This is a genomic window from Pseudomonas sp. JAI120 (assembly GCF_014207255.1).
Classification (GTDB): domain Bacteria; phylum Pseudomonadota; class Gammaproteobacteria; order Pseudomonadales; family Pseudomonadaceae; genus Aquipseudomonas.
In genome coordinates this window covers 518,321-575,467 of sequence record NZ_JACHCZ010000004.1, presented here as the reverse complement: position 1 = coordinate 575,467, position 57,147 = coordinate 518,321, and the positions used below count along the sequence as shown (strand labels likewise).

The window sequence follows — 57,147 nt, the reverse complement described above, 5'->3', positions numbered from 1 at the left end:
GGAAAGCAAAAGCAGTTGGGGCGGCCTCAAGTCGAGCAAAGTCCAGGACAAAGTCGACGAAAAACGCACCACCGCCCTGGGCAGCATGGTCTCCGGCGAAACCGTCACGGTCGCCGCCAAGCGCGACGCCACGGTCACCGGCTCGTCCCTGGTCAGCACCGGCGACCTCGCTGTCCAGGCCGGCCGCGACCTGACCATCGACGCGGCGCAAAACACCTTCGCTCGCACCGACATGCACAAGGAAAAAAATCGCGACCTCACCGGCGTGCTGACCGGCAACAAGCTCGGTCTGGATGACATGACCGGCAACCAGAAGCTGTACATCAACAGCTCGAAGCACAACGGCACAGCCAATGAAATGACCTTGACCGGCAGCACGATTGGTTCGAGTGCGGGTAATGTGTCGCTGACGGCAGGGCGTGAGTTGAAGGTGGTGGCCAGTGATCTGGTGAGCACCAAGAACATGGAGTTGAGTGGGGCTGATGTCACCGTTACTTCGGGGATGGAGACGGCCAGTCAGACCAGTAAGGACAGTTCCAAGAGCTTGGCGGTTGGGCGCGTGATCGCGGGCACCGTGGTCGACACCGCCAACAGCATCCGCGACGCAGCCGAGGCGGCGCGCAGCTCCGACGACCCGCGCCTCAAGGCCGTGAAGATCGCCCAGGCGGCGCTGTCGATGTACAACCTGAATAACCAGGCGGGCGATCTCGCTAAACAAAGTACTGGCTTCAAGGACAAGACCGGTGGCTCTGCTGGCAACGGGTCGCTGATCAAGATCGGTACCGAACTGGCCAACACCCGTACCAAAAGCAGCAGCGAATACACGGCGCAGACCGCTCACCAGAGCAACCTCAACGCCGGGGGCAAACTGTCGATCATCGCTGCGGGCGATGCGCCGGGCACTGTGGGTGACTTGACGATTACCGGCAGTACGTTGAAAGCCGACAGCACGTTGCTGTCCGCGAAAAACAACATCCTGATGCAAAGCGCACAGAACACCACTGACCGTAAAAACGATGGCTCGCGCAACAGGACCGCTATCGGTGCCAGCTTTAACATAGGCGAGCAAAACGGTTTCACCATCGACCTCGGTGCACAAACCGCCAAGAACCTTGGCTCGGGTGGCTCGGTTACCCAGGTCAACACCACGTTGGACACCGGCTCGCTGGTGCTGCGCAGCGGCCAGGACACCAGCCTGATCGGGGCGCAGGTACGCGCTGAGCGTATCGATGCCAACATCGGCGGCAACCTCAACATCCTGTCGCGCCAAGACACCGAAACGTCCAAGAGCAAGCAGAACAGCGCGGGCTTCGGTGCGAGCATCTGCATTCCGCCGATCTGTTATGGCTCCCCGGTAACCGCGTCGGCGAACCTGGCGGCTTCGAAGATGAACAGCGACTACCAGGCGGTTACCGACCAGAGCGGCTTCTTTGCCGGTAAGGGTGGCTACACCATCGATGTGGCGAAAAACACCACCCTGCAAGGTGCGGTGATTGCCAGTGAAGCCACGGCCGACAAAAACCTGCTGCTCACCGATCGGCTGCTGGTCAGCGACATCAAGAATAAGAGCGAGATCAAGAGCCAATCGGCCGGCGTCAGCGTCTCCGGTTCCTACAGTAGCGGCGCGAGTACCCTCACGCCGGGTGCCTTGTATGGTATGTCGCTGAACGATTCGGACCACAGCTACACGCGCAGTGCCGTCAGCGAAGGCACGATCGTGGTGCGTAACCCCGAGGGTGCCAATGACCTGGTCGGCTTGAACCGCGACACGGCCAACGCCAACCAGCGTCTCGACAAGCCTGATGAAAAGGCCATGCAGGAACGCATGGATCTGATCAAGAGTTCGATGGAGTTGACCAAAGGGATTGGCGACGCCATTGCTGCATCGAGAATCAAAGCGGCTAACGACCCCAACAGTGAAGTCAGCAAGGCGGCGAGAGAGAAACTCGTGGCGAATGGGGTTGCCAACCCGACGCCAGCTCAGATCAGCCAGCAAGCCCAGCAGGATTATGGCGTTGGCAGCAGCTTCCAGAAGGCCAGCCAGGCGGTGACTGCCGTGGTGCAAGCGGCGATGGGGGGCAGCGTTGGTGGTGCGTTGGCAGGGGCGGCGGCGCCGTATCTGGCGCAAACGGTCAAGCAGATGACCGAGGGCGACCCGAACGCCAACTTGATGGCTCACGCCGTGCTGGGTGCGGTGTTGGCGCGGGCCGGTGGTAACTCCGCGCTGGCAGGGGCAGCCGGGGCCGTGGTGGCGGAGAAAACCGCACAGCTGATCAAAGAAAGTCTGTATGGCGGAGTCAGTAACGAAAACCTGTCCGAAGCGCAAAAGCAGACAATTTCCAGTCTCTCGACCCTGGCGGCTGGGCTCTCCGGATCGTTGGTTGGCAAGGACGCGCTGAATGCGGTGGCAGCCGCGCAGGTTGGGAAGAATGCGGTTGAAAATAACCTTTTGAGTCCAGCCAACGAATCTTTGCTTCAAAAGGCTCGCGATGCGATCAAACGCAACAAGTACACCTCCGAGGACGCAAAGACGCTGATTGCGCTCGATCAACAAGATCAGATTTCAGATGCTTTGGTTGAGCGCCTGCGCCGCAACCCAGACTCGATGTCGGCTGCCGATAAAGCCGCGGCGCAGGCGTATCTCGCGGATTACGCAAACGCACTCGTTGTGGCGTACGGGAAGGATGAGGCAGCTCGTCGCATCTACGCGCTTATGCGACCCGGTCCTCTGCGGCAAAGCAACGATGTGGCGTACGCAGCTGGGAATTCCATCAAAGACGCTTCCCTGGAACGGCTCTATCCCGGCGATCTGTCGGCGCAGATGAACCGCTCTCCTAGCGAAAACGAACAGCTTTACCGCGAAGCGCAACATATATGGCGCTTCGAACAGAACTATCAGGCAGAAGCTGCAGTTGGCACTCCTGCCTTGTATGCATTGGGCGGGTCGGTAGGCTTGGCAATACGGTTGGTGACTGCTGAAAGTGGGATATTGCAGATCACTTATGGTGGAGTACAGGCCAGCAACGGTGATGCGGGTGACGGTACCAAGAACATTTTTCTTGGGCTTTTGAACGCGTCGGCTGCGGGGTTGCCAAGTTTGTTTAAGGGACAGTCAGTCGCTGGCAGCACGAAGGTGACGATACCCAAAAATGAGAGCGTGGTTGGGGCAATACCCGACGCAGAGCTCGGCATTCTGGTTGATAGAAACGTTCTGCAAGCAGGCCCAAATTTCGCCAAGGGTAGCCTTGGTGCTGAAGGTGTTTTTCTTCCTCCTCAGGTAGTAGGTAGCCCTTATTTCATTCGAATCGATCCCATTAAAGGTCAAGGGCCGATGGCGATTGACTCATCTTTATTTACGTCCGGTCCAAAAACGATGGATGGAGGCGTTCGGAACTCCAAACAATTCTGGGCGGAGTGGAAAAATAACTACGGTGATACCCTTAGTCCACAAAACTTACTCCGTATTGAGGCAAAGCAGTCTCCAGTGGTCGATCAGCATTGGGTGGATAAATTTCCGGAACATCAGTCTTTTCTTGATGAAACCATTATTCACCACCATTTGGACTATGGTAAAAACGCGATTCCGCTCCCTAGCTCGGTTCATAGTAAGCAACCGGGATGGGGTATTTGGCATCCCGAACATTCAGGTCAATAGGTCACGTGATGATTAATGATTTAGATGGACTAATAAAATATTCCGAAAAAATGGCTGCCAGGTTTTCCGTCATTGCCTCAGAAATAAAGCTGTGTTCTCCTGGTTACTCAAAGAATTATTTGTCCTCGCTGAGGGAGGATGGACAACATTTTCCTGATGACTATCTGGTGTTGCTTGAGCGCGTGCAAGTGCTCGGCGTTTCAATCGGCCAATTGAATTTATGGCCAGTACCTTACGGGCGGCGCGAGTTATCGTCAGTCCTGATAGAGGCAAACAGAAGCCCTGAAAATCCATGGCTTACATTTTACAATGATAACGAAATTGTTGAGGTTGCACGTTGGGAAGCCAATATTATTTGTTTAGGGCGAAAAGACTCCAGTAATAACAGCAGGGCCTACTTCTTGGATATAAGTTCTGGTCATAAATTGAGTTTGCGGCCAATGGCAGACTCTTTTGAACAACTGATTATCGTCGCGGGCAATTTGCATGAGGTCTCAATGGATTATGAGGAAGAACCAGAATCCGGCGTGCAGGAGTTTTCTTTGCGCTTAGTGACTCTTGGAATTAAGGCGGATGCTTCCGCTTTATGGCTTGAGCTGTTGAATGAGGCACTTTACTAACGGAAAGTCGCCCGTCGGTGTCTTTTTCTAGTTGATAGGTCGAGAAATCAGAAGTCGGGGGGCAGACCACATTTTTATAAAGTTTCCAAATAAGCGGGAAAATTTTCTTGGTGGCGTGGCGGGCGTAATTACTGTAGTTATTGATGCTCTTTAAAAATCCATTTTTTTGGATTATTTTTCGTGATTTTTATATGCGGCTATGCTTAAGTCTCTGAAATTTTAAGGGGTTAATGTTGGAATAGGGATCAGGCCACGATTAGTGCACCAATGTATATTGGCGGTTTGCCCCCTATTTCTGCTGCGGTACGGCAGAGTGTATTTCATCGGGTGCCAATATCGATCTGGTTGATGCCAATACGTTGAAATGGATAAAAGCGGCCGATGCCAAGATAGTCTCCGATGTTGGAACGGCCATGGGTGGCATAGCAGTATTCACGACGGGAGGCGCAGCCGCTGTAAAGGTATTCCTGTCAGTGAGGCTGCGAGAGTATCCAATGCACTGGGTGTTGCTAAAGTCTGAGATGAACTGGCCGAAAGGGATATTGGTGCTTTCAAGGGAAATTAGTATGAAGTCGGCTTTGTACAAATACCGGTATCTATTGGGGGCATTGTTGTTGATCGCCGCGTTACTCAATTGTTTTCTTCGTTTTTGGGGCGATGCAAGGCCATTTTTCAGCGCTCTGATGCTTCAGTTGTGGTTTGGGCAAGCTGTGTTTGCATATCTGAGAGGCGGCTGGATCTCTATAGGTCCAGGTGGTTTAGGCAAAGATGCAAGCCCTGTGGGGCGGGCATCACTGGCGTGCGTGTCTTTTGTTATTTATTTGTTGGGGTTTGTATTGGAATTTAGTCAATGAAAATAGGGGGCAGACCACGGTTACATTAATGGTGGTTTGACCTCTATTTCCCTGCTTCTAACAATCATGTTCCCTATGCAGACTAAAATATGAATATGTCTATCGTTCGGAAGGGTGTTGTTGTCACTGGCGAATATTCTGGCTGGGAAATTGTTGTTGCGGACGACCGTGATGGCGATACTGGTGGGTATTATCTTTACTTGAAAAAAGGTGATATTGAAGGGTTTGAATATTGGTTCGAGCGTGAGGCAGGTCTTCAGGCTCAGTTAGTTGATTTTGAGGTGAAGTGGATAGTTTTACAAGTTTAATTCGCATGGCTTTTAATTTACCTTTGGCACGAAATTGGGGTCCCGAAATCGGAATCAGACCACGCTTTAATGATGGTCTGAGCCCTATTTCCCCTGTTTCAGTTCCTACGGATTTGAATGCAAAAACTTTGACAAAGCAGGCCAAAGAATTTAACTCTTCTCAGTCGGATTGTTGGACGTTGCGGGCTCGGAGCGGGGAGTAATTAGGCGTGGATTATTCGAGAATAATTAATCTTATTGGAGAGTCGGAATTCGTTGAGTTTTCTGATTATGGTGACGGGATTGCTGATGAGTGGATTTATAAAGCTGAAACTCGTCTTGGGTTGAAACTGCCTGATAGCTATAAATGGTGGCTGAAGTGTTATTCTGGCGGGGAAATATCTGGGGAGGAGATTTATAGTATTTGCGAAATGGATTTTGACAGTGTAAATGGTGGTGATATCGTTTATATGTCAATCGTTAACGGTCGAAATGGGTTGTGTGGGAAGGAGAGGCTATTTATCTGTGAAGCGCCGGGGACAGGGGAATCATTTTATTTTGCCACGGACGATGGTCTTAATGATGGGGAGTATCCTGTTTATAGGCTTGATCTTTCTAATCAAGCTTCTAGTGTGTACGCGAAAAATTTTATCGATTTCTTAGAAAAAAGAATAATGGCTTACAGTTGATTAATGATTATGGAGAAAGGGAAATCAGGGGCAGACCACCGTCACAATCCTTAGCCAGTTAACAGCGATTAAAGGTTATGTGGATTGGCGAGCCCAGCAGTAATATGCGCGGCGCCAGCATTTGCATTAAGGACGATCAATGAAACCCGCAAAATTCTCCCTCCAGGCCTTCCTGATGGCCTGCCTCATCCCCGGCTGGGGTTTGGTGTATGTAGGCCGCACGCAGTGGGGTATCCGGGTCGCAGCGTTGTTGCTCGGCGGGGTCGCGCTGATGGGCGCCTTGGGGTTGGTCACTACGCCCCTTGGGCTGTATGCATTCTTCGCTTTCGTCATCACGGTCAAACTGACCTCTGCCATCGTGTCCGCCGTGTTGGCCCGTCGCTACAGCGGTCCGCCCAATGTGCCGCGTAAACGCTTCCACGCTCTTTACGTCGGCGTGGTGGTGATCCTGGTGCTGACGCTGGACGTCTTTCGGGTGCCGTTGTTGGGCTTCAAAAACTATTACATTCCATCGGGGTCGATGGTTCCGACGTTGTCGATTGGCGACTACATCATGTCGGACCTGCGGGCTGGCGTGCCCAAAGTGGGGGATATCGTGGTGTATCGCTGGAATGGCACCGAGGCGGTCAAACGGGTGGCGGGAATCGGTGGTGACACTCTGGCCATCGTCAATGGCGAGGTTATCCGCAACGGTGAGAACCTGGGTTTGTTTCACGCACCGGCTGAGCGCGTCAAAAAGGACTACTCCCTTGAGTTGGCGCCACTCCAGGTAGCGCCGGGGCATGTGTACCTGTTGGGCGACAACCGTGATGTCAGCAACGACAGCCGCTTCATGGGCCAGGTTGCGCTTGAGGATGTGGTGGGCAAGGTCTCCGGCATCTGGTTTTCGAATGAACGAGCGCGTATCGGGACGACGTTTCCATGAGCTTTTCGAGTATCGGCTGTCGGATCGCCCAGTGGCTGTGCCTGCTGCTGATGTGCGTCAGCGCCATCGCGTTCATCCTGGCCTGGGCCTACCTCTATCGTGATTCGTCTTGGTTGGGCACGGCCGCGGCGGGTTTCGTCTGGGGTGGGATCGGGTTGTTGTTCGCGTGTGTGTTTGAACGGTCTCGAACCGCCGCCGCCGTGCTGCGATTCATGCTGACTCGGACATCGGCGTTGCTGGTGTTTGCCGCCGGGGTGGCCTATCTGGTTGGTCTGCTGTGGGTCGGGCCGGAGCAGGACTTTATGGACGCTCAGTTAAAGGGCGCGTCGTGCGGTAAGTACACGGGCACGATTGAGAAAGGGTGGGAGCAAATCTGCGCCCGTTCACATTCAGAACAGCCACAAACGCCATGAGGTTAAAGCCACCGGGTATGGACGCGAGCGGGCATGTACAACGTGTGCCGGCCTCAATGACATCTCTTCGACTTTTGGATAAATGACTGTATGAGCGAATCAGTATCGGCCGCAGGCACCTGGAATTTCGCCAGCCCAGGCAAGCGCCTGCTCGGCTATTTCATCGATATGGCCGTGGTGCTTTTCCTGCTGTTTTTGAACCGAAACCTGGACTACGCCTATTTCTATCTGGGCTCTGCAGGAGGCCCGGCATTGTTTGATGCCCTCCACTATGTGCTGCTGTTTTCAGCCTTCGGGTACTACTTGTTTTGCGATGCCTTGCCCAATGGCCAGAGCTTGGGCAAGCGGGTATGCGGCACGGCCGTGGTGGGTTACCCGTACCCCACGAACTGCACGCTGTTCCAATCGTTCCTGCGCAATTTTCCGAAGCTGCTGTTCAGTGTGCTAGACGGTCTTTTTGTACTGTTCGGCCTGCGTCGTCGCTTGGGCGATATGTTGGCCAAGACGATCGTCGTCAATACCTGAGCAGGGCGGCCTGGACGGGCCGCCCGGTTTAACTCAGGACGGGTTGGCGTTCAGCCTGCGACTGATCACGTCCAACAAATCACAGCCGTCACGCAACGGAATCGCCAGCAGATGGGCGAAGTCCTGCAGCACCACGGCATCGCTGCTGAGCTGATCGCGGAAGGCCAGGTTTTCCAAGAGTTGGGTGACGGCTTGGATGCGATGCACGGCGGCGTCGTGGAGGACGTCGAGGGGGGCTTGGGTGTCGATGAGCAGGGCGGGGACGGTGCAGTCGTGGCCGGTCAGGGGCATGTAACGGTTCATAATTGGCACTCTGTTAAGTGGTTGAGACCACCACTCAATCGTCGCCAAACGAATGGGTGGCAGCTGTACGCAGGTTGGCGAACCGGCAACAGAGTAAACCGGCAGACCCGGAGGTCTCCCGCGCACAGCCGCCATAAAAGGCACGGCTTTGCGGGTGCAAAAACACCTGCATGAAAGCGGATTGCTTTTGCACTCTGTTGTCAGGTCGCCAAACCTGATCGCCATTTGGACGACGGCCGGACTATAAGCCCCTCACCCAAAACCGCGCAAGGCATCAGGGTGATGGCACAATGCCTCATGTAATGCCATCCGCTGCCGACACACTGGCGATGCACAGACGCATCAAAAATCTGAACCGGCCTTCGCCGGCGTTTTCGAAACCGCCCCACCGCTACCCACAAGGAAGAAATACATGATCAAGTTGTTCTGCAAAGCCGCTGTCGTTGTGTCCCTGGCCACGCTGTTTGGCTGTTCTTCGACGCCGTCGGTAGAGAAGATGCAGGCTGACGTGGCGAGCTATTCGCTGCCCAAGGCTGCTGTGGCCGATAAAGGCTTGGTGTATGTCGTACGCCCTAGCAACGTCGGGATGCTGGTACGGTTCAACGTGTTTCTGGATGACAAGGAAGCCGACTCGGAGATGGGTTACAACCGCGGTAACCAATACATCTATTTTTTCGTGACGCCGGGCAAGCATGTGATCAGCTCCAAGGCTGAAAACTGGGCGGACATGCCAATCGACGTCAAGGCCGGTCAGGTGGTTTACCTCAAGCAGGAAGTCGAAATGGGCTTCGCCGTGGCGCGCAACAGTCTCAAAGTACTGAGCGATCTGGAAGGCCGCTATCTGGTCAAGGATGCGTCCTTGGGCACCGTGGCAAAAGAAAGCAAGTAACTAAAAACACTTAAGACGGCCGGGCCCCGAGCTCGGCCGTTGTCGCTGTTCATCCGCCCTGCACACTTAGCTTGATAAGGGGCTGACACGCGATTCTTCAACCCTCGTTGACTGACCACGACATAAGCCGGAGTGGCACCGTATGGACGCAAATCCCCCGCTAAGCGCCTGACCCTTCCGGCCCGCAATTATTTAGACCCAAGGAAGCTGTCAATGAAACTGTATCGTCTGTTTATCTCGCTCGCTGCGGTGGCGACCTGCACCAGCAGCTTCGCCGCGGCGCCTGCCCTGCAAAGTTTTCTCGCCTGCGACCAGAACTCCCTGGCGGTGGTAAGCCAGCCAGGGCTCAAGGAACGTGTTGCCCATAAGCTGGAGAACGGCAAGATCACGCTCAGTGGCGGCACAAAATCCGATATGGGCCAGCGTTGGATGTTCGATACGCCACTGACGCTTGACGGTGTGACCTTGACCGGCTTTTTCGCCGAAGACCAGGACCTGATGGGCTCGCGCATCATTAACTGGGGTTTCTACACCGAGCAGGCGCCCGACGCGCTTTACGCACAACTGAGTAAAGTACCGGGTACGGCGTTGGAGAAAGCCAACGGTATCTACGCGCGTGCGCAGATCTGGTCGCACAAGCAATCAGCCTGGGTGCCGGAAGGCGGCGATGACAACGCGGGCAAGCTGGTCACCGATACCGCCGAACGCATCTTGATGGTCGAGCCCGCACCCGGTGACCTGGCCAAGGCCAGCAATGGCATGATCACCTGTTCGGTTCAGGGTGCGGTGAGTGCAGCGATGCTCAAGACCACTCGACCTGACCTGATCAAGTGAACTGAGGCCGGCAAGGATACCGCGGGCATGCTCAATGCCTGCGGTGTTCTCTGGTTTTTCGCGAGCAAGCTCGCTCCTACAGGGGGCGGGGTTACAGCAACTTGCGCTGCACCGGTTCATCCAGCGTACTGCGCGTCAGCGCCTCGACCACTTCCCGTGTATCGCTCTGGAACGGGATGCCCACGATCTGCACCAGGCACGTACGCCGGGTGCAGCGCGCGATGGCCCTGGAGGGCGGTCATGTTGAATTTGAGCGTGACGTCCTGCTCGCCCATAACTTGAGGGAATGTGCGCCACCGCACGGCATCCGACGAAACACCTTGAGAAGCGCCCTCAACCCCGTAAAATGCCGCGATTGTTTAAAGCACGATACTTTTCAGGGATGAATTCAGACATGCGCGCGTTTGCCGTATTCCTCTGCGTCTGCCTACTGGCGGGCTGCGCCTCCAAGCCGGAGTACTACATCTCGCCGGCGCCGGTCACCATTCCCAAGACAGCCACTTACTGGCTCGACACGTTTGATGTTGAGGTGGTGGGCAAGAACGAGCGTTTCTTGCCGGATGACAAGGTTCGCCAGCAACTCGGTGTCGATCTGGTCGACCGCCTGCTCAGCGCCAAGCGCTATGCGACCAGCAAGGAAAAGGCCGATTACCTGCTGGATGTCAGCATCGTCTATACGCGCCATATCCCGGACTCCAAAGGCGGCCTCTCGACGTTGATCGTTGATGACAACACCATTCTGGCCGCTGTCGATTTCAGTTATCGGGTCAAGGTCAGGAAGGGGGCTGGCGAGGTCCTGCATTTTGCCAAGACGCGTAACAACCTCGTGCCTGCCGGTGTGATGGGTGAAGCGCAAAAATGGAAGACCATGGGCGGCATCATCACCAACTCCGGTAACTCGAGCGTCGAGCGTTTTTATACCGGCGTGTTGAGCCGCGACATCGTCGATGATCTGCGCGATATCCCGTCTCGCTAACGTTGCCCACTACCGATTTATCACCCCCAGGAGCACTACGTGAACACACTGTCCAAAATCCTGCTGTCGGGCCTCACCGCCGCAGCGCTGTTGACCGTGGCCGGTTGCGCCACGGAGAGCAACCGCGCCATGCCGGTGGAACAAGTCGCCAGCGCCAACGTCGCCTATTCCGGCGTGCGTGTGCCCATCGCCGTGGGCAAGTTCGACAACCGCTCCAGCTACATGCGCGGCATCTTCTCCGACGGCGTCGACCGCCTCGGTGGCCAGGCCAAGACCATCTTGATCACCCACCTGCAGCAGACCAACCGCTTCAGCGTGCTGGACCGCGACAACATGGGTGAAATCTCCCAGGAAGCCGCGATCAAAGGCACCGCGCAGAAGCTCAAGGGCGCTGACTACGTGGTGACCGGCGACGTGACCGAGTTCGGTCGCAAAGAGACCGGCGACCGCCAGTTGTTCGGCATCCTCGGCCGTGGCAAAACCCAGGTGGCCTACGCCAAAGTCGCACTGAACATCGTCAACATCAGCACCTCCGAAGTGGTGTATTCCACCCAGGGTGCCGGTGAATACGCGCTGTCCAACCGTGAAGTGGTCGGCTTCGGCGGCACCGCCAGCTACGACTCCACCCTCAATGGCAAGGTCCTGGACCTGGCCATGCGCGAAGCCATTAACCGCTTGGTCGACGGCATCAACGCCGGCGCCTGGAACCCGCGCAACTGATCAGCAACCTCTCAAGGAGCAGTACACGGATGAGCAAGGCAGTGAAGTCGGCGCTGATGCTGACAGCAATCGCGGCGGTCGCCGGGTGCCAGACGGCGCCTCAGCCCCTGTATCAATGGGAAAGCTACCAGCCGCAGGTTTACGAGTACTTCAAGGGCGAGCCCAAGGAAGCGCAGGTCGAGGCGCTGGAGCGTGATCTGCAAAAGATCAACGCCAGCGGCCGCAAGGCGCCGCCGGGCTACCACGCGCACCTGGGCATGCTGTACCTGAGCATGGGCAAGGACGACCAGATGGTGCAGGAATTCCGCACCGAGAAGGCGCTGTTTCCCGAGTCTGCTTCGTACATGGACTTCCTGCTGAAAAACGCCAAGACCGGAGTGGCCACTAAATGAGCCTGTTAAAACTCACCGGCGCCTTGCTGGCCCTGGCTTTGCTCGGCGGTTGCGCAGCCCCCAAGACCATTGATTACACGGCGTACAAGCAGGCGCGGCCCAAGTCGATCCTGGTACTGCCGCCGATCAACGAGTCGCCGGAAGTGCAGGCCTCGTACAGCCTGGTCTCGCAAGTGACCTACCCGCTGGCCGAAGCCGGCTACTACGTGCTGCCGATTGCCCTGGTGGACGAAACCTTCCGCCAGAACGGCCTGACCACCGCCAACGATATCCAGGGCGTGCCACCGGCCAAGCTGCATGACATCTTCGGCGCGGACGCGGCGCTGTACATCACCGTCAGCGAGTACGGCACCAAGTACATGCTGATCTCCAGCGACACCGCAGTGACGGCCTCGGCCAAACTGGTGGACCTGCGCACCGGCACCACCCTGTGGACCGGTTCGGCGCGTGCCTCCAGCGAGGAAGGTAACAACAACAGCGGCGGCCTGATCGGCATGCTGATCACGGCGGCGGTCAAGCAAGTGATCAACAGCTCCACCGATGCGGCGCACCCGATTGCCGGCATCACCAGTGCACGCCTGCTGTCGCCGGGCCAACGCGCGGGGATCCTGTACGGCCCGCGTAACCCGAAGTACGGCACGGATTGATATCCGGGTTCTGAGAACACCACGGTCCAAATGTGGGAGGGGGCTTGCCCCCGATAGCGGTAGATCAGTCAGTACATGTTTGACTGACCCACCGCCATCGGGGGCAAGCCCCCTCCCACATTTGAATGTCCGTGTTATTTGAATCAGGGTTAACCCGAACATCCCGCACCCTGCGTCTGACCTTGTGAACGGATCATTCATTCACGAGGTTCAGCCCATGTCCCGTCCCCTGCTTTTCCTGCGTCCTGCCGCCCAAGGCTTTGCCGTCACCATGGTGGTGGCGCTGGCCGGTTGCGGGCTGTCTTCGTCCCCCGAGTTGGCCAAACCGGCCGAGCCCGTCGCCGAGTTGCAACGCGCGTCACCCCAGGGCGCCTTGGTCAAACGCATGGCAATGCCCGCGCCAATGCGCATGCAGGAATCAGCGGCGATGGACTACCGCAGCGAACCCCGCGAGCAATACGCGAACCTGCCGGACAACCCGGTACATCGGGTGGCCGAAACGCCGGTGTCCACCTTCAGTGTGGATGTCGACACGGGCAGCTACGCCAACGTCAGACGCTTCCTCAACCAAGGCAGCCTGCCGCCCGAGGGTGCTGTGCGACTGGAGGAAATGGTCAACTACTTCCCCTACCACTACGCCTTGCCCACCGACGGCTCACCGTTTGGCGTGACCACCGAAGTCGCCGCCACACAGTGGAACCCGCACACCCAACTGCTGCGCATCGGCATCAAGGCGTCCGACCGCGCCGTGGCGGACCTGGCGCCGGCCAACCTGGTGTTCCTGGTGGACGTGTCCGGCTCCATGGATCGCCGCGAAGGCTTGCCGTTGGTGCAAAGCACCCTGAAATTGCTGGTGGACCAGTTGCGTGATCAGGACCGGGTTGCGTTGGTGGTGTATGCCGGTGAGTCCCGCGTGGTGCTCAAGCCTACGTCGGGTCGCGACAAGGCCAAGATCCGCAATGCCATTGATCAACTCACCGCCGGCGGGTCCACGGCAGGCGCATCCGGCATCGAACTGGCCTACCAGATGGCCCGCGAAGGCTTTATCGACAAGGGCATCAACCGCATCCTGCTGGCCACCGACGGTGACTTCAATGTGGGCGTCAGCGACTTCGACAGCCTCAAGCAAATGGCCGCCCGGCAGCGTAAAAGCGGCGTGTCCCTGACCACCCTCGGCTTCGGTGTGGATAACTACAACGAACACCTGATGGAACAACTGGCCGATGCCGGCGATGGCAATTACGCCTATATCGACAACCTGCGCGAAGCCCGCAAGGTGCTGGTGGATCAGCTCAGTTCAACCCTGGCAGTGGTCGCGCGGGATGTGAAGTTGCAGGTGGAATTCAATCCGGCACAGGTCAGCGAGTATCGACTGCTGGGCTATGAAAATCGCGCCCTCAAGCGTGAGGATTTCAACAACGACAAAGTCGATGCCGGTGAGATCGGCGCAGGGCATACCGTGACCGCGCTGTATGAAATTGTGCCGAAGGGCGAGAAGGGCTGGTTGGAACCATTGCGCTACACCCGCGTGCCCGCCGCTGAAGGCGGTGCCAATGAGCTGGCGATGTTACGTGTGCGCTACAAGCCTGCCACGGGCGGTGATAGCCGCTTGATCGAACGGCCCATCAGCAAGGAAGTCACCCAGGCCAGCGACGACCTGCGCTTCTCGGCGGCGGTGGCCGCCTTCGCCCAACAGCTCAAGGGCGATGGCCGCTACACTGGCAGCATGAGTTTGAAGGACACCGCCGCACTGGCCCGCTCGGCCAGGGGCGATGACCCGTTCGGCCTGCGCAACGAGTTCGTGCAACTGGTGGAACTGGCCCAAAGCCTGAAACCCTGATCTCGACCACGACACGGATCAAATGTGGGAGGGGGCTTGCCCCCGATGGCAGTGGGCCAGTCAATACATCTGTTACTGATACACCGCCATCGGGAGCAAGCCCCCTCCCACACATGAACAGCGTTAAATTTATAAAAGGAGTTCGCCCCCTACATGGCTGTTCCAGATGACCCACCCAGCGACGAATCGCTGCTGGCCCGTTACCGAACCGGTGACGCCGCCGCGTTCGAAGCCTTGTACGCGCGGCATCGCCAAGGCCTCTACCGCTTCCTCGTGTCCCTGAGCAACAAGGCTGAACTGGCCGAGGAAATCTACCAGGAGACCTGGCTCAGCCTGATCCGCAGCAACACCCAGCCACAGGGCCGGGCGAGCTTTCGTACATGGCTGTTCCAGATTGCTCGCAACCGCCTGATCGACCATTGGCGCAAGCACGGCATCCACAACCCGCTGCACGACAGCTACGATGAGCAACTGCACGCCCAGGCCGACGACCGCGCCGGCCCTGAGCAACAACTGAGCCTGAGCCGCGACCAGGCGCGCCTCGACGCCGCCCTGCAAGACTTGCCCGAAGACCAGCGCGAAGTCTTCCTGCTGCGCCTGCACGGCGACCTCGAAGTGCCGCAAATCGCGGCCCTCACCGGCGCCCCGCTGGAAACCGTAAAAAGCCGCCTGCGTTACGCCCAGCAGAAACTGCGCCGCCTGCTGGCCGAGGAGATACTCGCATGACCGACTCCCGACACACTCCCGACTCCGACGACGTGCTGATCCAGCATTACCGTCAACACAGCACCGGCGAGCCGCCCGCGTCCCTCGATGCCTTCATCCTCAACGCCGCCCGCCGTGAAGCCCCGGCGCCGCCACCGAGCCTGTGGCAACGCTGGCTGCAAGCCTGCCAACGTCCGCGCTGGCAAATGGCATTCGCCACCGTGGCCGGCTTGGCGCTGATGATCGGCGTGGTCACGCGCTCGCCAGTGCCGCAACCCGAAATCTCCACCGCGACCTTCTCCGCTATGCACGAGGAAGCCGCCCGCCCGGCGCCGCAAGCGTTGTCCGCACCGGCGCCGATGGCGCGCATCGCCACCGCGCCCAAGGCTGAAAGTGCACCGGTTCAGGCTGAAATTGCAGGTGCGATGGCTGATGAATCGAGCGCCAGACTCAGCAAGCGCGCGCCGTCAGCGTTGCCGTCGCTGGAGCAAGAGTTACAGGCGATAGTGCGCTTGCGTGAAGCGGGTCAAAGCAAAGCCGCGGATGAAAAACTGCTGGCGTTGCACGCGCGTTTCCCCGAAGAAGACCTGCCGGCGCGGCTGGAGGCGTTGCGCAAGCATTGACCACAAAAGACAGAACGGGCCACAGGTTACCGGTGGCCCCGCGTTCAACGCCGCGCATCAAAAGCCATGCGCACCGCCAGACCTGCCAGCACCGTCCCCATCAGCCAGCGCTGTACCAGCTGCCATACCGGCTTGGCCGCCAGAAACGTCGCGATGGAACCGGCCATGATGGCGATCACCGCATTGACGCTCACACTGATCATGATTTGGGTAAAGCCCAGCACGATGGATTGCGTCAGCACGCTGCCGTGGCCGGTGGGGGTGATGAATTGGGGCAGCAATGACAGGTACATCACCGCCACTTTCGGGTTCAACAGGTTGGTCACAAAACCCATCATGAACAGCTTGCGGGGACCGTCCCTGGGCAAGTCGCGCACATGAAACGCCGAGCGCCCGCCGGGCTTGACCGCTTGCCAGGCCAGGTACAACAGGTAGAGCGCACCGCCGAGCCTGAGCGCGTCATACGCATACGGCACCGCCATCAGCAACGCGGTAATACCCAGCGCCGCGCACAGCATATACACGACGAAACCCAGTGCCACGCCGCCCAGGGAAATCAACCCGGCCAGCGGCCCCTGGCAGATCGACCGCGAAATCAGGTAGATCATGTTCGGGCCGGGCGTCAGCACCATCCCAAGCGAAATCAGACCATACGCCAGCAGGCTCGACAGTTCGGGCATGGGTTAACTCCTGTAGGTTGAGCGCTTCGTTGCGCAGGTTGAATGCGCCTGATGGTAGGGCGGGAGAAAGGCGCGCGTTAGATACAGATCGGCTGACAAAACGTCATACAGGGCGCTTGCACTCATACCAACCTGTGGCGAGCGGGCTTGCCCCGCGTTGGGTTGCGCAGCAGCCCCAAGACCAGGCGCAGAGGAGTGCCTGATACACCGCATTCGTCTTCATCAGGGGCGCTTCGCACCCCAACGCGGGGCAAGCCCGCTCGCCACAGGTTACTGTTTACCCTTTCTACTTCTTAACTGACTGACATTAGGGCTTGCGCTGAGACGCAACGTCTCACGGTCTCGTCGCTACCGTGCGCGATCTGGCATGGCGCGTCTCGTTTGACCTCGATGCCGGCCACCCTTGGGTTTGCATTCGGTGGCTCTAGGAGAGGGGCGTCCAGACGTTTTTGCGCAACTGGCACCGGCCTTGCTCTGGCCCCTTGCAACCCACCCGGCGCGCCAGTGCCAACCGTTTCAAGGAGACTTCGCTATGAACCTTTCGAGCAACTCGCAACGCAGCATGCGTGCCGCTGTCTGGCACGGTCGTAACGACATCCGCGTCGAAGACGTGCCGCTGCCCGTCTCGCCGCCTGCCGGTTGGGTGCAGATCCGCGTGCAATGGTGCGGCATTTGCGGCTCCGATCTGCATGAGTACGTGGCCGGCCCGGTGTTCATTCCGGTCGACGCCCCGCACCCGCTGACCGGGATAAAGGGCCAGTGCATTCTCGGTCATGAGTTTTGTGGCGAGATCGTCGAACTCGGTGCCGGCGTGGAGGGTTTCAGCGTCGGCGAGCCGGTGGCGGCCGACGCCTGCCAACACTGCGGCACGTGCTACTACTGCACCCACGGGCTCTACAACATTTGCGAGAACCTGGCCTTCACCGGCCTGATGAACAACGGTGCCTTCGCCGAACTCGTCAACGTGCCCGCCAACCTGCTGTACAAGCTACCGGCGAACTTCCCCGCTGAAGCCGGTGCACTGATCGAGCCTCTGGCCGTCGGCATGCACGCGGTGAAAAAAGCCGGAAGCCTGCTCGGGCAAAACGTCGTGGTGGTCGGTGCCGGCACCATCGGCCTGTGCACCATCATGTGCGCCAAGGCGGCGGGCGCGGCGCAGGTGATCGCGCTGGAAATGTCCGGCGCGCGCAAGGCCAAGGCCAGGGAAGTGGGGGCGACCCATGTGCTCGACCCCAACGAATGCGATGCCCTGGCCGAAGTACGCCGCCTCACCGGCGGGCTCGGCGCGGATGTCAGTTTCGAATGCATCGGCAACAAACACACCGCCAAACTCGCCATCGACCTGATCCGCAAGGCCGGCAAGTGCGTATTGGTGGGCATCTTCGAAGAGCCCAGTGAATTCAACTTCTTCGAGTTGGTTGCCACGGAGAAACAGGTACTCGGTGCGCTGGCCTATAACGGTGAGTTCGCCGACGTGATCGCTTTTATCGCGGATGGGCGGCTGGACATCTCGCCACTGGTGACGGGGCGCATTCAGCTGGAGGAAATCGTGGGGCAGGGCTTTGAGGAGCTGGTTAAAAACAAGGAACACAATGTGAAGATCATTGTGTCGCCTGCCAGGGTCTGACGCGCACGCTCAACGCCGCAGTCTTTGCCCCACTCCTGACTCCCCAAGCAAGCAGAGAAGGGGAGTGGGGCGCGTGTGGGCTCGACTGAAAAGCTCGGCCCGTCGAGATCACCGTGAGGACGTGCGTGAGCGTGAAGTGGCGATGACCGCCCCCGTAATGATCAACACCGCGGGGATCATCAGGATCGGCTTGGCCTCGCTTTGCCCCACGGCAATCAGCAGCAGCGTGGAGAACAGCGGCGCCAGGTAAGACAGGGCGCCCAGCATCGATAGGTTTCCGTGCTTGGTCGCGTGGTCCCAGGCGAAAAAAGCCAGGCCTACCGGGCCCAGCCCCAGGGCAATGATCGCCGCCCACTGGCCCGGCTCAGGCCGCACCGTGGTTTCGAAAGCCAAGTGGCAGAGCCCCCCGGCCACTGCCACCAGCCCGCAGATTCCCCCGATGATGCTGCTCGGAACATGGCTGAACCGCCGGTTGAACACCGAATAAATCGCCCAGACCCAGGCACACGCAAAGGCTGCGGCGTAACCGATAACCGGCATCGACGCACCGTCACTCCGGGCCCGCAGCTGCATGATGAAGGCCGTCCCCGCCAGGCCGAGCAAGGCGCCCAACAGCTGGCGCTTGCGCAGCGACTCGCCGGTGGCAAAGCTCGACAGCAGCACGATCAGCAGCGGCCACAGGTAGGCAATCAGGCTGGCTTCAGCCGCAGGCGCGGCCTTCAGGGCAAAGAAATACAACGCGTGATAGACAAAGATGCCGGCAAATCCCGTCGCCCACACAGACCAGGGCTGGCGCCAACTGCTGAACCCTGCTGCGCCACGCCGCCCCAGCACGCACAGGCTGGCCACGAACGCGACCGCGAAGCTCGACGCCAGCAACTGAAAGGCCGGGATCCCGGCGGTCAAGGTGGTCAGAAGCGCCAGGCACGCCCACAAAAACACGGCAATCACCCCGATCAGCGTCGCACTGGCGGCGCCCTTGGCAAGGGTGATGGATGGGTTGGAAGTGCTCATGCAAGCCCCGTCTGCGGATAATCCTCAAGCGCGAACAATAGAAAGGTCGAGAGAGCGAGTATTGATCAGGCCCGCCAAAGAATTGTTCGGGACTGCTGTTTTTTCAGGGGAGGGGCCCTTGTTTACGCACCACGGCCGGCGTCAGATGGCGGGCTTTCTTCAGGGCATGGGTTAACGCACTCTGGTCGGCGTACCCGGCGCGATGCGCAATATCAATGATCGACAAAGACGTTTGGCGCAGCAGGTCAATGGCCAGATTCAGGCGCAAGTTCGCGATATGCGAGAACGGCGTCGTGTTCAGGTGCTGCCCAAACAGCACATACAAACGCCGCTCACTCGTGCCCGCATAACGCGCAATATCATGCACCGTCAGGGCGCTGCCCAAGTGCTGCTCAATGTAGGCCAACGCGCGAGCAAGAATGAACTGGCCGGGATCACTCCGCGCAACCTCGGGCTGCAATAACGAACACAACAGCAACCGACTCCAGGACTCGGCCATCGCGAGCGAGCCGACCAACCGTGGCCCGTTGCAGCTGGCGTAATCGAGCAAATGCCGTATATCGGGCCTGACCGCAAAAAAGCGCTTGTCGTTGAGTGGCTCAAATGACGCAATCGTGCCCTGCTGCGCTTCGCCACCGTCGGTCGAAACGTCCAGCACCAGGAAACGGTTATGGGGGTTGGCCAGAAACGTATGCCGGGCCCCGGCAGAAATCACCACCCCCTGACTCGCATCGACCTTGCCACCTCGTCCGTCGACCTCAATCTCCATCGACCCGGATTGGGGGAGCACGACTTGATGAAAGTCATGCTGGTGAAGCTCAACCTGGCCGGAGTAAGAGCGCAATGACAGGGAGAGCAATTGGGGGGTGGTGGTGCTCATCCGTGAGTCTCCGGGGGTGAGGGGGGTATCGTATGTCAGCGGTCTGGTTGGATGCCAGAGTGTATCTGGGGGGATTCGTGGGGGGGGAAGACAGCGGTAAACCGTTAGACACAAGAAAGCCCGCACGGGGCGGGCTTTTTGGGGTGTTTTGTAGAGTGTCTGAGACAGCACGAGACTGCTATATGGTGCCCGGCGTCGTTTGAACTGGTCGGTAAGATGCCCTGTTTATAAGGGGGCTTGTGGTGGTGTCTCGGTTAGGCATACACAGGGGCATACACGCCCCCCGGTGCTGGGTGTGCATCTGGCTTGAAATACGTCTGTATGCCCAGGTCTAGCACTGGTAACGGTCCTTGATCATCCTATCGAAATACGTACCTTTCGAGCCGGCACCCATTAGGCCTTGATGGATGTTAGGTGGGACGCGGCAGTAGTCGTAAGTACGCCCTTGCTTGAACGTGATTTTCATCCTGCCTGTAGCTGGGTCATAGCCGACCGCTGTGATCGCCGTCGAGTTGACACGAACCATATCCATAGCGCTTTCCCTACCCCTGATTGATGACGTTCTTTGTTCTGATACTAGTCGGTGTTTCGTTCGGCGGTGCCATTGCGTCCGTGCAAAAGTTGGGCGGGGCTGAAAAGCCGCTGGGGACCCTGAGGTTTTTCTTCCAGTACGGGGCATGAAACCCGCGGGATCGAGTTAGTGGGAGGCATTGGAAGTTACTGAAATTTCAATCGTTGAAATTGAAAGGATCTTGAAGAAAAAGAGCCATCGTTACCGCTTCGGTAAAGGTGGCTGTATCTGTTGCTGATAGTGAACACCTGCATAGCGTCAACCACGGTAATGGGTGTCAACCACGTCAACCTGTCAACCAACTTAAAAAATCCAGCCGCTAACACGAACGCGCGGGTTCTATGCCCCGTGTCTATCGGAAATGCCCAGGGTCCCCATCGGCTTTCCGATTCATAGGGCAAATGCACTGGTGAACAGCAGTTCACCCGGTTCACCTGTTCACTAAGCTGGGCTCCTTTCCGCTGACACGATCACGCGGGTTTCCTACCCCGTGCTAAACCGACATGCGCAGGGACCCTCGCTAACTAACCAAAGCCAAGAGCATGATCGATCTCCCTTCGCTGGAGGAGCAATACTAATGGGGCTCCGGGGATACACTAATAAACCGTGTTACGGGTGTTACGCGTGTTACGTGACATGCTAACTGATTGATTTTAAAGTGTTTGTGTAGTGTTACACGGCTGCTCTTCGCTTGCCGATAGACGTGTTACATGGCAAATAGGTGTTACATCAATAGTGCTCTACGAGGAGCGGCTTATGATGATTCGGGTGACTGACATTCGACCAGAGCCCTTCGATTAGAAAGGCCGCAACCGCCAAAAGGCGGACATTCAACCAGAGTTGCTGCGGTCAAAAATACTCGTTGAGTTTTGGAATTGGGAGACCAAGGTTTAGCTTCGCTCAACAAGATCGACAAGGCGTAAATAACGTGAATCCGATTTCAGATCAGGCTGGGTTTCCGCGATCAGAGCTAGCACCTTTGGCAACTCGTATGGAGGGTGTGTGAGAATCTGGGGTGTCACTCTGTTCATCAAATCCAACGTTGTTTCAGGGAATAGAACGGTAATCGGTTTTTCATCGTTTAACTCTCGAGTGAACCGGTAGAACGGATGATCATTTGTCTCCACTGCCACCAAAAATTTCTTTACCGCTTCATAGACCGCGGGGAAACTATCGCCGGTGTCATCAAGCATGCCTATCCAGGCCCTCATCGATGATGAGGTCCTATATCGGCGTTCTCTTGGCCAGTCCTTGTTGATTAAAGGGATGACGTGTTTGGCCCAACCGCCCTCGTTTTTCTGTCCAACCTGGCCCAGCCAGGAGATGAACCGGTTCCGAGTGTCATCAGACATTGCTCGAAAGACCGAACGCATTTCGCCTTGTGAAAGACCGCCAGGCTCATTCGGGTGAAATACGCACATGTAGCCTAGCCATTCGGCGGCTCCTCTTGAGAGGTCACGATCCCATGAAAATCCTTCGACCCACGGAAATAGGTGAAGCAGGAGCGGTTTGATGATTTCTCGCAACGCCCGTCGAGGCACTTGGTCACTATAAAGAAATCCGTTCCACGCTGGCTCCGAAGCTGGATGTTCGAACGCCAACATGGGAACAAGTCGTTCCGTGGTCCAGGAGGGATCTACGAACATGAGCCAGTTCAGCCTCCTACTTGCTATTGATACCGCATGATCTGAGCCCACACCAGGTACAGCTAAGAGGCGCTCGACACGAGACTTGATGTGGTCTGGAATTAGTGAGCAGGCGGCCTCCTGCTTCTCTCTGGGCACTGCGTGGAAAAGGGCCTCGGTACACATGCCGACGGGGCCGTTGATTGCATGGCCATATGTACGCAAGGACCGCTCAATAATTTTTCCACCTTGGTGGGTTTCACCAAGACCACTCTTCGCTGCATCGGCTCCCCCGCTTAGGATGCCTTCGACGATATGATCGTAGACCGCCCAGCCGAGATCAGCATCAAATTCAAGGATTGCCACCAGGTGCTGTTGGAGCCATCGGCCCAAAGTATGGTTCAGTTTGACGATAATTATATGCGGGAGCCGTGCTACTCGGTTCAGGAATACTCGTCTCAGCCTGGTTGTGGTGTCTGCAGGAAACTCATTGATCATGGACGACCAGAGCGCTTCTGGGTAGTCGCCAGCCCTACCTGCAATCGTTAGCGCAGACAATGCCTTTCGCGGATTGACTTTCACCAAGCCAGTAAAGGGTCGCTTCTCGATGAAGCTGCCAAAGTCACGTTTCAGCTCTTCCTTTGCCTTGGAAACTACCTCGTTTACGGGAAGATCCAAGACCGCATCTGGTTTTTCGTCCGTACCGACCCAGCCGGTGTGGGAGCCGTGCTCAGTGACCGTCGAAGTCGCCCAAGCGTCGCTCCAACCATGAATACCTCCGATCATCTTGGCAAGCCGGTCACTACGAATGGTTGTAAGCTCACAACCCTGTAGTTCGAGATATCGAGCGTATCTTGCAGTGAACTCATCCCGCAGGTCATGGAACTCTTCGTCAGACCATTGAATACGCTTATCGGGGCCCGTCAAGATACGGTCGATGACCTGATTCCGACTCACCTGAGAGAACTCTTTCCATCGGTCAACCAGTAAGAAAAGAAGCTCTCTGGCCACATCAATGTCCCAGAATGCCTGCTGATCTAAGAACAAGACTTGCTCGGCAACCCAGTCGGCCTCGAAGACGTTTACTTTGCTATATGCGTAGAGTTTTAGCTTTCGGAAGAAGAACCGCTCCGTTGTGGGCCAAGTCGTTGCATGTGCCTTCGCCAGTTCTGGCCATTTAGCAGCCATTTGGTCGAAAAGTTGAATAAACCAAGCCACGGTCTCCGCAGCTTTCGTGATGTACTTTTTTCCGTCAACCTCACGTTCCGGATAGCAGGTGGGTATACGGAAGTACATGGTCTCGATATCCCCCAATAGCCCTGAGGCGACAGTAAGTTGCTCCTGCAGGATGCCAAATACCTGTGGTAATACGTCTTCGGGGATGTCTAAATTTTCGTTGTGCTTATCAAGGAACATGACTTCGTACTGACCAAGATCGCCGAGATGAATGTCCCCCCAAGATGCCAACGGAGGCTTGGACTGCCCCAAGCCAAAAGGTCGCTTGATCTCCAATCGCGGAGTCGCAACCCTCCGGAATTCTCTTAGGACACTAGCCGTCCATCCCTCCGCATTAATCCGCTTCTTTAAGTCAAACCATTCGCCATTCCACTGACGATTGCGAGGGTCTCGATGGTGTTCGAGGATGAGGTTCCAGATATGACGAGCTCGTTCGTTGAGAGCCTTTGAATGCTCCACTTGCCACTCAAGTTGCTGTAGAAGTCGCGGATGCAGACCGTTCTGACGAATGGTCCACCAGGCCAGCACAGGGCTTTCGATGGTCTTGCTGACCCAGGTGATAAGGTGGCCAAGCCTTATTGGCGTCGCCTCGAAACCTCCTGCTTGTCGACCACCCAGCCGATGAAACTCATGTGGATTGTCGTCTTCGTCTCGCCAGACTAATAGATTGTCGTTGCTTACACCCTGCTTGCGATCATCCTCAGAAATATCGCACAGATCGTCATCAAGCCCGTAAGCGACTATAGGGTTAAAGCTCTCTGCATCGCCGCCATAGCCGCGACTTGGCTGGGCAGATCGGACATACGCATCCATCACACATACCCATTCAGGATGCGGTGTCGGATCAGCTTCCGAGAACAATCTCGCTCCCTGTACTGTGCGAAGGACATGAGCCACTTGGCCACGCTCATGAGGGGCAAGGACCTTCGGATCCTGCTGACTTTGAGCGATTATGGATGCACGCCAGCTGCGCGGATCATCGGCTCGTTCGGCCCAAGCTTCCATGCTCATCCATAGGTGCGAGTGATCGGAATAGGCTATGGCTGTAACTCCTCGGTCACGCCACTTAGCTTCGATGTCCTCAGGAAGCCCACGGTCAAAGGCATAGAGTCGGGACCGATCATACTGGCCGTCATGGTTGAGGCCCTGAAGAAGATATTTAACGGGAGGGTCTTCCGCCTGATAGCCGACTAGAACAACGGTATGTCGTTCGAGGAGGTGCCTGATGAAGTTGGTGGCCCATCCTTCTGAGAGGTATGCACGTCCGAAGTCCGCGCTGCTCAGTACGTAGGGATGAGTTTCAGAGGCTGCTTCCACCAGTCGTCCGTGAAGATATGTGATGCCCTCTATCTTCGATCCGAAGTTCAGATCAGGAAAAGCAGGCGGCACATGCCAGGCCAGATGCCCTCCTACTTGCCCTGCCTCGAATAATCGGTCGAAGTTCGTCGTGACAATTTGTGGCACGCCGCTCTGACTCGAAGAAATCCGCTTGATCAGATCGTGCTCACGTCCAACATCTTTGCTTTGTAGGGGAGCACTTAGCCGCTCTGTGACCAGAGCGTTCACTTCATCCTTACCGTATTCAAGGTGGAGGAGGTTGAAGATTTGGTCGAGTGGGACATTCGCTGCAGATTGACCGTCCAGCCATGGCCGAAACGCGGTCATAATTTCTGAATCGGCAGGTGGGTCAAAAAATTCAATGACGTGACGAGTAAGCCCGACGAAAGTAGGCATACCCGATGGAAACGAAACCCCGGCACCGCATAGGAATACGACGCGGCCAGAATCACAGCGCTCCAGGAGGATATCTGGGATCGAAGGGCCATCGGGATGGAATCTCATACGCTCAATTCATCAATGCTGTTTAAGGTTGTCATTCCGGAGCGGCGAATACGCTTCCGACGTTAGGAATACTGATACCGAGCCGAACAGTATAGGCGTGCATCGGCAGCGACTGCCGCCTATATCTCCATGTAGCTAAATCTGATCTGAAGGGTAACGGCAAGGAACCGCTTTTGGCCGATTTTGGTCAGAAGCAGCCACTCGCACCTTCGCATCAAATGGCCCATTGAGTTTAAGGAGAGGATGAGACTTCGCTTGAGAATGCCAATCAGCTCGTCGATCAGACACTGGCTGCTCGAAAGCACATTGCTACCTGGCACTGAGGAGGCATACTGCCAGTTAAGGAACCTGCTTAGATGGCTGGGTGGCATCCGAAAGACAGTTCAATAGAGGTCAAGGAAGGTAGAAATGAAGCAATTGAAATTGCTACTTACACTGCTAAAAAGCAACTCGATTTTTAAAATTCTTGCAAGTCGATTTCAGACTGAGCGACCTCTTCGCAACAAATTTTTTGATTTGGCCCCCATCGATGCCGCTGATCAAGATGGTCTCTACCAAGCGGCGCTTCGGTTTGCCATGCGCAATCCAGCGGTGCGAAATGTTGCCATCACCGGTCCTTATGGATCAGGTAAGACCAGCGTAATTAAAACTTTCGAAAAGAACTCTTCATACCGTTTTCTGAATATTTCCCTCGCGACGTTCAGTGACCCCAACGCTTTGAATGCTCCAGAACAAGATCCCGAAAAGGACGTAACTGTAAGGGTCGAACGCAGCATTCTCCAACAAATGCTTTACGGTGCTGGGGCGGGAACACTACCGTACTCACGATTCAAAAGAATCTCCAGGCCTCGCTGGGTTGAACTCAACGCCATCCTGTTCGTAGGCTGGGCAGTGGCTACCGGTTTGCTGTACAAGAATCATGATGAGTTATTAAAAGCTTTCTCCTCTGGCACGTTGGCTTGGCCTTGGGTTTTTACAGTTGTCTATACTTTATTCTACCTGGCAAGATTGATTTCAAAAGCTTTAAGAGCTTCGCACTCGATATCGGTAAAGAAGCTGACTCTGCAAAGTGGCGCGGTGGAGCTGGACGGTGTACCTGAGAGTTCTATACTTAACAAGCATCTTGATGAGATCATATATTTCTTCGAGGAGAATAGTTATGACTTGGTGGTTTTTGAAGATCTGGATCGATTCGGGAACCCAGAAATTTTTATAAAACTAAGGGAAATAAATAAAATAATAAATGATCGGCCGCGACGCTCATTCTTGTTTTTTTCTTCCAAGAGAAGGCAATCGCTGAAGTTTTTTTATGCAATCAAAGACGATATTTTTCTCAATAAGGATAGAGCCAAGTTTTTCGACTTTATAGTCCCAATTATTCCGGTAATTAACAACTCTAACTCTCGTGAAATTCTAAAAAAATGCATTCATGCGGCTGGTTACAAAGAGGATGTAAGCGAAAGATTTATAGGGGAGGTTGCGCTGTATCTGGATGATGTGCGTCTAATTAAAAATATAAGCAACGAATTTTTTATATATGAGAATAAGGTTGGAGCGAGCAAACTAAATTTCAGTAAGCTTCTAGCGGCGATCATTTACAAAAATGCTTATCCTAAAGATTTCGAAAACCTACACCATGGAAGCGGTGCACTGTTCGAAATCGTCCAGCAGCGAACATGCATCCTAGTGCAGTTGGCAAAAGAAATAGATAGTGAACTTGGATCTTTGAGGAATCTTATTGCAGAATCTGAAGAAGAAAATTGCAAAGATGTCGTAGAGCTGATTAAGATTTTTTGGGGTCACTTGTGCAGCGCTTTCACTGAATATGACATTGTTAGTGTGTACGCGGGGGATACTATCTTTAACGCACAACAGATACTGGAGTGGAATAATTTTGAACAGCTTTTCAACGAGACGAATTTAGCCGTACACGGTAAGGCTAGGGGCGGTTACTACAGTAACGAACAAAAAATACATCTTTCGCTGTCGTTTAGAGCGCTTGAAGAAGCTATCGCGCCTGGCATTACCTTTGTTGAACGATACAAAAATATCATCAACAAGGCTGTCAAAAACAGGATCGAAATCAACTTAAAAATCGAGAGACTGAAAGATGAGAAATCTTCTCTGGCTCGACAGCCGCTACATCATCTTCTGCGTTTGGTAGGTTTTCAAATAAATGATCTGACAGAACTGCATCAGATTATAGATAGCCGACTTCTTAACTACTTAATTCGAAATGGATATCTTGATGAAACGTATCATCTCTACATATCTATTTTTCACGAAGGTCGGATGTCTCGTAATGACTGGGATTTCATCCTGGCAATCCGCGACTTCAGGACTCCTGATCCGACACTGATGATCGATAATCCATCAGAAGTTGTAGAAGAGCTCCGTGAGGAAGACTTTGGCTCAGGAACCACTTTAAACGTCAATCTTCTTGATTACCAACTTGACGTCGCTCCAGACTCGCCAAGAATTCAGTTAACCATCAACTACTTGTCGAAGCACCTGCCGGAAACTAGCCAATTCTTCGAGGCATACTGGCTCATCGGCAAGTATTCGTCGTCGTTGACTCAGGCCATAGCTAAATATTGGCCGAGTTACGGAATAGCATCTATTGAAACGACCCTTGCGACACAGCACATCGCTCGAATCGTTGCCTACATCGATCCGTCTTATATTTCTAGCCAAATGAATGCTGACTCGGCGATAGCCGACTACATCTCTGCGCAAGCTGCAGTAATATTTTCTGAGAGCTTGGTTTTCGAACAAGGGTTCGAAGTGCTTGCTTTGCTAGAAGTGAAAATTGAGCAGCTCAGTGATATTTTGAGCCTTACTGAACTTTTTGAATATGTTCATCAAAAAGATCTTTATCGACTGTCTGTAGGTAATGTCAGGTTTTTACTGGCTCGAGCTTTTTTACGATCTACTGATTATAAAGAAAGCAGTAATATCTTTGATCCTGAAAAGTCAAATTACACTGCTATTAGTACTTTCGGAAGTGACTACTTAAAAGCCTATGTTGATAGGGATATTAATGATTATTTGCGTGATGTCGCATGCGCAATAGAAGGTAATACGCAAGAGTCCCCTCAGGCGATACTTAACTTGGTCAATCACCCACAGGTAGAGGAAAGCCTAGCAATTAAGTTCATATTGCAGCAAGACCATGTTTTTTTGGCCTTCGATGGTTTGCCCACCTATCTGTGGGGTGATCTTGTATATCACGAGCGCGTTGCTATGACGTGGATTAATATTCTATGCTTCTACTCGACTGAGGGGGTCGACAAAGATAGGCTCAATGAGGTTCTTAATCGTGAAAACGTTTTTCATCAGCTTTCTGAAAAGAAGATTCCACAATTAGGTGATGGTACCGAGCAAACCAAAAATTTAAGCTGGTTCATAATCTCTAGTTTAGAGCTGAGCGATACGAGTTATCAGTGCCTTTGTAAGAGTATTCCTTTTCATTATGCGAGTTTTCCAAGTGACTTTCCTGAAGAGCGGTTGTTGGTCTTAATTGACTTGCTAGTCGTTCGCCTTAATGAGAAATCCTTTGCGATGACTGAGGCTTCAACAGCACTCAGAAAGGCGCTAGTCATCAAGAATTTCGAAGTTTATAAAGGTGAAGAAGAACAGTATCCTTTAAGCCTCGAAATTAAAGGGCTACTCCTAGCGTCGGCGCTTCCGCTAGAGCATAAGTGTTACTTGCTAAAAAATCTGAGCGTGGGTGAACTTAATGCTGACGACTCGCTCGTTCAGTGCGCCGGGCAAGTACTTGGACGAGAAGATCTTAATGGAAGAGCATTTGAGCGCTCATTAATCTCCCATTGTCTCGCCCATGTCAAAGAAAAATCTAAACGCAAAGATATTCTTTATAACTTTGTTGATGTATTACCGCCTGAAGAGATTCTTGGCGCATTATCAGGCTTAGATTATCCTTATTCGGATTTATCACAGCGTAAAAAAAGGCCCAAGCTGGAGGGGACTGAAAGAAATAGACGATTTGCAGAGTCTTTAGATAGAAGGGATATCATTTCATCCATTAAGGAAGAGGGGTTATTTATTAGGCTGAACACTTATCGATAAGAGCGACTCGTCGAAATTGAAGTGAGCGCATCTACGTTAAATCTGAAATTTATCGGCACTTTCGCATGCGTGGATCCCGCGCAGATGCGCGATTTCCAGTCCGGTTTGAGTACCTGTCGTGCTCGAAGACGTTTTTACAAACTCTCTGCCGTAAGCAGTCATAAGACCAGAGCGTCATAGACCACAAACCGAAAAGATCTGAAGCTTTTTTGTAGTTGGGGGATATAGCAAAGCGGAAGCTGCTTAAGCTTCCGCTTCTTCATTAGCGGTCCTTTCTTTTGAGTTGAAGGTCAATAAAATCTAGCTCTGCCGCGATTGCATCAATCGTGAGCATCTCGACTTTTGCGTCTTTGTTTGCTCTTGCGTTGAGCTTCATATCGCCCATAAGGGTAATTATCCCGTTCAAATGCAGCTTCCGGGCTTTTAGGTAATCAGGCATCTCAGCGCTGTTTTGTGGTGGTGTATTCATGGTGAGACCGATGGTAGGCCCGGAACAACCTGGGTTTCTCAGGCTGCTTCGGGTAAGGTTTGAGTTAACCTGCCAACAGGTCCAGCAGGCTGTGTTGGTGTGAGCGTTTCAGGAGTTCGCGCCAGGTCCAGCTTCCAAAGTGCTCTCCCTGTTCAGGGATATCCAGCTTCATCAGTGCAACCGGGTCACGACTAATCAGATTGCGTGCTGCCCATAATTTACCACCTGTTTCCAGCAGCGCTTTCGCGGTCTCGTTCCACTTTTCTTCCAGCACCATGTTTGCCAGATGTGCTGCTTCTTTTTCAATTTTGGCATGTTCTTTTTGCGCTTCGGTGATGTGCATATCGATCGTCACCAGCTCTTGTTCCAAAGCCGTGATCAGCAGTTTTTGACGACGATGATGCTCAACGGCAGCCGTGAGGCTTTTTGCTGCTTTTTGAGCTTCCGCGTTAGCGGCTTTCTCGCCGTCTACATCGCCCCACGCCACGGCCTGTGCATAGGCCGTGGCTGCGTCCGTCTCAGCTTGTCGAGCTTTTGCCATATCTTCCTGATCGCTTTGGCGGACCTGCTGCAACCGGGTCTCGATGCTGCTGCGCTTTTCGTTAAGTTCCACCTCGTCGGCTTTCCAGTTCGCCATATCGCTGAGATATCCCACAGCCAAGCTCTCACGGTTTTCCAACGTCTCAAGGCGATGAATCCTTTGATTCAGGTTGCGGATCTCAAGACTTCGCGAGTCGATGCGTCTTTGGTGATCGTTGATTTCATCCTGCACGGCCCGTTGACGCCCTTGCTGGATAACCTCGGGACTTTCCAGCGCCGCTTCAAAGGGCGCCAGGTCGAGCCGAATGCTCTCCACTTGCCGTCTTCATCGGGACTCAGGTCGAAGCGATACAGCGCCATGACCGGCTGGCCCTGAGCATCGCGATAGATCCACACTTTGGACGGAACACCGTGTTGCCGGTGTTTGGTTGGACACTTGTTCATGGCCTCGGCTGGGATCGGTTGAATCGCGATCCACTCCGGCGTTGCGCTTTTGGCCGGTGCGCTTTTGGTGGTCGCGGAACCAGCGGAGACGTTGAGCAGATCCGCCAGTTTTTTGCAGGCTTCAACGTCCGTGCCGCCGTCGATGTAGCGCACCAAATCGATCAGGTCTCCGCCCTTGTCGCCGGTGGCAAAATCCGCCCAGGTGCCTTTGCTCAAATTGACCTTGAGTGAGCCTGCGCGCTTGTCGGTACGCGTCGGGTTTGGTGCGGTGTATTCCTTGCCGCCGTCGACGCGTTTGGCGTACTCAGCCCGCCTTTCCAAACTGTCCCTGAATGATGTTGCCTTCTACTAGCTCATCCAGATGATCTGCGTACCACTGCATCATCACTCTACGCTGAGGCAGGTACACCGCTTTGTTGTAGACCCCGGCAATCCCCTCCTTTGCATGAGAGAGCTGGGCCTCAATGTGATTCTCGTCGAAGCCCTGCTCATTAAGTATGGTGCTGGCGATGTGACGAAAGCCGTGGCCTGTTTGCCGACCGGCATATCCCAGTCTGCGGAGCGCCATTAGAAAGACGGTGTTGCTACGCGGGATTGTCCTGTCTTTCCTGCCTGGAAATAGGAGATGGTACGCACCTGTCAGTGTTCGTAACTCTGTGAGCGCTTCAATTGCCTGTCGAGAGAGAGGCACCACATGTTCGCGACGACGTTTCATTCGCTCGGCTGGGATCGTCCATAGCTTTTTGGAGAGGTCGATTTCTGACCAGCGTGCTTCTCGGATCTCGCTCGGGCGCGATGCTAATAAGGAAAGCAAGCGAAGCCCTATACGAACGTCCTTTGCGTGAGGATAGGAGTTGATCGCTCGAAGTAGTGCAGGCAGTTCTTCAATCGAAACGTGTGCGTAGTTTTCAGCGCTACGTGATTGCAGGAATTTGCTGAGACCTTCAACGGGGTTGTGGACGGCTCGTCCTGTTACGCGGGCCAGGTCATAGATCTCTTTGCAAAAGGCACGGACTCGGCCCATTTGTTCAATGATTCCCTTCTGCTCCATGCCGCGTAGAAACTCCATCCATTCCAGGGGCAATATTTCTGTGTACACGCGCTTGCCGAAGACAGGGAACACATGAAGCTCCAGTGCTCCCAGCACTCGTCGGGACGTACCTGCTTCCCAGCTTGTGCGTCTGGCTTCAAACCACTCACGGCCTAACGCTTCAAACGTATTGTTGGCAGCAACCTGGTCGGCAACCTTGCGAGCTTGCTTGCTCACCAATGGATTTTTGCCGGTCGATGCGTCTTCCCGCAGTTGAGCTGCTTTCTGTCTCGCCAATGAGCCACTGATATCCGGGTAGCCGCCGAGACCCAGCCACGACCATTTCCCGTCTGGCTTTTTGTAGCGTAGCTCCCACGATTTTTGCCCGTTAGGTTTCACCCGGAAGTACAGGCCATTCCCGTCCTGCTCACGATACGTAGCGTTCTCCGGCTCCAGGCCTGCAAGTGTGGTGTCTGCTAAGGGGCGGCGTTTGATCTCAGTGCGCTTCACTTCTTGTATGCCTCCAGTTATAGGAATTTCAAAGCATACACGTGGGCATACACGGCGGGAAGTTATAGGGGTAGACAGGGATGGATAGCCAGAAACAAGAAAGCCCGCACGGGGCGGGCTTCTTGGGGTGTTTCGGAGACTGTCTGAGACAGCCCGAGACTGCTATATGGTGCACCCGGCGGGATTCGAACCCACGACCCCTGCCTTCGGAGGGCAGTACTCTATCCAGCTGAGCTACGGATGCTTGTGCGGGCGACATCATACCCATGTCGACCTTGGGCGTCCATGCCGGTCTTTGGCCGTTTCCCAGTAGGAATTTGCCGCTGGAAGGCCCTGCGCCGGGCGCCGTTGGTCAATGCGGCGGAACGCGCTCAAATCACGCTGATCTGAAAGTTCCGGCAAATGCGCCGTTTTCGTTCTTTTTTTCGAACAGACTATTGCCCTGTACCCCCATTGATCCTAGGATTCGTTTGAGATTTCAAACGCTCTGTCTCTCGTGCGCTATTCGTTGATCGCGCGCGCGGGGGCTGATTTCCCTGACGGCAGCCCACAAGGCGCCTTTCAACAACTCTAATTCGCTCCGCGTGCGCGCGGTGCTGTTAAGGAAAGCCGACATGCAGCTCAAAGATTCCCAGTTGTTCCGCCAGCAGGCCTTTATCGATGGCGCTTGGGTGGATGCGGACAACGGTCAGACCATCAAGGTCAACAACCCTGCCACGGGCGAGATTATCGGTACCGTGCCAAAGATGGGCGCCGCGGAAACCCGCCGTGCCATCGAAGCTGCCGACAAGGCGCTGCCGGCCTGGCGTGCGCTGACCGCCAAGGAGCGCGCCAACAAGCTGCGCCGTTGGTTCGAGCTGCTGATCGAAAACCAGGACGACCTCGGTCGCCTGATGACCCTGGAACAAGGCAAGCCATTGGCTGAGGCCAAGGGTGAAATCGTCTATGCCGCGTCCTTTATCGAGTGGTTCGCCGAAGAAGCCAAGCGCATCTATGGTGACGTGATTCCCGGCCACCAGCCCGACAAGCGCCTGATCGTGATCAAGCAGCCTATCGGCGTGACCGCCGCCATCACCCCGTGGAACTTCCCGGCCGCGATGATCACCCGTAAAGCCGGCCCGGCCCTGGCCGCCGGTTGCACCATGGTGATCAAGCCTGCTTCGCAAACCCCGTTCTCGGCCCTGGCCCTGGTTGAGCTGGCGCACCGTGCCGGTATCCCGAAAGGCGTGCTGAGCGTGGTCACCGGCAGCGCCGGCGACATCGGCGGCGAGCTGACCAGCAACCCGATCGTGCGTAAATTGTCCTTCACCGGCTCGACCGAAATCGGTCGCCAGTTGATGGCTGAATGCGCCAAGGACATCAAGAAAGTTTCCCTGGAGCTGGGCGGCAACGCGCCGTTTATCGTGTTCGACGACGCGGACCTGGATAAGGCCGTCGAAGGCGCGATCATCTCCAAGTACCGCAACAACGGCCAGACCTGCGTCTGCGCCAACCGCCTGTACATCCAGGATTCGGTGTACGACGCGTTTGCGGAAAAACTGAAAGTCGCGGTGGCCAAATTGAAGATCGGCAACGGTCTGGAAGAAGGCACCACCACCGGCCCGCTGATCGACGAAAAAGCCGTGGCCAAGGTCCAGGAACACATCGCCGACGCCCTGAGCAAAGGCGCCAAGCTGTTGGCCGGTGGCAAGGTCATGGAAGGCAACTTCTTTGAACCGACCATCCTGGTCGACGTGCCGAAAAACGCCGCCGTTGCCAAGGAAGAAACCTTCGGCCCGCTGGCGCCGCTGTTCCGCTTCAAAGACGAAGCCGAAGTGATCGCGATGTCCAACGACACCGAGTTCGGCCTGGCTTCCTACTTCTATGCCCGCGACCTGGGCCGTGTGTTCCGTGTGGCCGAAGCCCTGGAATACGGCATGGTCGGGGTCAACACCGGGTTGATCTCCAACGAAGTCGCGCCGTTCGGCGGCATCAAGGCTTCGGGCCTGGGCCGTGAAGGCTCCAAGTACGGGATCGAGGACTACCTGGAAATCAAATACCTCTGCCTGGGCATCTAAGCCGGGAAGGGATTGCAGTAAACGCAAAGGGCACGAGAGCGCTGACCCTTTGCGTGTTTCACACCGTTATTCGTAGTGGCCGGGAAAGCTGTGGCAGTCGATCATCGCATGCTGCCGTAGTTGCCTCCCTGCCACGTATTCCTTGAGCAACGCCACCCGATGAGTGGCGAATGAGGACTTTATGAGCAAGACCAACGCTTCCCTGATGAAACGCCGCGAAGCCGCTGTACCGCGCGGTGTTGGCCAGATTCACCCGATCTTCGCCGAATCCGCGAAGAACGCCACCGTGACTGACGTTGAAGGTCGCGAGTTCATCGACTTCGCCGGCGGTATCGCCGTGCTGAACACCGGCCACGTGCACCCGAAAATCATCGCCGCCGTGACCGAACAGCTGAACAAGCTGACCCACACCTGCTTCCAGGTACTGGCCTACGAGCCGTACGTCGAAGTGTGCGAAAAAGTGAACGCCAAGGTTCCAGGCGATTTCGCCAAGAAAACCCTGTTGGTCACCACCGGTTCCGAAGCCGTTGAAAACGCCGTGAAAATCGCCCGTGCCGCGACTGGCCGTGCCGGCGTGATCGCGTTCACCGGCGCCTACCACGGCCGCACCATGATGACCCTGGGTCTCACCGGTAAAGTCGTGCCTTACTCGGCCGGCATGGGCCTGATGCCAGGCGGTGTGTTCCGCGCGCTGTACCCGAACGAACTGCACGGTGTCAGCGACGACGACTCCATCGCCAGCATCGAGCGCATCTTCAAGAACGATGCCGAGCCGCGTGATATTGCCGCCATCATCATCGAGCCGGTACAAGGCGAAGGCGGTTTCTACGTCGCGCCGAAGCCGTTCATGAAGCGCCTGCGTGAACTGTGCGACAAGCACGGCATCCTGCTGATCGCCGACGAAGTGCAAACCGGTGCCGGCCGTACCGGTACCTTCTTCGCCATGGAACAGATGGGCGTTGCCGCCGACCTGACCACCTTCGCCAAATCCATCGCAGGCGGCTTCCCGCTGGCCGGTGTGTGCGGCAAGGCCGAATACATGGACGCCATTGCCCCAGGTGGCCTGGGCGGCACCTACGCCGGTAGCCCGATCGCTTGCGCCGCTGCGCTGGCAGTGATGGAAGTGTTCGAAGAAGAGCACCTGCTGGACCGCTGCAAGGCTGTCGGCGAGCGCCTGGTGACTGGCCTCAAGGCGATTCAAGCCAAGTACCCGGTAATCGGTGACGTGCGTGCCCTGGGCGCGATGATCGCGGTCGAGTTGTTCGAAGACGGCGACAGCCACAAGCCAAACGCTGCGGCCGTTGCCGCTGTAGTGGCCAAGGCGCGTGACAAGGGCCTGATCCTGCTGTCCTGCGGCACCTACGGCAACGTGTTGCGCGTACTGGTGCCGCTGACCTCGCCGGACGAGCAGTTGGACAAAGGCTTGGCGATCATCGAAGAGTGCTTCTCCGAGCTGTAAGCGGAAGCTGACCTGATCGACAGAAAAAACCCGCTTCGGCGGGTTTTTTTGTGCGCTTGCAGCACCTTCAGACCTCGTCGCACCGCCCCTCCCACAATGATCGGCATTCAGCCAGCGATGACGCGATTCTTGCCCAGGCGCTTGGCCTCATACATGGCGGCATCGGCGCGGGCGAACAGGCTGTCCAGGGTGGAGTCCTCCTCGGTCAGGCTGGCCAGGCCCTGGCTGATGGTCACGCTGAACGCATGGCCTTCATAGCTGAAACTCAGTTCCTGGATCTCTTTGCCCAGGCGCTCGGCCACTTGCAGCGCCATCTCCGGCGCGCAACCCGGCAGAACTGCGGCGAACTCTTCGCCGCCAATGCGCCCGAACAGATCGCCACGGCGCAGTACCCCGCGACCGCTCTCGGCGATACGCCGCAGCACCTGGTCGCCCTCCAGATGGCCGTAGGTGTCGTTGACGTCCTTGAAGTCATCGATGTCCAACAGCAGGAAGGCCAGCGGCGCGCCTTGGGCGCAGGCGCTGTCGAAGGCCTGGTTGGCGCATTCGAAGAAGTGTCGGCGGTTGCTGCTTTGAGTCAGCACGTCGGTGGTGGCGAGACGGTGCAGCTCCAGTTCCATCTGTTTTTTATCAGTGATGTCTTCGGCTATGCCGACCACGATCACCGGCTCGCCAGGTTCGACCTGCTGGTTGATGTAGCACTTGTCGCTCAGCCAGCGGATCTGCCCGTCGGCGGTGATGATGCGGTACTCGCGATCCTCCACGGCACCCTGCTCCAGCACGCGCGCCAGGCTGTGTTCGGCGTAATCGAGGTCTTCGGGGTGAATGCTGTTGCGCCATTCGCGGTGGTCGGCCAGCAACAGGCCGGCGGAACGTCCAAAAATCCGTTCGTATGCCGGGCTTACGTAGAGCACGCGGCGGGTTTGCCAATCGATGGCCCAGAGCACGGCATTCACACTGACCAGCAGCGAACTCAGTAATTGTTCGCGTTCGCTCAGTCGTTCGACTTCGCCCTGGGCATGTACCAGTGCCAGCAGGGTTGCTGCCGCAGCCGGACGCGGAGGGTCAGCGGTAGGGCTGTCGGTGGTGAAGGGCTTTTCGAGAACCATCGGCACAACTCTCTCTGGGCGCGCCGCAAGATCAAGCAGCGGTCACTACAAGGGGTCACCATGATGGCGAAGTGTTCATTGAGAGAGGCGAATTGCAGTGAAGTTCCGTCAATAGTATCGATTGACGGTGTCCGAGAAATGGCGCCAAAAAGCTGATGGGCGGGAGGGAAGGCCCTCCCGCCATGTTGTCATACAGATGCAGGTCGCAGCGAATAGGTCTTCAATTGGTGGGCAAAATCCCGCAGGGACTGGATGCCGCTGGCCTCGGCCTCGTGTACCCATTCCTTGATGGCCGCCAGCATATCGTGGCCGTTGGAGCTGGTCTTGAGCCAGATCTGCTGCAGCGCCAGGCGTTTTTCGTAGATCACTTTCAGCGCCTGGCTGTGTTCCAGCATGCTCTGGATACGCAGGTGGTGGCGGTCATCCAGCAGGCTGGTTTCCCGCGACAGCAGGCGTTTGGCGCGGTGGAACTGGTGGCGCACCGAGTGATCGACCTTCTCCAGCTCCTGCTTGACCAGCGGGCCAATCACCAACTTGCGGTACTGGGCCATGATCTGGAAGCGGTTGTTGAGGATCGCCATGGCGGTGTCCATGTCCAGATGGCCCTTGCCTTCCACGCGGTGGGCAATCGGTGCCACACGCTGCACCTTGGCCAGGCGCAGGAAGCTGAACACTTTGATCCATGCCCAACCCAGGTCGAACTCCCACTTCTTCACCGACAGCTTGGCCGAGTTGGGGTAGGTGTGGTGATTGTTGTGCAGCTCTTCGCCGCCGACGATGATGCCCCACGGCACCAGGTTGGTGGCGGCATCACGGCATTCGAAGTTGCGATAGCCGACGGCATGGCCCAGGCCATTGATCACACCGGCGGCCCAGAACGGAATCCACATCATCTGGATTGCCCAGATCGTGATGCCGATGGTGCCGAACAGCAGCAGGTCGATTACGCCCATGATCGCCACACCCAGCAGCGGGTAAGGGGTGTAGATCTTGCGCTCGATCCAGTCGTCCGGGCAGTTCTTGCCGTAGATGCGCAGGGTCTCGGGGTTTTCGGCCTCGGCACGGTACAGCTCGGCGCCTTTGCGCAATACGGTGGACAGGCCCTTGATCACCGGGCTGTGCGGGTCGTCGACGGTCTCGCATTTGGCGTGGTGCTTGCGGTGGATGGCGGTCCACTCGCGGGTGTTCTGCGCCGTGGTCAGCCACAGCCAGAAGCGGAAGAAGTGTTTCAGGCCAGCATTGAGCTCCAGGGAGCGATGGGCTGAATAGCGGTGCAGATAGACCGTGACCCCAACGATGGTCACGTGGGTCATCAACAGAGTGACTGCCACCAGTTGCCAGGCCGACAAGTCAAGAAAACCGTTGTACCACATAGGCTGTATGGCCCTCAGATAAAGAAAAGAACAGCTCACGCATTATCACTAAGCCTACAGAGAAAACCAGCGGCCCTTTCAGATAAGACTTACCAGATGTTACATATCCTATAATCCCCATTCTTTGTAGGATGATTCTGGGCTTTTAGTAAGGATTACTGGGCATATGCTGTTTTCATACCGTGGAGCCCTGCGTGCGGGGCTGGTATACCTGCTGGCTTCGAGCTTCTGGATAGGCCTCACTCATCGGATATTGATCGAGTTTCTCGATAATCCGACCGACCTGCACCGGTGGTTGCAGATGCGCGTCTATTTGTGGGTAGCGCTCAGCGCCCTGCTGATCTCCCTGATTTGTGCCCGGTCTGCTCAGGCCCACCAGCAGCAGCAACCCTTGAAAGAGAACCGCGAGCGCCTGCGCCAGGCTGCTGCCGTGTTCGATTGCACCCGCGAAGGGGTGTTGGTCACCGACGCCAAGGGCTTGATCGTGCATGTGAACCGGGCCTTCATGGAAATCACCGGCTACCAGCGCGAAGACGTCATGGGCCAGCAGCCGAGCCTGTTCAAGTCCGGTCGCCATTCGTCGAATTTCTATCAACAGATGTTCCAGACCCTGGAACACACCGGTGAATGGAGCGGTGAAATCTGGAATCGGCGCAAAAGCGGTGAGATTTATCCACAGTGGCAAACCATTCGCGTGATTCACGATGACCTGGGTCATCTCAGCCATTACGTTGCGGTGTTTTCCGACATCAGCGCCATCAAGGATTCCGAGCACGAGTTGGCCCACCTGGCCCACCACGACCCGCTGACCGACCTGCCCAACCGCCTGCTGTTCACCGACCGCGCCGAGCAGGCGCTGGCCTCGGCGCAACTGCACAAACGCGGTTGCGCCCTGCTGTTGCTGGACCTGGACCACTTCAAGATCATCAACGACAGCCTCGGCCATAACATCGGCGACCAATTGCTCAAGCTGGTGGGTGAGCGGCTCTCCGCGCTGTTCGGCCCCGGCGTCACCCTGGCGCGCCTGGGCGGGGATGAGTTCGCGGTGCTCGCGGAAAATTGCTCACAGGTGGTGCAGGCGGCGGCGTTGGCGCAGCGCATGCTGGATGAGATGAAACAGCCGTTTATCTTTGACGGCCATCAACTGTTTATCAGCGCCAGCATCGGCATCAGCCTGTTCCCCAATGACGCCCTGAGCGCCGAGCAGTTGCTGCGCAACGCCGATTCTGCACTCTTCAAGGCCAAAAGCGTGGGCCGCGAAGGCTACGCCTTGTACACCGAAGAACTCACCGCCCACGCGCAGAACCGGGTGGAAATCGCCAGCGAGCTGCGCCGCGCCCTCGAACGGCAGGAACTGCGCGTCTACTACCAGCCTGTGCACGATTTGCACACCAGCCGCCTGATCGGCGTCGAAGCGCTGGTGCGCTGGCAACACCCCGAGCGTGGCCTGGTGCCGCCGGGCGATTTCATCCCCATCGCCGAACGCACCGGGCTGATTGCCGATATCGATGGCTGGGTGATGGACCAGGCCTGCCGACAGATGTGCCAATGGCTGGCCGACGGTTTGCCGTTGAGCTTTATCGCCATCAATGTGTCGAGCCGCCTGTTTGCCCGACGCGAACTTTACGATCAGGTCGCCCAGGTGCTGCACGATACCGGCCTGGACCCGGCTTTCCTTGAGCTGGAAGTCACCGAAAGCGCAGTGATGGATGACCCTGAAGTGGCCCTGGAACAGCTGCACCGCTTGCGCGAACTGGGCTTGCGCCTGGCCATTGACGACTTCGGCACCGGCTATTCCTCCTTGCTGCGCCTCAAGCGCCTGCCGGTGCAGAAGCTCAAGATCGACCAGGGCTTCGTCGCCGGGCTGCCGTGGGACGAAGACGATGCCGCCATCGTGCGGGTGGTGATCGCCCTGGCGAAAAGCATGGGCATGCAGGTGCATGCCGAGGGGATCGAACAGGTGGAGCAGGCGCGGTTCTTGTTGGAGCAGAACTGCGATATGGGCCAGGGGTACTGGTTTGGACGGCCGATGCCGGCGCTGGAAATTGACTGGGACCGCGCACCCGCCATTCAGGCTTGAAATGCATTCAAATGTGGGAGGGGGCTTGTGCCCCCCCCCACATTTGGATATTCACAAGGCCTAATTTCTCCGCTCAGACACAAAACCCTCTCGCAACCCCACGCCCTACCAGAAAATTCTTTTTGGTTATATAAACATTCTCAAATAGTCTTTTTAAGAATATCCGCGCTTATCTACTATCGCCCTACGCCGCAAGCAGTGCCGCCACTGCGAGGCACTATTCATTTCAGGAGCGAGACCATGAGCGCATCTCTACGTAGCGTCGACGGCCAGGACGAAGCAGCCATTTTGCGTGAGATCCAGAGCGCCTTGCGCGATCTGCGGTTTGGCGCGGTGGAAATCACTGTGCACAACGCCCAAGTGGTACAGATCGAACGCAAGGAAAAATTCCGTTTGCAGAACCCGGGTAACAAACCGAGCTAAGCAAGAACGGCGATAGACCCGCAACTATAAGAAAAAGCCAACACCCCAGAATTTCAGGAGCTTCTATGTCGTCGATTCGCCGTTATGCCCTGGCCGCCCTGGCCAGTGCCGTGTTTGCCGGTTCCGCGGTTGCCAAGGACTACGAGTTGCTCAACGTTTCGTACGATCCTACCCGTGAGCTGTACCAGGACTACAACGCTGAGTTCACCAACTTCTGGAAACAGTCTCACCCCGGCGACAACGTCAAGATCCAGCAATCCCACGGTGGTTCGGGCAAGCAAGGCCGGGCAGTGATCGACGGCCTGCGCGCCGACGTGGTGACCCTGGCCCTGGCCGGTGACATCGACGAAATCGCCAAGCTGGGCAAGACCCTGCCGGAGAACTGGCAGACCCGCCTGCCCGACGCCAGCACTCCATACACCTCGACCATCGTGTTCCTGGTGCGCAAGGGCAACCCTAAAGGCATCAAGGATTGGGGCGACCTGATCAAGAAAGACGTGTCGGTGATCACGCCTAACCCGAAAACCTCCGGCGGTGCGCGCTGGAACTTCCTTGCCGCCTGGGCCTACGGCCTGAAATCCGGTGGCAGCGAAGCCAAGGCCCAGGAATACGTGAAAGAGCTGTTCAAGCACGTGCCGATCCTCGACACCGGCGCGCGCGGTTCGACCATTACCTTCGTCAACAACGGTCAGGGCGACGTGTTGCTGGCCTGGGAAAACGAAGCCTTCCTGGCCCTGAAAGAAGACGGCGGCGCCGACAAGTTCGACATCGTCGTACCGTCCCTGTCGATCCTTGCGGAGCCGCCGGTGGCCGTGGTCGACAAGAACGCCGAGAAAAAGGGCAACACCGAGATCGCCACTGAATACCTCAAGCACCTGTACAGCCCGGCTGGCCAGGAGATTGCGGCGAAGAACTTCTACCGCCCACGCGATGAAAAAGTCGCCGCCAAATACGCCCAACAGTTCCCGAAACTGGACCTGGTGACTATCGACAAAGACTTCGGCGGCTGGAAAACTGCCCAACCGAAATTCTTTAACGACGGTGGCGTGTTCGACCAGATCTACACGGCGCAGTAAGCCAAAGTACCTGTAGGAGCGAGCTTGCTCGCGAAGAACTCAAGGGCACCGCGTTCATTCAGAATGCCCGCGTCATCGTTGACGATCTTCGCGAGCAAGCTCGCTCCTACAGTGGTTTCTACCTTTAACCAAGGACTCTTATGTCGCGTCGTATTTCCCCCGTCATACCCGGCTTCGGGCTGACGCTGGGCTACACCGTGGTGTACCTCAGCCTGATGGTACTCATCCCGCTGGCGGCGATGTTTGTACACGCCGCTCAACTCACCTGGGATCAGTTCTGGAACATCATCTCCGCACCCCGTGTGCTGGCGGCGTTGAAACTGAGCTTCAGCACCGCGCTGTACGCCGCCCTGATCAATGGCGTGATCGGCACGCTGCTGGCCTGGGTGCTGGTGCGCTACACCTTCCCCGGCCGCAAGATCATCGATGCGATGATCGACCTGCCGTTCGCGCTGCCCACCGCCGTGGCCGGTATTGCCCTGACGGCGCTGTACACGCCGACCGGCCTGGTGGGCCAGTTCGCCGCTGACCTGGGCTTCAAGATCGCCTACAGCCCATTGGGCATCACCCTGGCGCTGACCTTCGTGACCCTGCCGTTCGTGGTGCGCACGGTGCAGCCGGTACTCGCCGATATCCCCCGGGAAATCGAAGAAGCCGCCGCCTGCCTGGGCGCCAAGCCGTTGCAGGTGTTCCGCTACATCCTCGTCCCCGCGCTGCTGCCCGCCTGGCTGACCGGCTTCGCCCTGGCGTTCGCCCGTGGCGTCGGTGAGTACGGCTCGGTGATTTTCATCGCCGGCAACATGCCGATGAAAACCGAGATCCTGCCGCTGCTGATCATGGTCAAGCTCGACCAGTACGACTACCGCGGCGCCACCTCCATTGGCGTGCTGATGCTGGTGGTTTCCTTTGTCCTGCTGCTGCTGATCAACTTGTTGCAGCGGCGCATCGAACGTCCATAAGGAGGCGCGGAACATGTCCCAATCGTCTATTTCCGCGGCATCCTCGGCCAACGCAGCCCGCCGTGGCAGCGCTGTTTCCCGGCGCATTCTGATCAGCCTGGGGTGGCTGGTGTTCTTCCTGTTCCTGCTGCTGCCGCTGTTTATCGTGGTGTCTCAGGGCTTGAAGAACGGCCTCGGTACGTTTTTCACCGCGATCCTTGAACCGGACGCGTTGTCCGCACTGAAACTCACGGTGATCGCCGTGCTGATTTCGGTGCCACTCAACCTGGTGTTCGGCGTCAGCGCCGCCTGGTGCGTGAGCAAGTACTCGTTCCGTGGCAAGAGCATCCTGGTGACGCTGATCGACCTGCCGTTCTCGGTCTCTCCGGTGATCGCAGGCCTGGTCTACGTGCTGATGTTCGGCGCCCAGGGCTTGTTCGGCCCATGGCTGCAGGAGCACGACATCCAGATCGTGTTCGCCCTGCCCGGCATCGTGTTGGCGACCATCTTCGTCACCGTGCCATTCGTCGCCCGTGAACTGATCCCGCTGATGCAGGAGCAGGGCACCCAGGAAGAAGAGGCCGCGCGCCTGCTCGGAGCCAATGGCTGGCAGATGTTCTGGCATGTCACCGTGCCGAACATCAAATGGGGCCTGATCTACGGCGTGGTGCTGTGTACCGCACGGGCCATGGGTGAGTTCGGCGCGGTGTCGGTGGTGTCCGGCCACATTCGCGGCGTGACCAACACCTTGCCGCTGCACGTCGAGATTCTCTACAACGAATACAACCACGTTGCCGCCTTTGCGGTGGCGAGTCTGCTGCTGATCCTGGCGCTCTTCATCCTGCTGCTCAAGCAGTGGAGCGAGAACCGTATTAATCGCCTGCGCGCCGCTGCGGCTGAGGAATAAGTCATGTCGATCGAAGTCCGTAATGTCAGCAAGAACTTCAACGCCTTCAAGGCCCTGGACAGCATCAACCTGGATATCCAGAGTGGCGAGCTGGTGGCCTTGCTTGGGCCTTCCGGCTGCGGCAAGACCACCTTGCTGCGCATCATCGCCGGCCTGGAAACCCCGGATGACGGCAGCATCGTGTTCCACGGTGAAGACGTCTCCGGCCACGACGTGCGCGATCGCAACGTCGGTTTTGTGTTCCAGCACTACGCGCTGTTTCGCCACATGACCGTGTTCGACAACGTCGCCTTCGGCCTGCGCATGAAACCGAAAAAACAGCGCCCGAGCGAAAGCCAGATTGCGGCCAAGGTTCACGAACTGCTGAACATGGTGCAACTGGACTGGCTGGCCGACCGTTACCCGGAACAACTCTCCGGTGGCCAGCGCCAGCGTATCGCCCTGGCCCGCGCCCTGGCGGTGGAGCCGAAAGTGCTGCTGCTGGACGAACCTTTCGGCGCCCTCGACGCCAAGGTGCGTAAAGAACTGCGCCGCTGGCTGGCGCGCCTGCACGAAGACATCAACCTGACGTCGGTGTTCGTGACCCACGACCAGGAAGAGGCCATGGAAGTCGCCGACCGCATCGTGGTGATGAACAAGGGCGTGATCGAGCAGATCGGCTCACCGGGCGACGTCTACGAAAATCCGGCCAGCGATTTCGTCTACCACTTCCTCGGCGACTCCAACCGCCTGCACCTGGGTGAAGACAAGCACGTGCTGTTCCGCCCCCACGAAGTGTCGCTGTCGCGCCATGAGCTGGAAGACCACCACGCGGCTGAAGTGCGTGATATCCGCCCGTTGGGCGCGACCACACGGGTAACATTGAAGGTCGAAGGCCAGACAGACCTGATCGAAGCCGAAGTGGTGAAAGACCACGACAGCCTGACCGGTTTGGCTCGCGGCGAGACCTTGTTCTTCAAACCCAAGGTCTGGCAGAAAGCCTGAGCCCCAAACAGAAATCCCAATGTGAAACAGGTTCAATGTGGGAGGGGGCTTGCTCCCGATAGCGGTGTTTCAGCCAGCTTATCTGCTGCTGACCCACTGCAATCGGGAGCAAGCCCCCTCCCACATTCAGATCTGTCTCGGCTTCAGATCGCGGCGAACCACCGGTCCCGAGCGCTCCTCAATCTGTTGCTTGAGGCCCTGGCGCAACCCCAGCAAAAACGCCACTTCCGCCACCACAAACAACGGCCCCACAATCAGCCCGGATACGTCATCCACAAACGCGGGCTTCTTGCCTTCGTAGTAATGCCCGACAAACTGAATCACCCAACCCACCACAAACAGGCCGACGCCGCTGCTGAGCCACACCATCGTGCTCTGCGCCGCCAACGCATGCCCGGCCCATACCGACAAGCCCATCAACACCGTCATCAGCACCCCCAGGGCCAGTTCAAGCCGCAGGTAAAACCACGCCGAAAACAGCGCGACGATCACCGCCGGGGAAAGCCACAGTCCGCCCATCGCCCATTCGGGGCGTGACAGCAGCACGGCCACCGCGACCACAATCATCGGGATGCCAATGAAGTGGCTGGCGATATTGCGCGGGTCGCGGTGGTAGGCGGCGTATTGACTGAGGTGGTCGACGAGGCTTTTCATTGTTGTTCCTCCTGTAGGATGTTTGATCATGCCCTGTCAGCCTGGGACTAACTGTCAGCTGGGCGACAATCTTCGGAGTTCTCATGGATGCGACGCAATGGCACTCCCGGTTGGCCGTCGGTCACTGGTTCAGTCACCTGCCCGTACCTTTCCAGCATAGTCTGCTGGCCCATGCGCGGCTGCGGCAGCTGACGGCGGGACAGTACCTGTTCAAGCGCGGCGACCCGCCCTGTGGCTTGTATGCGGTGCTCGACGGCACCCTGCGTGTCAGTGCGGTGAATGAGCACGGCAAGGAAGCGCTGTTGAGCCTGGTGGGGGCGCCCTACTGGTTCGGCGAGATCTGCCTGTTCGACGGCTTGCCGCGCACCCATGACGCCTGCGCCACGGGGCCGTGCACGCTGGTGCAGGTGCCGCAGCAGGCGCTGTTGAAGATTCTTGATGAATCCCCTCGGTACTGGCGCGACCTGGCGTTGCTGATGAGCCAGAAGCTGCGCCTGAGTTTTATTGGCCTCGAACAGCTCAGCCTGATGCCCGCCTCGGTTCGCCTGGCCCATCGACTGTTGATGATCGTTGAGGGTTACGGCGACATGGAACCGTCAAAGCGCGTGCTGCAACTGCCCCAGGAAGACCTGGCGGCGATGCTGAGCCTGTCGCGCCAGACCACCAATGCCTTGCTCAAGGACCTGCAAGCCCAGGGCATCGTGCGCCTGGGCTACGGCGAGATCGAAATCCTCGATGCACAGCGGCTACGAGAGGCGGCGCACACCTGAGGGTGTTAGCCTGCAAACCTGATCAATCGAGGTGTGTTATGCGTGTCCTGTTAGTGGAACATGAATCCGAAGAGGCGCAGCGGATGGCCCAGGGCTTGAACGAGGCCGGTTACACCGTGGAAGTTGCGGCCAACGGCATGGCGGCGCAGCGCTTTGTCGAAAGCGCCGAGTACGACCTGGTGATCCTGGATGTGATGCTGCCAGGCCTGAATGCCTGGAAGCTGCAGCAGGCGATCCGACAGAAGGGCGAAACGCCGGTGTTGTTCCTGACCACGCCGGGCGGGATTGAGGATCGCCTGCGCGGCTTGGAGCTGCATGAGGATGATTACCTGCTCAAGCCGTTTGAGGCCAAGGGGTTGGTGATGCGGGTGAAGAAACTGTTGCGGCGCGATCGGGGTCGCTGATTGATCCCGTCACTGTAGTGCCTGAAAGATTGCCATCGGGAGCAAGCCCCCTCCCACAGGAGAACGCATTTCAAATGTGGGAGGGGGCTTGCTCCCGATGAGGCCTTCAGCCTCCCCACAAATCCCCCTACCGCAACCCATCCCGAAACTGCCCCGGCGTCATCCCCGTCCAGCGCTTGAACGCCCGGTTAAAGCTGCTGGTATCAGCAAACCCCAACAGGTGACTGATCTCCGCCAACGAGCACTGTGGATCACGCAGATGCAACAACGCCAGATTCTCCCGGCACTCATTGAGCAGCGCATCAAAACGACACCCCTCATCCGCCAGATGCCGCTGCAAACTGCGCAAACTCAAGTGCAGTGCCTGGGCAATCCGCTCGGCACTCGGCTCGCCATCGGGCAGTTGCGCCTCGATGGCCGCGCGCACCTTGCGTTCCCAGGTCAGCGGTTGCAGTTGGGCCAGGGTGCGTTTGAGCACGGTTTCGTTGTGTTCGGCCAGTTCCGGGTTGGCGTCGTCCAGGTGGCTGTCGAAATCGCTGGCGGCGAATTCAAGGCGGTCTTCCTCGGCGCCAAAAAACACCGGTGCGCGGAACACCGTGTGCCAGGGCTTGGGGTCGGCAGGTTGCGGGCGCCGTAGGTAAACCGCCAACGGCGCATAGTCGCGGCCCAGGCGGTTGCGGCACGTGCGCACATAGATCGCGGCAAACGCATCGATGGCTTCCAGCGCCGGTGCCGGGCTGCCCGGCGGTTGCAGCAGGCGAAAGCGGTAGCGCTCGCCATCGCCGCTGAGTTCCAGGGTCAGGGCATCGCTGACCACCTGGTGATACCGCACGATGCGCTCGAACACCTCGCGCAGGCTGCCGCTCGCCACCAACGCATAACCCAACGCATGAAAGGTGGTCGGGCTGACAAACCGCGACACCCGCAACCCGATTGCCGGATCGCCGCTGGCCTGCACCGCCAGTTCCCACAAACGCGTGGTGGCCGACAGCGGGTAACGCGCGTTGGGGTCGTCCATCTGCTGCGGATCGAGCCCGGCCTGGGCGCACAGCGCGGCGCTGTCGAGGCCCAGGGCATCGAGCTGCTTGCGCAGGGCGCGGGTCCAGCTGGCGAGGGAAGTCGGTTCGGTCATGGCGATTGGCGCTTGCGGTCAACAGGTTGGCGTGTGGGGCTAGCGTCCTGCAAGAAGCCCTGGTGCAGGATGTAACCATCAATGAATAAGAGGATGGGAGCATGGACGGTACTTCTGCAAGTCCCCAGCAGATGAACGCGCAACAGCGTTCGGCGCATATCCGCGAGGTGGTGCTCGCCGAAGGCGTGCGCTTGCGTCGCCGGCACCCGTGGTTGCAGCATCAGGACGCCTTGGGCGCGGGCATCCTGGCCTTTGCCTTGCTGGGCATGATCGGCTCGGCGGCGCTCTATATCAGCGGTCACATGGCCTGGTGGGCCTGCCTGCTGCTCAATGCGTTCCTCGCCTCACTGACTCACGAGCTGGAACACGACCTGATCCACAGCATGTACTTTCGCAAAAAGCGCGTGCCGCACAACCTGATGATGGGCCTGGTGTGGCTGGCGCGACCGAGCACCATCAACCCGTGGATCCGTCGCCACCTGCACCTCAATCACCACAAGGTCTCCGGCACCGAGACCGATATGGAGGAACGTGCGATCACCAACGGCGAGCCCTGGGGCTTGGCGCGGTTGCTGATGGTGGGCGATAACGTGATGTCGGCGTTTATCCGCATGCTTCGCGCCAAGACCTGGGGCCACAAACTCAAGATCCTCAAGCGCTCGCTGCTGGTCTACGCACCGCTGGCGCTGCTGCATTGGGGCGCGTGGTACATCTTCCTCGGTTTCCATGCCGCCAACGGCATCGCCAGCCTGCTGGGCACGCCGATCGACTGGTCCACCGGCACCTTGCAGATGATGCAGGTGATCGACATCGCCGCCGTGGTGATCATCGGCCCCAACGTGCTGCGCACCTTTTGCCTGCACTTTGTCAGCTCCAACATGCACTACTACGGCGATGTGGAACTGGGCAATGTGATCCAGCAAACCCAGGTGCTGAATCCGTGGTGGCTATGGCCGTTGCAGGCGTTCTGCTTCAACTTCGGCAGCACCCACGGGATTCACCATTTTGTGGTGAAGGAGCCGTTCTACATCCGCCAGATGACGGCCAAGGTGGCGCATAAGGTCATGGCCGAGATGGGCGTGCGCTTCAATGATTTCGGTACGTTTTCGCGGGCCAATCGGCTTGGCTTTCCACCGCCAGCAGCGTCTCGATCAACGCTTTCGCCGCAGGCGACAAGCGCACCCCAGCGCGGCTGATCACACCACAGCGGTTGTTCAAGCTGTCGAGGGCGTGGGGCAGGTTGCGCCAGTGCAGCACCTGCAACTCGCCCCGGGCGAATGCCTCGACGAAGGCTTCTTCAGCCCCCAGTCCGATGGCGTCCGCCGCGCGCACGAAGCTGCGGTGTTCGTTGTAGCGCAGTTGGCGAAGGTCCATGGTGTGCCCGGCATCCTGTGGGAGAACCGGGATTTTAAGAGGGTTACTTATTCCGTCAACGAAGCATTGTTGGTTTATGTAGATCTTAAATGCATATCTATAGAGCAGGCGCAGTCCGGTACGTGGCCGGGCTGAACACTCGCGTCACCACCAGCATCGCCACCGCCGTGACCGTCAGCACCACCCAGGCGCTGACAAAGTTGCCGGTCAGCTCGCGCAGCCAGCCGGTCATCCACGGCGACACCGCGTTGATCAAGAAACCCACGCCTTGCACAAAGGCCGCCAGTTGCCCTGCTTGGCGTGGGTCGCGGTGGTGGTCGAGGGTCAGCAGCAGGCTCAAGGCGAAACACGCGCCCAAGCCGAAGCCACACAACGCCACCCATAGGTGCGCAGACGCCTGCGGCGCGACGATCAGGCCGAGGTAACCCACGGTCTGGGCCAGAAGGGCAATGCCCAGCAGCGGCCGACGGTCGATACCGCGTTGCGCCAGCACCGGCATCAACAGCGCGGCGATCACCTGGAAAATAGTCATGAACGCCAGCAGCGAACCACTGGGCAACACACCCCAGCCCAGTTGCTGATAGTAAGCCGGCAGCCACGCCACCAAGCTCATGTAGCCGCAATTGACCAGGCCGAAATACAGCGCCAGCAACCAGGCGCGGCGATTGCGCAGGTCCTTGAAGGCCGGCACCACCTGTGGATTTCTGGCCGCGCCCAGGGGCAGCCAGGCCCACAGCAGCAAGGCGCCCAGCGCCGGCAGCAGCCACACCCCCAACCCCGCCTGCCACTCCTGGAAATGCGTGGCCACCAGCGGGCTGAGCAGCGCTGCCAGCCCGCCGCCGGCCATCAGCGAGGCTGAGTACACACCCATCGCCACCGGCACGCGATGACGGAATTCGCGCTTGATCATCGCCGGCACCAAGGCCTGGATCAGCGCCACCCCCGCGCCGCCGAGCAGCGCCGTGACCAGCAGCGCCGACGCCTGGCCCATCAACCAGCGTGCCAGGCACGCCAGCAGGATCATCATCAAGCCCAGGGCGACGCCGCGCCGCTCGCCCAGACGGGCTTCCACGCGCACGCCCACCAGCGCCACCAACCCCATGCACACCACCGGCAGGCTGGTCAGCAGGGCGCTGCTCTGGAAACTCAGGCCGGTGGCTTGGCGAATCTCGCCGAGCAACGGGCTGATGGAACTGAGGATCGGCCGCAGGTTCAGGCCGAGCACCACCAGCAGGCCCCAGCCGGCGAGGGATTTATTCAGGGTCATGCAACGCTCTTGCAGTCGGTAAATGAGGCGTGAGTATGGTCAGCGCCAAAGGTATTCTGAAATTAAATATAACCATGACAATCAGTGGCTAATGGAATGGTGACGCCCATGTTCGATCCCGTGTTGTTGCGCAGTTTTGTCGCTGTGGTGGACTGCGGCAATTTCACCCGCGCCGCCGAGCGCCTGCACTTGACCCAGTCCACCGTGAGCCAGCAGATCCGCCGCCTGGAAGAGGCGGTGGCGTGCCAGTTGCTGGACCGCGACCAGCGCCGCGTGGTCGCCACCGCTGAGGGCGAGCGCTTACTGGCCTATGCGCGGCGCATCCTCGCGCTGCATGAAGAAGCCGCCGATGTGTTGATCAACCAACAGAGCGACGGCGTGTTGCGCCTCGGCGTACCGGAAGACTTTGCCGCCGAGCGCCTGATGCCGTTGCTGTCGGCGTATGTGCTGGCGTATCCACGGGTGCGGCTGGAGGTCACCAGCGGCCTCGGCCCCGAGTTGCAGCGCCAATACCGCAGCGGCGAGTTCGATGTGTTGCTGGTCAAGCAGATGGGTGACAGCGCCGACTGCCTGGCTTCATGGCCCGAGCCACTGTGCTGGGTCGACAGTCGCAACACGCCGTGCCTGGGCCGTGATCCGTTGCCGTTGGTGGCCTTTCCGGTGGGCGGCCTGTACCGCAATGAAATGCTGCAACACCTGGAAGTGGACGGCTGGCGCTGGCGTATCGGGTATTCCAGCGCGAGCCTGGCCAGCGTGTGTTCGGCGGTGGCGGCGGGATTGGGTGTGAGTCTGTTGCCGCGACGGGTAGTGCAGCCAGGACATGTGGAACTGGGGCCGGACAGTGGTTTGCCCGTGGTGCAAGGCGTGCGTCTGGCGTTGTATGCCCGTCATGGCCTGAGTGCCGCAGGGCAGTGCTTACAGGCTGAACTGTTCGATTTGTGCGCAAACAGCTCCGTTGAGCCATGCCTTAACTGAATATTTTGTATGCCTGAAAAGCATCAAAAAAAACCACCTCGGCGCCAAGCACCGAGTGGTGAATTGGTCGACCTTGGGCGGCCGCACCGCGCGCCGTTGGGGCAATTGCGAACGCAGCAAACCCCGAAGCGCTTTTGCAAGCTGACGATGGAGTGAACTACGGCGAAGTGGCGCGAGCCATGGCGTCTATCGAGCGCGCGGGCATTACCAAGCTGTCGGTGATTACCGCACGTTAGTGGCAAAAGCCTCGACAAGTTTTTGGCCGTCTCCTTGGCAGGGTGCGGCCTTTTTTTGCCTGGAATTCAAGCAACGCCGCCAATTCCCAATGTGGAATGTGGAATGTGGAATGTGGGAGGGGGCTTGCTCCCGATGGCGGAGTGTCAGTTGGCCTGTTTGTCAGCTGACCCACCGCCATCGGGAGCAAGCCCCCTCCCACATTTGAACCTCATGCAGGTTTGAGTTTTTGGTTATTAATAAATAGCTTCTTATTCCTTAACGAATATAACCCTCGTCCCTATACTGTCCTGCAACGTTAAACGCTGCAGGAGGGCACACCCATGCACAGCGAGTCGATTCGTTATCTGATCGTGCCGGGCTGGCAAGGATCGCCAGAAGATCATTGGCAAACTCATTGGCAGAACAGCCTGCCCAACAGCGCGCGCGTGGAGCAGGCCGATTGGCTGACGCCGCGCCGCGAAGATTGGGTGGCTGCGCTGGCCGAGGCGATCGCCGCCGACAGCACCCCGGTGATTCTGATCGCCCATAGCCTGGGCTGCATCACCGTGGCCCATTGGGCTGCCACCGCACCCGTGCAGTTCCTGCGGCAGGTGCGCGGTGCTTTGCTGGTAGCTCCGGCGGACGTCGAGCGTCCGGCGTGCTCGCCCGCCCTGCGCAACTTCGCACCGATCCCGACCGACCTGTTGCCGTTTCCCAGCCAGGTGGTCAGTTCCGATAACGACAGCGCCGTCAGTGCCCCCCGGGCCTTGGAGCTGGCGCGTCACTGGGGCGCCGAAGCCGGCATCCTGTCCGGGGCCGGGCATATCAATGTGAAGTCCGGTCACCAGCGCTGGGAGCAGGGGTTCGCCTACCTGTATCGCCTGCAAAGCCGCCTCGAGCATCACGCCCGGCGCACCGCCTGATATTTTTCAACGCCCCGTCCCTGAGTGGATTTGGGGCGGGAGCTTGCCATGAGTCTGCATGAAACCTTCGGTCAGCCGCTGCTGACCTTCCCCGACGCCGAAAAAAGCCCGCTGAGCATTCGTGCCAAGGCGCTGGTGTTTGTCGACCCTCGCTCGCGCAAGCTGCGCGAAGACCTGGAAAGCCTCGCCCCCCGCGCTTTGCCGGTGTTGATACGCGGCGAAACCGGCAGCGGTAAAGAACTGTTGGCACGGCATATCCACCGGGGCAGCGACCGCTCCGGTTTGTTTGTCTCGGTCAATTGCGGCGCCATCAGCCCAACCTACGCCGACGCCGAGTTGTTCGGCTATGCCGCCGGCGCCCACAGTGGCTCGGCCAGCAGCCGGGCCGGGTGGTTTGGCTCGGCGAATGGCGGCACCTTGTACCTGGATGAGATCGGCGACCTGCCGCTGCCGATCCAGGTGAAACTGCTGGCGGCCCTGGAAAACCATGAAGTCACCCGCGTTGGCGCCCACCAGCCGAGCCCGGTGGACGTGCGCCTGGTGGCCGCCACCAGCATCGACCTGGCCCAGGCCGTGGCCGCCGGCAAGTTTCATGAGCGGCTGTTCCATTACCTCAGCGAGGGCCAGTTGGACCTGCCGGCGTTGCGTGAGCGGGTGGGCGATATCCTGTCGTTGGCCGAATACTTTCTGGGTATCTACAGTCAGCGCCTGGAGCTGCCGGTGCCGTTGATCAGCGACGCCGCCCAGCGCGTACTGGAACACCACAGCTGGCCGGGTAATACCCGCGAGCTGGAGAACGTCATTCACTTCGCCTTGCTGGTGAGCAGCGGCGACGAAATTCTGCCCGAGCATCTGAACCTGCCAGTGGCAGGGTCGCCTTTGGAGCAAGTACAGCGCATCTTCGCCAATGCCAGCCTGGCTGAGCGGGAAACCTTGCGCAGCTTTCTACGTGAACAAGCCTCTACATGAGCAAAATGGAATATCAACGTGAATAAAAGATATTGTTCGGGAATAAAAAATATAGGTATTGTCCCTCCCACGCCGCGATAGCACTTCGCTGGCACACCACATAAAAAACGGTCGTCAGAGACGCCCCGGAATTTCGATAAGGACACTGCATGAAAAAGGTTCTGTTGTTTACCGCACTGGCGGCTGCCCTGACTGCAAGCTTCGCCCAGGCCAACGAGAAACTGGTGGTTGCCGCGACCCCGGTCCCGCACGCCGAGATCCTCGAACTGGTCAAGCCAGCCTTGAAAAAAGAAGGCGTGGACCTGGAAATCAAAGTCTTCACCGACTACGTCCAGCCAAACGTACAGGTTGCCGAGAAGCGCCTGGACGCCAATTACTTCCAGACCCTGCCGTACCTGGAAAACTTCAACAAGGGCAAGGGCACCAACCTGGTCACCGTGGTTGGCGTGCACGTTGAACCCTTCGGCGGTTACTCGAAAAAGATCAAGAATATTTCCGAGCTCAAGGATGGCGCCACCGTGGCCATCCCGAACGAAGGCTCCAACAGCGGCCGCGCCCTGTTGCTGCTGCAGAAAGCCGGTGTGATTACCCTGAAAGACCCGACCAACGCCCTGGCCACGCCGAAAGACATCGCCAGCAACCCGAAGAACCTCAAGTTCAAAGAGCTGGAGTCGGCCCTGCTGCCACGTGTGCTGGACCAGGTTGACCTGGACTTGATCAACACCAACTACGCGCTGGAAGCGGGTCTGAACCCGGCCAAGGACGCGCTGATCATCGAAAGTGCCGACTCGCCGTACGTGAACTTCCTGGTGGCTCGTCCGGACAACAAGGACAGCGACGCTATCCAGAAACTGTCCAAGGCCCTGACCAGCCCGGAAGTCAAAGCCTTCATCGAGAAGAAGTACAACGGTGCAGTCGTGCCCGCGTTCTGATGTAAGCCAAAACCCCCTTCAAGGTTTCAACGCCGACGGCTACTACAGCGTCGGCGTTTTTTATGTGTGTTCTGTAGCACCTGCATATAAGTGGCTGATTGGTTTGAAGGAGGGCTTTGGTTCAACGATTTTCAAGAGAAGCTTGTATCTAAGTGTTATTAAAACGATTTTACATTTTACATTTTGTTTTGTTGGATTTGTAGGGTCAAGATTGCGTTCGCTGTAGGAGTCATTGCATGGAGGCGTCAGCTGAATTATTAAATTTTGGAGGCCGGCATTATTATGCCAAGTTCAATTTCCCCTAATCGCATGCCAACTACCTTCCTGGCTTCAACTCAAGGCGCTGAGCAGCCTCAAGGCGCCAAGAGTTTCGAGAGCACCTATCCAAAAAGTCAGTTCAGGCAAATTCCCAATAATATCCACATGGTGTGGGTAGGTTCTAAGCCAGGTGAAAAACAGGACGAGTATCTTCGCCAGTGGGCAACAAAAAACCCCAATCATAAAGTTATGCTGTGGGTAGACTCTACCCAGTTCGATGCCTATGCCACTAATAAAGCGGCTCAGGCAAAAGCGGAGAGTATTTATCCTGGTTATCAAGCTGAACGACCCATTCGAGGGTTGTTCAGTCAACTTAAAGCAACAATTAATAGTGCTGGACTGCACCCGCGCAACAAGGCAGAACAGACACAGGTGTTGACGGAGTTAAATAAGGAATTGTCTTCTTCAGCTAACAAGGCCCTGAAGGCTTCGCTGTTAACCAGTGGAGAAAAAATCACCCCCGAAAACGCTCCGCAGGTACTCCACGCCTTTGAACGTCATGCCTCACGTACCGACGATAAGTTCTTCCAGGCAGAAGCCGTTATCCTGGACCAGACCACCAAGTCATGGGACCGCTATGCCAGCAACCCTCCCCGGGACACGGCTGCCTTGGACGCTGTTAAGGCACGATTTGGTGATCTAAAAAACGTGCAGATACGTGACTTGAGCAATCCTTCTGATATCAGCCTGCAAAATAAGGATGTTTACCAGCATGAAATAATGGGCCGCAATGGGGGGTATGCGGCAGCCTCCGACGTTGTCAGGTATGAAATTGTCAATCAATACGCTGGCACTTATACAGACATCGATCTGGAGAGTATGCGCCCGCTTGATAAAGCGCTGAACGCCCACCCTGACCTGATGCTGGTCGGCATGGCTGAAGGCAAAAGTGACGCCAAGGGCAGTTCCACGCCATATTTCGCGAACGCTTTGTTTTCCAGCCATTCCCAGAGTGCAATGCTGTCCAGCCTGATTGACGATATCGGGAACAAATACCGTTCCATGAAAGGCAATGAGTACGCCGGTGACCGTTACTTTAGCCGTCCAAATAAAAGCACTATCGAAACCACGGGACCCAATGCCTTGCGCGGGCACGTCGACCGGGTGATACAGGAAGCCAAAGGGCGGCCGGATCTTATACGTAACGACGCCGGCTCACTGGCCGAACGTATATGGGACAAGCCAACGCCACAGAATGAGGAATACTGGAAACTCGTGGATTCCCATTTCAAATTCCCAGACAACTACGTCAATTTTGAGACGGAAGAGCAGCAAAACAGTGCCACAAAAGCAATGGCAGGTGGTGGCAACCCACCGCCGTAATTAAACAAAGCTGAAGTCGTTGAGAAGTCTCTTTTGCGAGCGAGGCTTCTCTCGTTTCAACGCGCTCGGCTATCTATTGCCCTGCGCAACGCCAGCAACCACTTCACCAGTTCCTGCGGATCAATCGGTTTCGCTTTATCCATTGCTCATCCTTCGTTTCAGTTTTCCTTCGACCCAAACACCATAGCTGCCACCTGCGCAACCCGCTAATCCGGGGGTTATCTTTTTGGGTGATATCAATATGCTGTTTCGGTATTTAAATTTTACTTTTTATACTTTTAAAGTTCGCGCTACCCGGCGTTACCCACGCCGGATCGGACGGCGCTCGCCGCATTACCCTGCGCTGCCTACCTCACCGAAGTGCTGCGCGCCGGTGTGGAAGCGGTGCCGCTGGCGCAGATCGAGTTGGGCAAGTCCATCGGCCTGTCGGACTGGCAACTGCTGCGCCATGTGATCCTGCCCCAGGCCGGCATCCTCAGCCTGCCGGCGTTGTTCGCCAATTTCATCTTCCTGCTCAAGGAGACCACTGTGGTCTCTGCCGTGCTGACGCTGATTTGTGTGCTGTTGTTCTTGCCGCTGTCGCTGCTGCTCAGCCGCCTGGAAAGGAGGCTCCAGCATGGCCAGTTCGGGTCTTGAGTTGTTGTGGGTGTCGTTGCCGCAATTGGGCAAGGGCGCTGCGCAGACGTTGTCGATTTCGTTGTTGAGCATCGCCTTCAGTACGGTCGGCGGCGTGTTGTATGGCGTGCTGCGCAGGCTGATCAACGCAGTGCTGCGGGTTTACCTGGAGCTGTTCCGGGCGATTCCGGTGCTGGTGTGGTTGTACCTGCTGTTCTTTGGCCTGAGCATCCCCAGCTTCTGGTATGCGGTGCTGATCGTCGGTGTGTTTACCGACAAGCCGCCGTTTGGCTTCGTCAACGAAGCGGGCCGCTATGTCGGTTTCGATACCGACATCGGCCGCCAATTCGCCAAGGACCTGCTGGGCGATGAGAACAAAGTCGAATTTGTCGCCGTCGAGCTGGCCAGCCGTATT

At 57.3% G+C, this 57,147-nt stretch carries 49 protein-coding genes, 1 tRNA gene and 7 pseudogenes (2 of these 57 only partly in view); 39 read left to right on the top strand and 18 right to left on the bottom strand.

The genetic code is table 11. The features are described from left to right. The 8 genes from HDC32_RS23570 to HDC32_RS23535 form a co-directional block, all read left to right on the top strand. A protein-coding gene (locus HDC32_RS23570; protein WP_184745670.1) for a hemagglutinin repeat-containing protein crosses the window boundary here: on the top strand, positions 1–3,655 show its end. Its footprint begins 4,877 nt before the window's first position; only the last 3,655 of its 8,532 coding nucleotides appear in the window; its start codon lies off the left edge, out of view; the stop codon is at positions 3,653–3,655. A gap of 5 nt (positions 3,656–3,660) precedes the next feature. After that, positions 3,661–4,275 (top strand): hypothetical protein, encoded by a 615-nt coding sequence (locus HDC32_RS23565; protein WP_167656016.1) that lies wholly within the window; start codon positions 3,661–3,663, stop codon positions 4,273–4,275. Positions 4,276–4,634: 359 nt separating this feature from the next. Further along, entirely contained in the window at positions 4,635–5,129 is a 495-nt protein-coding gene (locus tag HDC32_RS23560; RefSeq protein WP_139237781.1) for a hypothetical protein, read from the top strand. Positions 5,130–5,218: 89 nt separating this feature from the next. Then, the gene (locus tag HDC32_RS23555; protein ID WP_205885713.1) at positions 5,219–5,437 is read left to right on the top strand and encodes a hypothetical protein; all 219 of its coding nucleotides are present in this window, start codon (positions 5,219–5,221) and stop codon (positions 5,435–5,437) included. A gap of 209 nt (positions 5,438–5,646) precedes the next feature. Then, a complete protein-coding gene (locus HDC32_RS23550) occupies positions 5,647–6,105 on the top strand; it encodes an SMI1/KNR4 family protein (RefSeq protein ID WP_167656015.1) in 459 nt (152 codons plus the stop codon). 139 nt (positions 6,106–6,244) lie between these two features. Further along, positions 6,245–7,030, top strand: a complete 786-nt coding sequence (lepB, locus tag HDC32_RS23545; protein WP_184745668.1) for a signal peptidase I — start codon at positions 6,245–6,247, stop codon at positions 7,028–7,030. Beyond that, on the top strand, positions 7,027–7,443 hold the full coding sequence (locus tag HDC32_RS23540; protein WP_184745666.1) for a hypothetical protein: 417 nt from the start codon (positions 7,027–7,029) through the stop codon (positions 7,441–7,443). The genes lepB and HDC32_RS23540 overlap by 4 nt, the downstream gene beginning before the upstream one ends. 90 nt (positions 7,444–7,533) lie before the next feature. Further along, positions 7,534–7,968: an RDD family protein gene (locus HDC32_RS23535; RefSeq protein ID WP_184745664.1), complete on the top strand. Its 435-nt coding sequence runs from the start codon at positions 7,534–7,536 to the stop codon at positions 7,966–7,968. Positions 7,969–8,001: 33 nt separating this feature from the next. Here HDC32_RS23535 and HDC32_RS23530 read toward each other — a convergent pair whose 3' ends face one another. Further along, complete coding sequence (locus tag HDC32_RS23530) at positions 8,002–8,259, bottom strand: hypothetical protein (protein ID WP_145336111.1); 258 nt, start codon at positions 8,257–8,259, stop codon at positions 8,002–8,004. A gap of 508 nt (positions 8,260–8,767) precedes the next feature. Here HDC32_RS23530 and HDC32_RS23525 point away from each other — a divergent pair. The 9 genes from HDC32_RS23525 (at position 8,768) to HDC32_RS23485 (ending at position 15,897) form a co-directional block, all read left to right on the top strand. After that, positions 8,768–9,160: a DUF2846 domain-containing protein gene (locus HDC32_RS23525; protein ID WP_178116736.1), complete on the top strand. Its 393-nt coding sequence runs from the start codon at positions 8,768–8,770 to the stop codon at positions 9,158–9,160. 213 nt (positions 9,161–9,373) lie between these two features. Beyond that, positions 9,374–9,994: a hypothetical protein gene (locus HDC32_RS23520; RefSeq protein ID WP_184745662.1), complete on the top strand. Its 621-nt coding sequence runs from the start codon at positions 9,374–9,376 to the stop codon at positions 9,992–9,994. A gap of 394 nt (positions 9,995–10,388) precedes the next feature. Continuing rightward, positions 10,389–10,970 carry a hypothetical protein gene (locus HDC32_RS23515; protein ID WP_184745660.1) on the top strand — a complete coding sequence of 194 codons (582 nt, stop codon included), beginning with the start codon at positions 10,389–10,391 and terminating at the stop codon, positions 10,968–10,970. A 39-nt stretch (positions 10,971–11,009) separates the two neighbouring features. After that, the gene (locus HDC32_RS23510) at positions 11,010–11,690 is read left to right on the top strand and encodes a CsgG/HfaB family protein (protein WP_027608087.1); all 681 of its coding nucleotides are present in this window, start codon (positions 11,010–11,012) and stop codon (positions 11,688–11,690) included. A gap of 29 nt (positions 11,691–11,719) precedes the next feature. Beyond that, positions 11,720–12,082, top strand: coding sequence for a DUF4810 domain-containing protein (locus HDC32_RS23505; RefSeq protein WP_131697033.1), 363 nt, complete (start codon positions 11,720–11,722; stop codon positions 12,080–12,082). Further along, entirely contained in the window at positions 12,079–12,729 is a 651-nt protein-coding gene (locus tag HDC32_RS23500) for a DUF799 domain-containing protein (RefSeq protein WP_131697032.1), read from the top strand. The genes HDC32_RS23505 and HDC32_RS23500 overlap by 4 nt, the downstream gene beginning before the upstream one ends. Before the next feature lie 217 nt (positions 12,730–12,946). Further along, positions 12,947–14,569, top strand: a complete 1,623-nt coding sequence (locus HDC32_RS23495; RefSeq protein ID WP_184745658.1) for a VWA domain-containing protein — start codon at positions 12,947–12,949, stop codon at positions 14,567–14,569. A gap of 153 nt (positions 14,570–14,722) precedes the next feature. Beyond that, positions 14,723–15,295 carry an RNA polymerase sigma factor gene (locus tag HDC32_RS23490; RefSeq protein WP_184745656.1) on the top strand — a complete coding sequence of 191 codons (573 nt, stop codon included), beginning with the start codon at positions 14,723–14,725 and terminating at the stop codon, positions 15,293–15,295. Beyond that, positions 15,292–15,897, top strand: coding sequence for a hypothetical protein (locus HDC32_RS23485; RefSeq protein WP_184745654.1), 606 nt, complete (start codon positions 15,292–15,294; stop codon positions 15,895–15,897). The genes HDC32_RS23490 and HDC32_RS23485 overlap by 4 nt, the downstream gene beginning before the upstream one ends. A 44-nt stretch (positions 15,898–15,941) precedes the next feature. On the opposite strand, the gene HDC32_RS23480 is transcribed toward HDC32_RS23485, so the two are convergent. Next, positions 15,942–16,577: a LysE family translocator gene (locus tag HDC32_RS23480; RefSeq protein WP_053135452.1), complete on the bottom strand. Its 636-nt coding sequence runs from the start codon at positions 16,575–16,577 to the stop codon at positions 15,942–15,944. 562 nt (positions 16,578–17,139) lie between these two features. Here HDC32_RS23480 and HDC32_RS23475 point away from each other — a divergent pair. Beyond that, positions 17,140–18,204: a 2,3-butanediol dehydrogenase gene (locus HDC32_RS23475; protein WP_237683137.1), complete on the top strand. Its 1,065-nt coding sequence runs from the start codon at positions 17,140–17,142 to the stop codon at positions 18,202–18,204. Positions 18,205–18,312: 108 nt separating this feature from the next. On the opposite strand, the gene HDC32_RS23470 is transcribed toward HDC32_RS23475, so the two are convergent. From HDC32_RS23470 to HDC32_RS23455, 4 genes are all read right to left on the bottom strand, one after another. Continuing rightward, on the bottom strand, positions 18,313–19,218 hold the full coding sequence (locus HDC32_RS23470) for a DMT family transporter (protein WP_184745650.1): 906 nt from the start codon (positions 19,216–19,218) through the stop codon (positions 18,313–18,315). Between the two features lie 103 nt (positions 19,219–19,321). Next, on the bottom strand, positions 19,322–20,098 hold the full coding sequence (locus tag HDC32_RS23465) for an AraC family transcriptional regulator (RefSeq protein WP_184745649.1): 777 nt from the start codon (positions 20,096–20,098) through the stop codon (positions 19,322–19,324). Positions 20,099–20,429: 331 nt separating this feature from the next. After that, complete coding sequence (locus tag HDC32_RS23460; RefSeq protein WP_256335403.1) at positions 20,430–20,624, bottom strand: KTSC domain-containing protein; 195 nt, start codon at positions 20,622–20,624, stop codon at positions 20,430–20,432. A 935-nt stretch (positions 20,625–21,559) separates the two neighbouring features. Then, entirely contained in the window at positions 21,560–25,372 is a 3,813-nt protein-coding gene (locus HDC32_RS23455) for an SIR2 family protein (RefSeq protein WP_184745647.1), read from the bottom strand. Positions 25,373–25,780: 408 nt separating this feature from the next. On the opposite strand from HDC32_RS23455, the gene HDC32_RS23450 reads away from it, so the two are divergent. Further along, positions 25,781–29,461, top strand: a complete 3,681-nt coding sequence (locus HDC32_RS23450; RefSeq protein WP_184745645.1) for a hypothetical protein — start codon at positions 25,781–25,783, stop codon at positions 29,459–29,461. Positions 29,462–29,723: 262 nt separating this feature from the next. On the opposite strand, the gene HDC32_RS23445 is transcribed toward HDC32_RS23450, so the two are convergent. From HDC32_RS23445 to HDC32_RS23425, 5 genes and pseudogenes are all read right to left on the bottom strand, one after another. Beyond that, the gene (locus HDC32_RS23445; protein WP_184745728.1) at positions 29,724–29,930 is read right to left on the bottom strand and encodes a hypothetical protein; all 207 of its coding nucleotides are present in this window, start codon (positions 29,928–29,930) and stop codon (positions 29,724–29,726) included. A gap of 64 nt (positions 29,931–29,994) precedes the next feature. Further along, positions 29,995–30,786: a chromosome segregation protein SMC gene (locus HDC32_RS23440; protein ID WP_184745643.1), complete on the bottom strand. Its 792-nt coding sequence runs from the start codon at positions 30,784–30,786 to the stop codon at positions 29,995–29,997. Continuing rightward, a pseudogene (locus HDC32_RS23435) lies at positions 30,780–31,211 on the bottom strand (DNA/RNA helicase, superfamily II protein); the annotation flags it as partial. The pseudogene HDC32_RS23435 and the gene HDC32_RS23440, both read right to left, overlap by 7 nt. A 7-nt stretch (positions 31,212–31,218) precedes the next feature. Beyond that, positions 31,219–32,454 carry a tyrosine-type recombinase/integrase gene (locus HDC32_RS23430; protein ID WP_184745641.1) on the bottom strand — a complete coding sequence of 412 codons (1,236 nt, stop codon included), beginning with the start codon at positions 32,452–32,454 and terminating at the stop codon, positions 31,219–31,221. Between the two features lie 167 nt (positions 32,455–32,621). Next, positions 32,622–32,698, bottom strand: a tRNA-Arg gene (locus HDC32_RS23425). Positions 32,699–33,068: 370 nt separating this feature from the next. Between HDC32_RS23425 and gabD the strand changes: the two genes are divergently transcribed. Continuing rightward, positions 33,069–34,511 carry an NADP-dependent succinate-semialdehyde dehydrogenase gene (gabD, locus tag HDC32_RS23420; protein ID WP_027607874.1) on the top strand — a complete coding sequence of 481 codons (1,443 nt, stop codon included), beginning with the start codon at positions 33,069–33,071 and terminating at the stop codon, positions 34,509–34,511. A 181-nt stretch (positions 34,512–34,692) separates the two neighbouring features. After that, positions 34,693–35,970, top strand: a complete 1,278-nt coding sequence (gene gabT / locus HDC32_RS23415; protein WP_131697013.1) for a 4-aminobutyrate--2-oxoglutarate transaminase — start codon at positions 34,693–34,695, stop codon at positions 35,968–35,970. Positions 35,971–36,077: 107 nt separating this feature from the next. Here the strand turns inward: gabT and HDC32_RS23410 are convergent, their stop codons facing one another. After that, positions 36,078–37,079, bottom strand: coding sequence for a sensor domain-containing diguanylate cyclase (locus tag HDC32_RS23410; protein ID WP_184745639.1), 1,002 nt, complete (start codon positions 37,077–37,079; stop codon positions 36,078–36,080). A 188-nt stretch (positions 37,080–37,267) separates the two neighbouring features. After that, positions 37,268–38,452: a delta-9 fatty acid desaturase DesA gene (gene desA / locus HDC32_RS23405; RefSeq protein WP_131697011.1), complete on the bottom strand. Its 1,185-nt coding sequence runs from the start codon at positions 38,450–38,452 to the stop codon at positions 37,268–37,270. 166 nt (positions 38,453–38,618) lie between these two features. Between desA and dibA the strand changes: the two genes are divergently transcribed. The 3 genes from dibA to HDC32_RS23390 all read left to right on the top strand — a co-directional run bounded on the left by dibA (position 38,619) and on the right by HDC32_RS23390 (position 42,031). Then, positions 38,619–40,532 (top strand): phosphodiesterase DibA, encoded by a 1,914-nt coding sequence (gene dibA, locus HDC32_RS23400; protein ID WP_184745638.1) that lies wholly within the window; start codon positions 38,619–38,621, stop codon positions 40,530–40,532. A gap of 240 nt (positions 40,533–40,772) precedes the next feature. Further along, entirely contained in the window at positions 40,773–40,955 is a 183-nt protein-coding gene (oscA, locus tag HDC32_RS23395) for a sulfur starvation response protein OscA (protein ID WP_003170956.1), read from the top strand. Positions 40,956–41,020: 65 nt separating this feature from the next. Continuing rightward, entirely contained in the window at positions 41,021–42,031 is a 1,011-nt protein-coding gene (locus tag HDC32_RS23390; protein WP_131697009.1) for a sulfate ABC transporter substrate-binding protein, read from the top strand. Positions 42,032–42,042: 11 nt separating this feature from the next. Here HDC32_RS23390 and HDC32_RS32525 read toward each other — a convergent pair. Further along, positions 42,043–42,129: pseudogene (locus HDC32_RS32525) on the bottom strand (outer membrane lipoprotein carrier protein LolA); the annotation flags it as partial. A 42-nt stretch (positions 42,130–42,171) separates the two neighbouring features. Here HDC32_RS32525 and cysT point away from each other — a divergent pair. The 3 genes from cysT to HDC32_RS23375 are packed head-to-tail and all read left to right on the top strand — an operon-like array spanning position 42,172 to position 44,860. Next, positions 42,172–42,990, top strand: a complete 819-nt coding sequence (gene cysT / locus HDC32_RS23385; RefSeq protein ID WP_184745635.1) for a sulfate ABC transporter permease subunit CysT — start codon at positions 42,172–42,174, stop codon at positions 42,988–42,990. 13 nt (positions 42,991–43,003) lie between these two features. Next, positions 43,004–43,876 (top strand): sulfate ABC transporter permease subunit CysW, encoded by an 873-nt coding sequence (gene cysW / locus HDC32_RS23380; RefSeq protein WP_131697008.1) that lies wholly within the window; start codon positions 43,004–43,006, stop codon positions 43,874–43,876. 3 nt (positions 43,877–43,879) lie between these two features. Then, positions 43,880–44,860, top strand: a complete 981-nt coding sequence (locus HDC32_RS23375) for a sulfate/molybdate ABC transporter ATP-binding protein (protein ID WP_131697007.1) — start codon at positions 43,880–43,882, stop codon at positions 44,858–44,860. Between the two features lie 126 nt (positions 44,861–44,986). Here HDC32_RS23375 and HDC32_RS23370 read toward each other — a convergent pair whose 3' ends face one another. Next, complete coding sequence (locus HDC32_RS23370; RefSeq protein ID WP_184745633.1) at positions 44,987–45,514, bottom strand: DUF962 domain-containing protein; 528 nt, start codon at positions 45,512–45,514, stop codon at positions 44,987–44,989. Positions 45,515–45,597: 83 nt separating this feature from the next. Between HDC32_RS23370 and HDC32_RS23365 the strand changes: the two genes are divergently transcribed. Together HDC32_RS23365 and HDC32_RS23360 are read left to right on the top strand one after the other, a co-directional pair. After that, complete coding sequence (locus HDC32_RS23365) at positions 45,598–46,284, top strand: Crp/Fnr family transcriptional regulator (RefSeq protein ID WP_184745631.1); 687 nt, start codon at positions 45,598–45,600, stop codon at positions 46,282–46,284. Between the two features lie 38 nt (positions 46,285–46,322). Beyond that, positions 46,323–46,688, top strand: coding sequence for a response regulator (locus HDC32_RS23360; protein WP_131697004.1), 366 nt, complete (start codon positions 46,323–46,325; stop codon positions 46,686–46,688). A 127-nt stretch (positions 46,689–46,815) separates the two neighbouring features. Here the strand turns inward: HDC32_RS23360 and HDC32_RS23355 are convergent, their stop codons facing one another. Next, complete coding sequence (locus HDC32_RS23355; protein ID WP_131697003.1) at positions 46,816–47,820, bottom strand: AraC family transcriptional regulator; 1,005 nt, start codon at positions 47,818–47,820, stop codon at positions 46,816–46,818. 101 nt (positions 47,821–47,921) lie between these two features. Here HDC32_RS23355 and HDC32_RS23350 point away from each other — a divergent pair, with 101 nt between their 5' ends. After that, complete coding sequence (locus HDC32_RS23350) at positions 47,922–49,016, top strand: fatty acid desaturase (RefSeq protein ID WP_184745629.1); 1,095 nt, start codon at positions 47,922–47,924, stop codon at positions 49,014–49,016. Here the strand turns inward: HDC32_RS23350 and HDC32_RS23345 are convergent. Further along, positions 48,907–49,143, bottom strand: a pseudogene (locus tag HDC32_RS23345) (LysR family transcriptional regulator); the annotation flags it as partial. The gene HDC32_RS23350 and the pseudogene HDC32_RS23345 sit on opposite strands and share 110 nt — an antisense overlap. A 148-nt stretch (positions 49,144–49,291) precedes the next feature. Then, positions 49,292–50,461: a CynX/NimT family MFS transporter gene (locus HDC32_RS23340; RefSeq protein ID WP_167655995.1), complete on the bottom strand. Its 1,170-nt coding sequence runs from the start codon at positions 50,459–50,461 to the stop codon at positions 49,292–49,294. Between the two features lie 108 nt (positions 50,462–50,569). Between HDC32_RS23340 and HDC32_RS23335 the strand changes: the two genes are divergently transcribed. The 9 genes and pseudogenes from HDC32_RS23335 to HDC32_RS32250 form a co-directional block, all read left to right on the top strand. Next, positions 50,570–51,436 carry a LysR family transcriptional regulator gene (locus HDC32_RS23335; protein ID WP_184745627.1) on the top strand — a complete coding sequence of 289 codons (867 nt, stop codon included), beginning with the start codon at positions 50,570–50,572 and terminating at the stop codon, positions 51,434–51,436. A gap of 131 nt (positions 51,437–51,567) precedes the next feature. After that, positions 51,568–51,672 (top strand): annotated as a pseudogene (locus HDC32_RS23330) (ExbD/TolR family protein); the annotation flags it as partial. 321 nt (positions 51,673–51,993) lie between these two features. Further along, on the top strand, positions 51,994–52,575 hold the full coding sequence (locus HDC32_RS23325; RefSeq protein WP_131696999.1) for an alpha/beta hydrolase: 582 nt from the start codon (positions 51,994–51,996) through the stop codon (positions 52,573–52,575). Positions 52,576–52,623: 48 nt separating this feature from the next. Continuing rightward, positions 52,624–53,544 (top strand): sigma 54-interacting transcriptional regulator, encoded by a 921-nt coding sequence (locus HDC32_RS23320; protein WP_184745625.1) that lies wholly within the window; start codon positions 52,624–52,626, stop codon positions 53,542–53,544. A gap of 149 nt (positions 53,545–53,693) precedes the next feature. Beyond that, complete coding sequence (locus HDC32_RS23315) at positions 53,694–54,476, top strand: MetQ/NlpA family ABC transporter substrate-binding protein (protein WP_131696997.1); 783 nt, start codon at positions 53,694–53,696, stop codon at positions 54,474–54,476. A 282-nt stretch (positions 54,477–54,758) separates the two neighbouring features. Then, positions 54,759–56,117, top strand: coding sequence for a TcdA/TcdB catalytic glycosyltransferase domain-containing protein (locus HDC32_RS23310; RefSeq protein WP_184745623.1), 1,359 nt, complete (start codon positions 54,759–54,761; stop codon positions 56,115–56,117). A gap of 330 nt (positions 56,118–56,447) precedes the next feature. Then, a pseudogene (locus HDC32_RS23305) lies at positions 56,448–56,753 on the top strand (ABC transporter permease subunit); the annotation flags it as partial. Next, positions 56,734–57,003: pseudogene (locus HDC32_RS32255) on the top strand (ABC transporter permease subunit); the annotation flags it as partial. The pseudogenes HDC32_RS23305 and HDC32_RS32255, both read left to right, overlap by 20 nt. Next, a pseudogene (locus tag HDC32_RS32250) lies at positions 56,986–57,147 on the top strand (transporter substrate-binding domain-containing protein); its annotated part runs 90 nt beyond the window's last position; the annotation flags it as partial. The pseudogenes HDC32_RS32255 and HDC32_RS32250, both read left to right, overlap by 18 nt.

Coding starts and splice junctions, on each gene's coding strand:
- HDC32_RS23555 (WP_205885713.1), top strand. CDS start 5,219: ATGAATATGTCTATCGTTCGGAAGGGTGTTGTTGTCACTGGCGAATAT.
- lepB (WP_184745668.1), top strand. CDS start 6,245: ATGAAACCCGCAAAATTCTCCCTCCAGGCCTTCCTGATGGCCTGCCTC.
- HDC32_RS23540 (WP_184745666.1), top strand. CDS start 7,027: ATGAGCTTTTCGAGTATCGGCTGTCGGATCGCCCAGTGGCTGTGCCTG.
- HDC32_RS23535 (WP_184745664.1), top strand. CDS start 7,534: ATGAGCGAATCAGTATCGGCCGCAGGCACCTGGAATTTCGCCAGCCCA.
- HDC32_RS23530 (WP_145336111.1), bottom strand. CDS start 8,259: ATGCCCCTGACCGGCCACGACTGCACCGTCCCCGCCCTGCTCATCGAC.
- HDC32_RS23525 (WP_178116736.1), top strand. CDS start 8,768: ATGCAGGCTGACGTGGCGAGCTATTCGCTGCCCAAGGCTGCTGTGGCC.
- HDC32_RS23520 (WP_184745662.1), top strand. CDS start 9,374: ATGAAACTGTATCGTCTGTTTATCTCGCTCGCTGCGGTGGCGACCTGC.
- HDC32_RS23515 (WP_184745660.1), top strand. CDS start 10,389: ATGCGCGCGTTTGCCGTATTCCTCTGCGTCTGCCTACTGGCGGGCTGC.
- HDC32_RS23505 (WP_131697033.1), top strand. CDS start 11,720: ATGAGCAAGGCAGTGAAGTCGGCGCTGATGCTGACAGCAATCGCGGCG.
- HDC32_RS23500 (WP_131697032.1), top strand. CDS start 12,079: ATGAGCCTGTTAAAACTCACCGGCGCCTTGCTGGCCCTGGCTTTGCTC.
- HDC32_RS23495 (WP_184745658.1), top strand. CDS start 12,947: ATGTCCCGTCCCCTGCTTTTCCTGCGTCCTGCCGCCCAAGGCTTTGCC.
- HDC32_RS23490 (WP_184745656.1), top strand. CDS start 14,723: ATGGCTGTTCCAGATGACCCACCCAGCGACGAATCGCTGCTGGCCCGT.
- HDC32_RS23485 (WP_184745654.1), top strand. CDS start 15,292: ATGACCGACTCCCGACACACTCCCGACTCCGACGACGTGCTGATCCAG.
- HDC32_RS23480 (WP_053135452.1), bottom strand. CDS start 16,577: ATGCCCGAACTGTCGAGCCTGCTGGCGTATGGTCTGATTTCGCTTGGG.
- HDC32_RS23475 (WP_237683137.1), top strand. CDS start 17,140: ATGCGTGCCGCTGTCTGGCACGGTCGTAACGACATCCGCGTCGAAGAC.
- HDC32_RS23470 (WP_184745650.1), bottom strand. CDS start 19,218: ATGAGCACTTCCAACCCATCCATCACCCTTGCCAAGGGCGCCGCCAGT.
- HDC32_RS23465 (WP_184745649.1), bottom strand. CDS start 20,098: ATGAGCACCACCACCCCCCAATTGCTCTCCCTGTCATTGCGCTCTTAC.
- HDC32_RS23460 (WP_256335403.1), bottom strand. CDS start 20,624: ATGGTTCGTGTCAACTCGACGGCGATCACAGCGGTCGGCTATGACCCA.
- HDC32_RS23455 (WP_184745647.1), bottom strand. CDS start 25,372: ATGAGATTCCATCCCGATGGCCCTTCGATCCCAGATATCCTCCTGGAG.
- HDC32_RS23450 (WP_184745645.1), top strand. CDS start 25,781: ATGAAGCAATTGAAATTGCTACTTACACTGCTAAAAAGCAACTCGATT.
- HDC32_RS23445 (WP_184745728.1), bottom strand. CDS start 29,930: ATGAATACACCACCACAAAACAGCGCTGAGATGCCTGATTACCTAAAA.
- gabD (WP_027607874.1), top strand. CDS start 33,069: ATGCAGCTCAAAGATTCCCAGTTGTTCCGCCAGCAGGCCTTTATCGAT.
- gabT (WP_131697013.1), top strand. CDS start 34,693: ATGAGCAAGACCAACGCTTCCCTGATGAAACGCCGCGAAGCCGCTGTA.
- HDC32_RS23410 (WP_184745639.1), bottom strand. CDS start 37,079: ATGGTTCTCGAAAAGCCCTTCACCACCGACAGCCCTACCGCTGACCCT.
- desA (WP_131697011.1), bottom strand. CDS start 38,452: ATGTGGTACAACGGTTTTCTTGACTTGTCGGCCTGGCAACTGGTGGCA.
- dibA (WP_184745638.1), top strand. CDS start 38,619: ATGCTGTTTTCATACCGTGGAGCCCTGCGTGCGGGGCTGGTATACCTG.
- oscA (WP_003170956.1), top strand. CDS start 40,773: ATGAGCGCATCTCTACGTAGCGTCGACGGCCAGGACGAAGCAGCCATT.
- HDC32_RS23390 (WP_131697009.1), top strand. CDS start 41,021: ATGTCGTCGATTCGCCGTTATGCCCTGGCCGCCCTGGCCAGTGCCGTG.
- cysT (WP_184745635.1), top strand. CDS start 42,172: ATGTCGCGTCGTATTTCCCCCGTCATACCCGGCTTCGGGCTGACGCTG.
- cysW (WP_131697008.1), top strand. CDS start 43,004: ATGTCCCAATCGTCTATTTCCGCGGCATCCTCGGCCAACGCAGCCCGC.
- HDC32_RS23375 (WP_131697007.1), top strand. CDS start 43,880: ATGTCGATCGAAGTCCGTAATGTCAGCAAGAACTTCAACGCCTTCAAG.
- HDC32_RS23370 (WP_184745633.1), bottom strand. CDS start 45,514: ATGAAAAGCCTCGTCGACCACCTCAGTCAATACGCCGCCTACCACCGC.
- HDC32_RS23365 (WP_184745631.1), top strand. CDS start 45,598: ATGGATGCGACGCAATGGCACTCCCGGTTGGCCGTCGGTCACTGGTTC.
- HDC32_RS23360 (WP_131697004.1), top strand. CDS start 46,323: ATGCGTGTCCTGTTAGTGGAACATGAATCCGAAGAGGCGCAGCGGATG.
- HDC32_RS23355 (WP_131697003.1), bottom strand. CDS start 47,820: ATGACCGAACCGACTTCCCTCGCCAGCTGGACCCGCGCCCTGCGCAAG.
- HDC32_RS23350 (WP_184745629.1), top strand. CDS start 47,922: ATGGACGGTACTTCTGCAAGTCCCCAGCAGATGAACGCGCAACAGCGT.
- HDC32_RS23340 (WP_167655995.1), bottom strand. CDS start 50,461: ATGACCCTGAATAAATCCCTCGCCGGCTGGGGCCTGCTGGTGGTGCTC.
- HDC32_RS23335 (WP_184745627.1), top strand. CDS start 50,570: ATGTTCGATCCCGTGTTGTTGCGCAGTTTTGTCGCTGTGGTGGACTGC.
- HDC32_RS23325 (WP_131696999.1), top strand. CDS start 51,994: ATGCACAGCGAGTCGATTCGTTATCTGATCGTGCCGGGCTGGCAAGGA.
- HDC32_RS23320 (WP_184745625.1), top strand. CDS start 52,624: ATGAGTCTGCATGAAACCTTCGGTCAGCCGCTGCTGACCTTCCCCGAC.
- HDC32_RS23315 (WP_131696997.1), top strand. CDS start 53,694: ATGAAAAAGGTTCTGTTGTTTACCGCACTGGCGGCTGCCCTGACTGCA.
- HDC32_RS23310 (WP_184745623.1), top strand. CDS start 54,759: ATGCCAAGTTCAATTTCCCCTAATCGCATGCCAACTACCTTCCTGGCT.